General features: G+C 32.4%; 59 protein-coding genes and 2 riboswitches (1 of these 61 only partly in view). Of the genes, 13 read left to right on the plus strand and 46 right to left on the minus strand.

The features are described 5' to 3' along the window. Positions 1-67: 67 nt before the first annotated feature. The 3 genes from murA to ABMY20_RS06505 are packed head-to-tail and all read right to left on the minus strand — an operon-like array spanning position 68 to position 4,391. Entirely contained in the window at positions 68-1,381 is a 1,314-nt protein-coding gene (murA, locus tag ABMY20_RS06495; RefSeq protein WP_047789037.1) for a UDP-N-acetylglucosamine 1-carboxyvinyltransferase, read from the minus strand. Then, entirely contained in the window at positions 1,382-2,014 is a 633-nt protein-coding gene (locus tag ABMY20_RS06500; RefSeq protein ID WP_073183666.1) for a DUF4290 domain-containing protein, read from the minus strand. It abuts the gene before it with no gap. 46 nt (positions 2,015-2,060) lie between these two features. Continuing rightward, positions 2,061-4,391: a UvrD-helicase domain-containing protein gene (locus ABMY20_RS06505; protein ID WP_349264899.1), complete on the minus strand. Its 2,331-nt coding sequence runs from the start codon at positions 4,389-4,391 to the stop codon at positions 2,061-2,063. Between the two features lie 229 nt (positions 4,392-4,620). On the opposite strand from ABMY20_RS06505, the gene ABMY20_RS06510 reads away from it, so the two are divergent. From ABMY20_RS06510 to ABMY20_RS06520, 3 genes are read left to right on the plus strand one after another with little or no spacing between them, the layout of a single operon-like run. Next, a complete protein-coding gene (locus tag ABMY20_RS06510) occupies positions 4,621-5,238 on the plus strand; it encodes a SatD family protein (protein WP_349264900.1) in 618 nt (205 codons plus the stop codon). Beyond that, entirely contained in the window at positions 5,235-5,948 is a 714-nt protein-coding gene (locus ABMY20_RS06515; RefSeq protein ID WP_349264901.1) for a DUF3307 domain-containing protein, read from the plus strand. Before ABMY20_RS06510 ends, ABMY20_RS06515 begins: the two co-directional genes overlap by 4 nt. Beyond that, on the plus strand, positions 5,938-6,450 hold the full coding sequence (locus ABMY20_RS06520; protein WP_047789042.1) for a hypothetical protein: 513 nt from the start codon (positions 5,938-5,940) through the stop codon (positions 6,448-6,450). Before ABMY20_RS06515 ends, ABMY20_RS06520 begins: the two co-directional genes overlap by 11 nt. Positions 6,451-6,481: 31 nt before the next feature. Here the strand turns inward: ABMY20_RS06520 and ABMY20_RS06525 are convergent, their stop codons facing one another. From ABMY20_RS06525 to ABMY20_RS06535, 3 genes are read right to left on the minus strand one after another with little or no spacing between them, the layout of a single operon-like run. Beyond that, positions 6,482-6,706, minus strand: a complete 225-nt coding sequence (locus ABMY20_RS06525; RefSeq protein ID WP_349264902.1) for a hypothetical protein — start codon at positions 6,704-6,706, stop codon at positions 6,482-6,484. Between the two features lie 8 nt (positions 6,707-6,714). Beyond that, positions 6,715-7,551, minus strand: coding sequence for a sulfurtransferase (locus tag ABMY20_RS06530; RefSeq protein ID WP_281979890.1), 837 nt, complete (start codon positions 7,549-7,551; stop codon positions 6,715-6,717). A gap of 6 nt (positions 7,552-7,557) precedes the next feature. Then, positions 7,558-8,883 (minus strand): dicarboxylate/amino acid:cation symporter, encoded by a 1,326-nt coding sequence (locus ABMY20_RS06535; protein ID WP_047789045.1) that lies wholly within the window; start codon positions 8,881-8,883, stop codon positions 7,558-7,560. Between the two features lie 129 nt (positions 8,884-9,012). Here ABMY20_RS06535 and ABMY20_RS06540 point away from each other — a divergent pair, with 129 nt between their 5' ends. Together ABMY20_RS06540 and ABMY20_RS06545 are read left to right on the plus strand one after the other, a co-directional pair. Beyond that, positions 9,013-9,663 carry a DUF937 domain-containing protein gene (locus ABMY20_RS06540; protein ID WP_047789046.1) on the plus strand — a complete coding sequence of 217 codons (651 nt, stop codon included), beginning with the start codon at positions 9,013-9,015 and terminating at the stop codon, positions 9,661-9,663. 85 nt (positions 9,664-9,748) lie between these two features. Beyond that, positions 9,749-10,054, plus strand: a complete 306-nt coding sequence (locus ABMY20_RS06545; protein ID WP_073183678.1) for a DUF6787 family protein — start codon at positions 9,749-9,751, stop codon at positions 10,052-10,054. Between the two features lie 66 nt (positions 10,055-10,120). On the opposite strand, the gene ABMY20_RS06550 is transcribed toward ABMY20_RS06545, so the two are convergent. The 17 genes from ABMY20_RS06550 to ABMY20_RS06630 form a co-directional block, all read right to left on the minus strand. Then, complete coding sequence (locus ABMY20_RS06550; RefSeq protein WP_073183681.1) at positions 10,121-10,987, minus strand: mechanosensitive ion channel family protein; 867 nt, start codon at positions 10,985-10,987, stop codon at positions 10,121-10,123. Beyond that, positions 10,987-13,701, minus strand: a complete 2,715-nt coding sequence (locus tag ABMY20_RS06555) for a DNA gyrase/topoisomerase IV subunit A (protein ID WP_047789049.1) — start codon at positions 13,699-13,701, stop codon at positions 10,987-10,989. The genes ABMY20_RS06550 and ABMY20_RS06555 overlap by 1 nt, the downstream gene beginning before the upstream one ends. Positions 13,702-14,139: 438 nt before the next feature. Next, the gene (locus ABMY20_RS06560) at positions 14,140-15,996 is read right to left on the minus strand and encodes a DNA topoisomerase IV subunit B (RefSeq protein WP_047789051.1); all 1,857 of its coding nucleotides are present in this window, start codon (positions 15,994-15,996) and stop codon (positions 14,140-14,142) included. 93 nt (positions 15,997-16,089) lie between these two features. Further along, positions 16,090-16,326: a hypothetical protein gene (locus tag ABMY20_RS06565; protein ID WP_159615764.1), complete on the minus strand. Its 237-nt coding sequence runs from the start codon at positions 16,324-16,326 to the stop codon at positions 16,090-16,092. 7 nt (positions 16,327-16,333) lie between these two features. Next, positions 16,334-16,804, minus strand: coding sequence for a thermonuclease family protein (locus ABMY20_RS06570; RefSeq protein ID WP_159615766.1), 471 nt, complete (start codon positions 16,802-16,804; stop codon positions 16,334-16,336). A 3-nt stretch (positions 16,805-16,807) separates the two neighbouring features. Further along, positions 16,808-17,722: a hypothetical protein gene (locus ABMY20_RS06575; protein WP_349264903.1), complete on the minus strand. Its 915-nt coding sequence runs from the start codon at positions 17,720-17,722 to the stop codon at positions 16,808-16,810. Positions 17,723-17,728: 6 nt separating this feature from the next. Then, complete coding sequence (locus tag ABMY20_RS06580; protein WP_239179419.1) at positions 17,729-18,991, minus strand: ABC transporter permease; 1,263 nt, start codon at positions 18,989-18,991, stop codon at positions 17,729-17,731. A gap of 13 nt (positions 18,992-19,004) precedes the next feature. Continuing rightward, complete coding sequence (locus ABMY20_RS06585) at positions 19,005-19,400, minus strand: hypothetical protein (protein ID WP_349264904.1); 396 nt, start codon at positions 19,398-19,400, stop codon at positions 19,005-19,007. Positions 19,401-19,580: 180 nt separating this feature from the next. After that, positions 19,581-19,775, minus strand: coding sequence for a DUF6804 family protein (locus ABMY20_RS06590; protein ID WP_349264905.1), 195 nt, complete (start codon positions 19,773-19,775; stop codon positions 19,581-19,583). A gap of 27 nt (positions 19,776-19,802) precedes the next feature. Next, entirely contained in the window at positions 19,803-20,051 is a 249-nt protein-coding gene (locus ABMY20_RS06595) for a DUF4236 domain-containing protein (protein WP_159615776.1), read from the minus strand. Beyond that, entirely contained in the window at positions 20,051-20,809 is a 759-nt protein-coding gene (locus tag ABMY20_RS06600; RefSeq protein WP_239179412.1) for an ion transporter, read from the minus strand. The genes ABMY20_RS06595 and ABMY20_RS06600 overlap by 1 nt, the downstream gene beginning before the upstream one ends. A 7-nt stretch (positions 20,810-20,816) precedes the next feature. Beyond that, positions 20,817-21,038: a hypothetical protein gene (locus ABMY20_RS06605; protein WP_239179410.1), complete on the minus strand. Its 222-nt coding sequence runs from the start codon at positions 21,036-21,038 to the stop codon at positions 20,817-20,819. Positions 21,039-21,155: 117 nt separating this feature from the next. After that, entirely contained in the window at positions 21,156-21,491 is a 336-nt protein-coding gene (locus ABMY20_RS06610; RefSeq protein WP_125067309.1) for a YegP family protein, read from the minus strand. 85 nt (positions 21,492-21,576) lie between these two features. Beyond that, positions 21,577-22,134 (minus strand): SH3 domain-containing protein, encoded by a 558-nt coding sequence (locus tag ABMY20_RS06615; RefSeq protein WP_349264906.1) that lies wholly within the window; start codon positions 22,132-22,134, stop codon positions 21,577-21,579. Between the two features lie 80 nt (positions 22,135-22,214). Further along, on the minus strand, positions 22,215-22,496 hold the full coding sequence (yidD, locus tag ABMY20_RS06620; protein WP_349264907.1) for a membrane protein insertion efficiency factor YidD: 282 nt from the start codon (positions 22,494-22,496) through the stop codon (positions 22,215-22,217). After that, a complete protein-coding gene (locus tag ABMY20_RS06625; protein ID WP_099216602.1) occupies positions 22,496-22,729 on the minus strand; it encodes a hypothetical protein in 234 nt (77 codons plus the stop codon). The genes yidD and ABMY20_RS06625 overlap by 1 nt, the downstream gene beginning before the upstream one ends. Before the next feature lie 10 nt (positions 22,730-22,739). Next, positions 22,740-22,946 (minus strand): hypothetical protein, encoded by a 207-nt coding sequence (locus ABMY20_RS06630; protein ID WP_125067306.1) that lies wholly within the window; start codon positions 22,944-22,946, stop codon positions 22,740-22,742. A 125-nt stretch (positions 22,947-23,071) separates the two neighbouring features. On the opposite strand from ABMY20_RS06630, the gene ABMY20_RS06635 reads away from it, so the two are divergent. Then, positions 23,072-23,257, plus strand: coding sequence for a hypothetical protein (locus ABMY20_RS06635; RefSeq protein WP_239179400.1), 186 nt, complete (start codon positions 23,072-23,074; stop codon positions 23,255-23,257). 210 nt (positions 23,258-23,467) lie between these two features. Here the strand turns inward: ABMY20_RS06635 and metF are convergent, their stop codons facing one another. From metF to ABMY20_RS06650, 3 genes are all read right to left on the minus strand, one after another. Next, positions 23,468-24,424, minus strand: coding sequence for a methylenetetrahydrofolate reductase [NAD(P)H] (gene metF / locus ABMY20_RS06640; RefSeq protein WP_159615788.1), 957 nt, complete (start codon positions 24,422-24,424; stop codon positions 23,468-23,470). Between the two features lie 238 nt (positions 24,425-24,662). Then, entirely contained in the window at positions 24,663-27,338 is a 2,676-nt protein-coding gene (gene metH / locus ABMY20_RS06645) for a methionine synthase (protein WP_349264908.1), read from the minus strand. Positions 27,339-27,341: 3 nt separating this feature from the next. Then, entirely contained in the window at positions 27,342-28,358 is a 1,017-nt protein-coding gene (locus tag ABMY20_RS06650) for a homocysteine S-methyltransferase family protein (protein ID WP_349264909.1), read from the minus strand. Positions 28,359-28,408: 50 nt separating this feature from the next. Then, a riboswitch (SAM riboswitch) is annotated at positions 28,409-28,513 on the minus strand. Between the two features lie 250 nt (positions 28,514-28,763). Here ABMY20_RS06650 and ABMY20_RS06655 point away from each other — a divergent pair. From ABMY20_RS06655 to ABMY20_RS06680, 6 genes are all read left to right on the plus strand, one after another. Continuing rightward, positions 28,764-29,609 (plus strand): hypothetical protein, encoded by an 846-nt coding sequence (locus ABMY20_RS06655; protein WP_239179392.1) that lies wholly within the window; start codon positions 28,764-28,766, stop codon positions 29,607-29,609. A 709-nt stretch (positions 29,610-30,318) separates the two neighbouring features. Further along, the gene (locus ABMY20_RS06660) at positions 30,319-31,011 is read left to right on the plus strand and encodes an NAD(P)H-dependent oxidoreductase (protein WP_239179390.1); all 693 of its coding nucleotides are present in this window, start codon (positions 30,319-30,321) and stop codon (positions 31,009-31,011) included. Positions 31,012-31,172: 161 nt separating this feature from the next. Beyond that, complete coding sequence (locus ABMY20_RS06665; protein WP_159615796.1) at positions 31,173-32,339, plus strand: hypothetical protein; 1,167 nt, start codon at positions 31,173-31,175, stop codon at positions 32,337-32,339. Positions 32,340-32,554: 215 nt separating this feature from the next. Further along, positions 32,555-33,283 carry a hypothetical protein gene (locus ABMY20_RS06670; RefSeq protein ID WP_349264910.1) on the plus strand — a complete coding sequence of 243 codons (729 nt, stop codon included), beginning with the start codon at positions 32,555-32,557 and terminating at the stop codon, positions 33,281-33,283. A 32-nt stretch (positions 33,284-33,315) separates the two neighbouring features. Continuing rightward, positions 33,316-34,293, plus strand: coding sequence for a hypothetical protein (locus ABMY20_RS06675; RefSeq protein ID WP_349264911.1), 978 nt, complete (start codon positions 33,316-33,318; stop codon positions 34,291-34,293). Between the two features lie 163 nt (positions 34,294-34,456). Next, the gene (locus tag ABMY20_RS06680; RefSeq protein WP_349264912.1) at positions 34,457-35,500 is read left to right on the plus strand and encodes a DKNYY domain-containing protein; all 1,044 of its coding nucleotides are present in this window, start codon (positions 34,457-34,459) and stop codon (positions 35,498-35,500) included. Positions 35,501-36,033: 533 nt separating this feature from the next. On the opposite strand, the gene cysM is transcribed toward ABMY20_RS06680, so the two are convergent. The 19 genes from cysM to msrB all read right to left on the minus strand — a co-directional run bounded on the left by cysM (position 36,034) and on the right by msrB (position 56,172). Next, positions 36,034-36,921 carry a cysteine synthase CysM gene (cysM, locus tag ABMY20_RS06685; RefSeq protein WP_349264913.1) on the minus strand — a complete coding sequence of 296 codons (888 nt, stop codon included), beginning with the start codon at positions 36,919-36,921 and terminating at the stop codon, positions 36,034-36,036. A 19-nt stretch (positions 36,922-36,940) separates the two neighbouring features. Beyond that, on the minus strand, positions 36,941-37,684 hold the full coding sequence (gene epsC, locus ABMY20_RS06690) for a serine O-acetyltransferase EpsC (RefSeq protein WP_349264914.1): 744 nt from the start codon (positions 37,682-37,684) through the stop codon (positions 36,941-36,943). Between the two features lie 23 nt (positions 37,685-37,707). Continuing rightward, positions 37,708-38,043 (minus strand): 2Fe-2S iron-sulfur cluster-binding protein, encoded by a 336-nt coding sequence (locus ABMY20_RS06695; RefSeq protein WP_073182911.1) that lies wholly within the window; start codon positions 38,041-38,043, stop codon positions 37,708-37,710. Between the two features lie 134 nt (positions 38,044-38,177). Further along, the gene (locus ABMY20_RS06700; RefSeq protein ID WP_349264915.1) at positions 38,178-39,233 is read right to left on the minus strand and encodes an NAD(P)/FAD-dependent oxidoreductase; all 1,056 of its coding nucleotides are present in this window, start codon (positions 39,231-39,233) and stop codon (positions 38,178-38,180) included. Positions 39,234-39,359: 126 nt separating this feature from the next. Next, complete coding sequence (locus ABMY20_RS06705; protein ID WP_349264916.1) at positions 39,360-39,935, minus strand: bifunctional precorrin-2 dehydrogenase/sirohydrochlorin ferrochelatase; 576 nt, start codon at positions 39,933-39,935, stop codon at positions 39,360-39,362. Further along, positions 39,935-40,702, minus strand: a complete 768-nt coding sequence (gene cobA, locus ABMY20_RS06710) for a uroporphyrinogen-III C-methyltransferase (protein ID WP_349264917.1) — start codon at positions 40,700-40,702, stop codon at positions 39,935-39,937. Before cobA ends, ABMY20_RS06705 begins: the two co-directional genes overlap by 1 nt. 15 nt (positions 40,703-40,717) lie before the next feature. Next, the gene (locus ABMY20_RS06715; RefSeq protein WP_349264918.1) at positions 40,718-42,820 is read right to left on the minus strand and encodes a HEPN domain-containing protein; all 2,103 of its coding nucleotides are present in this window, start codon (positions 42,818-42,820) and stop codon (positions 40,718-40,720) included. Between the two features lie 37 nt (positions 42,821-42,857). Continuing rightward, positions 42,858-43,208 carry a 4Fe-4S dicluster domain-containing protein gene (locus ABMY20_RS06720; protein ID WP_047789522.1) on the minus strand — a complete coding sequence of 117 codons (351 nt, stop codon included), beginning with the start codon at positions 43,206-43,208 and terminating at the stop codon, positions 42,858-42,860. Positions 43,209-43,220: 12 nt separating this feature from the next. Continuing rightward, positions 43,221-44,468, minus strand: a complete 1,248-nt coding sequence (locus ABMY20_RS06725; protein ID WP_349264919.1) for a GTP-binding protein — start codon at positions 44,466-44,468, stop codon at positions 43,221-43,223. A gap of 108 nt (positions 44,469-44,576) precedes the next feature. Beyond that, the gene (gene cysD / locus ABMY20_RS06730) at positions 44,577-45,482 is read right to left on the minus strand and encodes a sulfate adenylyltransferase subunit CysD (protein WP_082118660.1); all 906 of its coding nucleotides are present in this window, start codon (positions 45,480-45,482) and stop codon (positions 44,577-44,579) included. Between the two features lie 11 nt (positions 45,483-45,493). After that, entirely contained in the window at positions 45,494-46,117 is a 624-nt protein-coding gene (locus tag ABMY20_RS06735) for a phosphoadenosine phosphosulfate reductase family protein (RefSeq protein ID WP_349264920.1), read from the minus strand. Beyond that, the gene (locus tag ABMY20_RS06740) at positions 46,114-46,368 is read right to left on the minus strand and encodes a DUF2061 domain-containing protein (protein ID WP_073182924.1); all 255 of its coding nucleotides are present in this window, start codon (positions 46,366-46,368) and stop codon (positions 46,114-46,116) included. The genes ABMY20_RS06735 and ABMY20_RS06740 overlap by 4 nt, the downstream gene beginning before the upstream one ends. A 116-nt stretch (positions 46,369-46,484) precedes the next feature. Then, positions 46,485-46,892, minus strand: a complete 408-nt coding sequence (locus tag ABMY20_RS06745; RefSeq protein WP_047789518.1) for an Rrf2 family transcriptional regulator — start codon at positions 46,890-46,892, stop codon at positions 46,485-46,487. Positions 46,893-46,915: 23 nt separating this feature from the next. Further along, positions 46,916-48,082: an O-succinylhomoserine sulfhydrylase gene (locus tag ABMY20_RS06750; RefSeq protein ID WP_349264921.1), complete on the minus strand. Its 1,167-nt coding sequence runs from the start codon at positions 48,080-48,082 to the stop codon at positions 46,916-46,918. A gap of 257 nt (positions 48,083-48,339) precedes the next feature. Further along, positions 48,340-51,738 (minus strand): bifunctional aspartate kinase/homoserine dehydrogenase I, encoded by a 3,399-nt coding sequence (gene thrA, locus ABMY20_RS06755; RefSeq protein WP_349264922.1) that lies wholly within the window; start codon positions 51,736-51,738, stop codon positions 48,340-48,342. Positions 51,739-51,871: 133 nt separating this feature from the next. Then, positions 51,872-53,164 carry an O-acetylhomoserine aminocarboxypropyltransferase/cysteine synthase family protein gene (locus tag ABMY20_RS06760; protein WP_349264923.1) on the minus strand — a complete coding sequence of 431 codons (1,293 nt, stop codon included), beginning with the start codon at positions 53,162-53,164 and terminating at the stop codon, positions 51,872-51,874. Positions 53,165-53,295: 131 nt separating this feature from the next. Next, positions 53,296-53,409: riboswitch (SAM riboswitch) on the minus strand. Between the two features lie 184 nt (positions 53,410-53,593). Beyond that, entirely contained in the window at positions 53,594-55,159 is a 1,566-nt protein-coding gene (locus ABMY20_RS06765) for a protein adenylyltransferase SelO (protein WP_349264924.1), read from the minus strand. Between the two features lie 6 nt (positions 55,160-55,165). Beyond that, a complete protein-coding gene (gene msrA, locus ABMY20_RS06770; protein ID WP_167713940.1) occupies positions 55,166-55,711 on the minus strand; it encodes a peptide-methionine (S)-S-oxide reductase MsrA in 546 nt (181 codons plus the stop codon). Between the two features lie 14 nt (positions 55,712-55,725). Continuing rightward, positions 55,726-56,172 (minus strand): peptide-methionine (R)-S-oxide reductase MsrB, encoded by a 447-nt coding sequence (msrB, locus tag ABMY20_RS06775; RefSeq protein ID WP_349264929.1) that lies wholly within the window; start codon positions 56,170-56,172, stop codon positions 55,726-55,728. Positions 56,173-56,444: 272 nt separating this feature from the next. Here msrB and ABMY20_RS06780 point away from each other — a divergent pair, with 272 nt between their 5' ends. Next, entirely contained in the window at positions 56,445-57,188 is a 744-nt protein-coding gene (locus ABMY20_RS06780; protein WP_159616678.1) for a DUF542 domain-containing protein, read from the plus strand. A gap of 12 nt (positions 57,189-57,200) precedes the next feature. Here ABMY20_RS06780 and ABMY20_RS06785 read toward each other — a convergent pair whose 3' ends face one another. Next, positions 57,201-57,671, minus strand: the final stretch of a protein-coding gene (locus tag ABMY20_RS06785) for an acetyl-CoA hydrolase/transferase C-terminal domain-containing protein (protein ID WP_349264925.1). The gene runs 813 nt beyond the window's last position; the window shows 471 of its 1,284 coding nt (coding positions 814-1,284); the start codon falls outside the window, past its right edge; its stop codon occupies positions 57,201-57,203.

Raw genomic sequence — 57,671 nt, forward strand, 5'->3', positions numbered from 1 at the left:
TTTTCGTCATAAAAAAATCCCAAGTTAATTGATTTGGGATTTATATTTATTTCTTGTTACTTTTTTACTAGCTATCAATTCGTTCAATCTTTGCTCCGATAGATTTTAAACGTGCTTCGATATCTTCGTAACCTCTATCTATCTGTTCAATATTATTAATAATACTTGTCCCTTTTGCTGAAAGTGCTGCTATTAGTAATGAGATACCTGCACGGATATCTGGAGAGGTCATTTTTGTTGCCTTTAACTGTGATTTAAAGTCATGACCTATTACTGTAGCTCTATGTGGATCACACAATATTACTTTTGCTCCCATATCAATTAGCTTATCTACAAAGAACAAACGACTCTCAAACATTTTTTGATGAATTAGTACGGTTCCTTTTGCTTGTGTGGCAACTACCAATACAATACTCAATAAATCTGGTGTAAACCCAGGCCATGGTGCATCTGCTACAGTTAATACTGACCCGTCAATATAACTTTGAATTTCGTAGCTTTCTTGCTCTGGTATGTAAATATCGTCTCCCTTTCTTTCTAATTGAATTCCAAGTTTTCTAAATACATTAGGAATTTGTCCTAAATCATCCCAACTTACATCCTTAATTGTCAATTCCGAACGTGTCATAGCAGCCATACCTATCCAACTACCAATCTCAATCATATCTGGCAATATAGTATGTTCACAGCCTTTTAGAGTTTCCACTCCTTCAATAGTGAGTAAATTAGATCCTACTCCAGTAATTTTTGCTCCCATTGAGTTCAGCATTTTTGATAATTGCTGAATGTAAGGCTCACAAGCTGCGTTATATATTGTTGTGGTTCCTTTGGCTAATACTGCAGCCATAATAATATTTGCTGTACCAGTTACCGAAGCTTCATCTAGCAACATCTCTGCTCCTACTAATCCTGTTTCTGTTTCTACACCGTAGAAATATTCTTCACGATTATATCGGAATTTTGCTCCTAAATTGATGAATCCTTCAAAGTGAGTATCTAGACGACGACGTCCTATTTTATCGCCTCCTGGTCGAGGAATATATCCTTTTCCAAAACGAGCCAATAACGGACCAACAATCATAATAGACCCTCTTAAAGAGCTTCCATCTCTTTTAAATTCTGGTGACTCTAGATATTTTAAATTGATATCGTCTGCTTGAAAACTATATGAGTTTTTAGATAATTTTTCTATTTTAACTCCTAATTCTCCTAAAATAAAAATCAGTTTATTAACATCAATAATATCAGGAACATTGTTTATAATTACTTTTTCTGACGTTAACAACACCGCACATATTACCTGTAATGCTTCATTTTTTGCTCCTTGTGGTGTTATTGTTCCTTTTAATTTGTGACCTCCTTCTATTTTAAATGATGCCATTTACTTTTTTCTGTATTTAGTATTTGTTTTTCCTTTTGATTTGTGCTGTCCTTGTCCGCTACGTTTTCTTAACAGGCTTTTGCTATCTGTTAAGTCCTCATCAATGTCTCGAATATCTATTTTTCCTTCAGACAACTCATATAAATGATCGAAAATAACACTGTCTTCAACTGTGTCTTTGTTCCAGTTTAAATAGCATTTTTTCATATGATTAGCAATGGTGAATACCAAAGCTTCTTTCATATCTCCCTCTTCCCATGTTAAAGCAACATCAATCATGGTTTGAATATTTGTACCATAAAAACGATACTTTGATGCTGATTTTGGATATGGCAATCGCTCAGGAGATTCTTGTAACTCTTCCTTTGAAGGTGTTTCGTAAGGAGAATCAACATCTAACTGAAAATCTGCCATTATATGTAACTGATCCCAAAGTTTATGCTTAAAATCAGGCACATCGCGTAAGTGAGGTTGTAAATTACCCATTACATCAATAATAGCTTTAGCCATTGTATTTCGTTCTTCTTTATCTTCTAAAGCGATACAATGATTCACTAGCTTTTGTATATGCCTCCCATATTCTGGGATGATTAATTTGGATCTTTTCGAATTGTATTCTAAATCAAACGTCATTTCTCTATATTTTATCTATGCAAAATAGGTAATTATTATGAATTAACTACCCGATTATTTTCAATTTTGCAAATTGTAACAATAATTTCTTTTTACCTACGGTACTAAACTCTATTTCTGCTTTTTTATTGGGTCCTTTCCCTTCTAAAGCTACTACTTTTCCAGTACCAAAACGGTTATGTTCTACTACGTTTCCTACTGTGATTTCTCCATCAAACAAATTCATTTTTGGGCTCATTTCTGAAACCTTCTTCATTTTACTTTTTGGAGGAACCATATTTGTTTTTTCCTTCTTCGCTAAGAACTCTTTTCTTTTCTTTTGAATTGGTTTTTGAAAACGTATTTTCTTTGGTGAATCGTCTTCAAATAAACTAGCATCAATAAACCTATTTACTGATGGTTCAGGTACTTTTGGCGTTAAATACTCTAAATATTGCTCATCTATTTCTTCTAAAAACCTACTTGGCTCACCATCAGTTAATTTACCCCAACGATAACGTGTTTGTGCATAAGTTAAATACGCTCCTTTTTCAGCTCTTGTTAACGCTACGTAAAACAAACGACGTTCTTCTTCTAACTCACTGCGAGTATTCATACTCATTGCTGAAGGAAATAAACTTTCTTCTAAACCTACAATGTACACGTAAGGAAACTCTAACCCCTTAGATAAGTGAATTGTCATTAACGAAACTCTAGGTTCTTCATCTTGTTTATCGGAATCAAAATCAGTGGCTAGTGCGACGTCTTCTAAAAATGAAGTTAATGATGCGTCTTCTCCTGTTTCTATTTTATCGGTAATAAAGTCTTTTATTCCGTTTAAAAGTTCTTGAACGTTTTCAACCTTATTAACGCCTTCTGGAGTTCCATCTTTTTGTAAATCTTTTACTAGCTGAGTTTGCTTTACCACCAAATCAGCAATTTCAAAAGCATTTTTTGTTTGCGCTTCAATTTGAAAACGCTGAATCATGTTTACAAAATTCTGCAACTTTGTTTTGGTTCCAGAGTTTATATTAATATCTACTGTACTGATATTTTTTAAAATATCAAACATCGATTTTTTGTAATGATTCGCTGCAATTGTTAATTTATCTAACGTTGTAGCTCCAATCCCCCTTGCTGGGTAGTTAATAATACGTTTTAATGCTTCCTCATCATTCGGATTGATTAAAATTCGTAAATACGATAGTAAATCTTTAATTTCTTTACGTTGGTAGAATGAAATACCTCCGTAAATTTTATATTTAATATCTTTTTTACGCAATGCATCTTCTATAGCTCTTGATTGTGCGTTGGTACGATATAAAATTGCAAATTGATCACTTGTTAACTGATGATTCATTTGGTTTTCCCAAATAGATTGCGCCACAAAACGCCCTTCTTCTCCATCAGAAATTGTACGCATTACCTTCACACTATCTCCTGCATCGTTAGCTGTCCAAATTTCTTTATCTAGCTTCGTTTTATTCTTATCAATTACACTATTCGCAGCGCGTACGATGTTACTTGTTGAACGGTAATTTTGTTCTAACTTGAATGTTTTTACATCTGGGTAATCCTTCTGGAAGTTCAAGATATTTTGAATATTCGCTCCACGGAATCCATAAATACTTTGCGAATCATCTCCTACCACACAAATATTCTGAAAACGATCAGCCAACGCACGTACAATTAAATATTGCGAATGGTTGGTATCTTGGTACTCATCTACCAAAATATATCGGAAACGATCTTGATACTTTGCCAACACATCTGGAAAACGTGCTAATAATTCATTGGTACGCAATAATAAATCGTCAAAATCCATCGCTCCTGACTTAAAACATCTATCTACATATTCTTTATAGATATCACCTGTTCTCGGTCTACTCGCTTCTAAATCGGCTTGTTGTAAATCAGAGTTATTAAAATACGCTCTAACCGTAATTAAGCTGTTTTTAAAAGACGATATTCTGCTTAAAATTTGTTTTGGTTTGTATCGATCTTTATCTAAATTCATTTCTTTGATAATCGTCGTTATCAATCGAACTGAATCTTGTGTATCGTAAATGGTGAAGTTTGACGGATAACCTAATCGATCAGCCTCTGAACGTAAGATACGTGCAAAAACTGAGTGAAATGTTCCCATCCAAAGGTTTTTAGCTTCACTATACCCCACTACTTTACCAATACGATCTTTCATTTCACGAGCAGCCTTGTTGGTAAATGTTAACGACAAAATGTTAAAAGCATCTACACCTTGCTCCATTAAATAAGCAATTTTATAAGTCAGCACTCTCGTTTTACCCGATCCTGCTCCTGCTATAATTATCATTGGGCCGTCTTTTTGTAAAACAGCTGCTCTCTGTGGTTCGTTAAGTTGCTCTAAATAAGTATTCAATGGAAATTAAATTGAAAGTATTTTAAAAATGGAAAATTAACCAATCTTTTAGGTTTTTTAAAGATTCTATCCTTTTTTTTATTCACTAATTTTTAACCCTATAAATTCAAGCTAAAATCCGAATTAACAGAAATTCGTCTTATAACCCTTATTTTAAAATATTCGTTTTAAAACCCGAATTATTTGGAGTTTTCAATTTGAAAAGCTATTTTTACTAAAAATTGAATACATGACAAGTGTAATTACTGGTGATATTATAAACTCTAGAGGTGTTTCTGCTGAAACATGGCTTCCTGTACTGAAAGAATCCTTCAATACTATCGGGAAAACACCAAAAACATGGGAGCTTTTTCGCGGAGATAGTTTTCAAATTGAAATTGAAAATATTGCTGAAGCTCTTCTTTTTATTTTTAAGCTAAAATCTACTATTAAAAAAATAAAAGATTTAGACATTCGTTTAGCTATTGGTATCGGTAATAAAAGTTTTGATACAGAAAAAATTACCGAAGCCAACGGTGAAGCTTTTATAAATTCTGGGTATGCTTTTGATTATTTACTTAAAAAGCAAAATTTAGCTTTGAAAACTCCTTGGGAAGATATTAACGACGAGTTTGAAGTTTCTATAAGCTTAAGTTTGTTAATAATGGACAATTGGACAACTAATTCTGCTGCTTTTGTATATATGTCTCTACAAAACCCTGAGTCTACTCAAAAAATTATCGCTAAAAAACTAGCTATTTCAGAAAGTAGCGCAAGTGAACGAAGAAAACGTTCCGGTTTTGATGAAATTATGAAACTAGAAAAACGTTATAGAAAACTTATGAATCAGAAACTAACTAAAATATGATACTGTTTTTAAAACTACTCGTTGCTCATTTATTAGGTGATTTTGTTCTACAACCTAAAAATTGGGTAAAAGATAAGGAGAAAAAGAAAATAAAATCTAGCAAACTTTATGCTCATATAGGTGTTCATGCTATTTTATTACTATTATTATTACAATTCAATTCTACATACTGGAGTGTTTTTTTACTTGTAATTATTTCTCATTATTTAGTAGATCTTGGAAAACTATATTTTCAAAGAAAGAAGAACAAACGTTTATTCTTCTTTTTAGATCAGGTTTTACATATATTCTTTTTGGTTTTAGCCACATATATATATACTCCTTTTAAAATTAGCATAAATGCTATTTTAACTCAACAAAATTTATTACTTTTTACTTGTTTAATTTTTGTCACTTATACTTCATCAATTATCATAAATACATTAATTTCTAAATGGAATCCAGAAAAAGGTAATAAATCAACAGAACAATCGTTAGCCAATGCAGGTAAGTATATTGGTTTTTTAGAACGTATATTAATTTTTGTTTTTATCGCGATTAACCAATGGGCAGGTGTTGGATTTTTACTCGCGGCAAAATCTATATTTAGATTTGGAGATTTAACAGCATCAAAAGACAGAAAACTTACTGAATATGTACTGATTGGAACTTTACTAAGTTTTGGATTGGCAATTTTAACAGGACTCGTATATTCGCATTATGGAAGATAAAATTATTGAAGGGCTTGCTTATGCCCTACCAGCACTAGTAACTGGCGGCGTAGCTTACTTAATTTTAGGCCGCTTTATTGAACAAGACAATAAAGAAAAAACATTCAATGCTTTAGTTGAAAAAAAGCGTGAAAGTTTACCCACAAAGCTACAAGCTTATGAGCGTATGTTGTTATTTTGTGAGCGTATCAACCCATCAAAATTACTGTTAAGAGTAAATCCTATAGGAGATGATGCTGATAACTATCTGCAACTTTTAATTGGTAATATAGAACAAGAGTTTGAACATAATTTAGTGCAGCAATTATACATTTCTGATGATAGTTGGAAAGCTGTTTTAGCAGCTAAATTAGCTATTATAGCTAAACTTCGAAACACAGCAGAAAGTTCTGAAACTGCTAAAGATTTACGTGAAAATGTATTAATTGACTACTCGCAACAGGAAAGTCCAGCAAACACAGCTATTTCCTTTTTAAAACAAGAAGTCAAAAAACTGATATAAAAAAAGCCTCAATATTGAGGCTTTTTTTATTCTATTTTTCCTTAACTATAAAGTAATATATCACATAAAGCCAACTTAACAATCCGTGTAGTATAGCAAATAATACTGATTTATTTCTATCCCATGAAATTACAACAGCTATTACAGTTCCTAAACCTAAACCGTTCCTTACCATTACTCCATTAAACCCCGAATCATGAGCATAACCTTGTAAGGTTAAAAACAACATTATTAGTAGCAAAGTATTCTTTTTCATTTCCTAATTTATTTTTCAACAGGCAATTCTAACCTACTAGCCCACTCTGTCCAAGAACCGTCATATACACTATAGTTAATATTTCCTGATTCTTCTGCTCCTAAAGCTAAAATACATGCCGTAATTCCTGAACCGCAAGAAAGAATCATTTCTTCTTTATTCGGATTCATATCTGAAAATATTTTCTGAAGCTCTTCTTTCGATTTCATCTTACCATTTGATTGCAATTCTGCATAAGGCAAACTCATAGAATTCGGAATATGACCTCCTCTTAAATCTTTTCTTGGTTCTGGTTCCGTAGCATAAAACCTTCCTTTGGAACGAGCGTCTAATATAACTTTATTATCACGAGAAGCTTTTAATACTTCCTCTGTAACACTTATTTTACCCTTATTAAGATTAGCTTTGAAATTCCCTGTTAAGAATTCTCTTTCTTTTTTAGACTCAACTGTATAACCAGCGTCTTTCCAAGCAGGTAAACCTCCGTTTAAAACTGCGACATTTTCAAAACCAAACACTTTAAATAACCACCAAACTCTAGGAGATGAGTACACTCCTAAATCATCGTAAACAACAATACAGCTATCATTATTTATCCCTAATTTTTGAGCCTCAGTTTCAAAATATTTTTCTGAAGGAATCGTATTAGGGTATTCCGCTTCATTATCTAAGAAAACATTCTTTAAATCAAAGAAAACAGCATTTTTAATCTGCTGTTTTTCTTTTTTATTATCTGTTTTGGCTCCTATTTTCTGAATAGTTGCATCAAGAACTATTAAGTTATCTGCGCTTAAATTATCGTGCAACCAATCAACAGAAACTATAGGTGATTTTACTGTAAGCATATTACTTTATTTTACTTCATCATAATGCTCATCCCATTCATGTGGGTGTGGCTTTCCTAACTTCCCTACAGACTTCGCTACTAAAGTTGATACTGTGGCGTCACCCGTTACATTAATAACTGTTCTACACATATCTAAAGGTCTATCAACTGCAAAAATTAATGCCAAACCTATGGCTAATTTATCTGCTGGAAAACCAACTGATTCTAATACGATTACTAACATTACCATTCCTGCTCCTGGCACAGCTGCTGAACCTATTGAGGCTAATAAAGCCGTTAAAATAATTGTGAGTTGATCAACAAATGTTAAATCGAAACCTAAAGCTTGTGATATAAATACTGCTGCTACTGCTTGATATAAACTAGTACCGTCCATATTAATAGTAGCTCCTACTGGCAATACAAAACTTGATACTTCTTTATCTACTCCAATATGTTCTTCTACTCGTTCCATCGTAACTGGTAATGTTGCTGCACTAGAACTTGTTGAAAACGCTAATAATTGTGCTGGGCTTATTTGTTTTAAAAACCATAATGGATTCTTTTTGGTAAATACACTTATTAAAACCATATAAAGTGCTACCATTAATAATAAACCTCCAATAACTGTCGCTCCATATTTTAATAATGCCAACAATAAATCAGGATCATTAGAAGTAACCACAACATTTGCTAATAATGCAAATACCGCAAAAGGTGCTGTTAACATGATTAAATCAACCATTTTTAACACAACTTCATTTAACGAATCAAAAAAGTTTTTTAATGGTGTAGCCTTTTTTTCTCCTATTAATAACATTGATATTCCTAAAATAATAGTAAAGAAAATTACTTGTAACATTGCTTTATTATTACTCATTGCTTGTATAGCATTATCTGGAACCATATCTTCCAAAAACTTAAGTGGACCACTTTCTTTTTGTTTACTCGCTTCTACTATTTTAGCTTGTACCCCTTCACTGTTTGCGTAATCTGCTGTTAATTTAGCTATTGTATCTTCTGAAATTCCTTCTCCAGGCTGTACAACATTTACCAATACTAACCCTACTGTTATTGCTATTACCGTAGTACCTATATAAATTAATATGGTACGTATACCAATGTTTTTAAATTTTGAAATATCTTTTAAATCAGAAATTCCTTTTACTAGAGAAGCAATAATTAACGGTACTGCTATTAGTTTTAATAATTTTACGAAAATTGTTCCAAAAGGCTTTATCCAGTCCGATACAAATGATGCTCCATTGTCTGTAAAGGTCATCACTAACCCAAATAAGACACCTAAAATCATTCCTATTAAAATTTGCCAGTGTAGTGCAAGTCTCTTCATATAATCTATAAATCTATTATTTTTTAACTGGCCGTAAGGTATAAAGAAATATTTAAAAAAAGTGACCTTCAGTTCGTATCTTGTGTCCAATTATTATAAACTGAGTACTAATTTTATTAAAATAACAAAATGACGGGAATTTTAGATTTATTAAATAGCGATATAGGAAAAACAATTATATCTGGTGTTGCCGGATCAACTGGGCAAGACACTAATAAAACTAGTAGTGTACTAACAATGGCATTACCTGTTTTAATGAAAGCAATGCAACGAAATGCTGCCACTCCTCAAGGTGCTGAAAGTTTAAAGAACGCATTAAATAAGCATGATGGTGGAATCTTAGATAATTTAGGTGATTTATTTAATGGTGGTGTAAATTCTGATGTTTTACAAGACGGTGGTAAAATTTTAGGTCATGTTTTAGGAAATAAACAGCAAGGAGTTGAACAAGTTATTGGTCAAAAAGCAGGAATGGATACTGGTGCTGTTGCTGATATTTTGAAAACTGCTGCTCCTATTTTAATGGGGTTACTTGGTAAGCAATCTCGTCAAGAAAATGTAAATAATTCAAGTGATTTAAGTGGACTTCTAGGTGGTTTACTAGGCGGTAACTCTACTCAAAAAGAACAAAGCTTCTTAGAACAGATACTTGATGCTGATGGAGATGGTAGTATTGTTGATGATGTAGCTGGAATGATTTTAGGTAACGCTGGTAATAATCAACAAAAATCAGGAGGACTTTTAGGTGGACTTTTAGGTGGTGTGTTTGGAAAAAAATAATTTTATTTTGCTATAATTTATAATGAACGGGGAAACATTTGTTTCCCCCTTTTCTTTTGGTTATTTTTGCAGCATATTAGTACTTATGGAAAAACTTAAACATCGTTGGGGTATAAAAAGCAATTGGGCTTTAACTGCTATTTTTATAGTTTTTGCTATAAATGGATCATTTGCAGCTTGGGTTGCTAAACCTATTACAAATTTGCTAGGGTTATCTCCTGAAACCTTAAATCCTTGGTTATATTATCCTTTAAGAATTCTACTAGTTTTTCCTATTTACCAAACAACATTACCCTTAATTGGTTGGTTATTTGGACAATTTAAGTTTTTTTGGGAATTTGAAAAGAAGTTTTTAAGTAGGTTAGGACTAGGATTTATTTTTAAGGGGTAAAAATTCTTTTTATACTACCTATAAAAATATACAAACTACTCACCTCCTCCCATAAAGAATATTTTTTTAGTTTACTCTTTTAATTATCTCATTTATATTGATTGGTATTGGTAAATGTACACCTTCTAATAGAAAGCGTTTATGCACAGCTTCTTTTAAAGCACATTTAGTTTTAAATTCTTGAAACGGTTCGTTTAACCATACATAAGCACGCATATGAATATGGTCTGGATATATATCAATAACACGAACATCTACCTGATGCACATCACTAATCACCTGGTCTGGTGTACGATAATCAATAACAGTTGGTAACTTAACAGCTTCTTCTTGTATAATTTTTCTTGCTAAATCAATATCTGCTTTTAATCCTATTTTAAAATTGTTAAAACTTAATACATGAGAGTCTTCTATGGTATGATTTAAAATAGAATCTGTACTAATTACCGAATTGGGTATAATTAACCGCTTATTCTCAAAGTTATTTATTACAGTATGTCTCAACGTTATGTCTTCAACAATACCAACTCTAGTTTCATCCAGTTTAATATAGTCTCCCACTCTAAAGGGGCGGAATATAACTATGAAAGCTCCTGCTATTAAGTTAGATAGTGCTGCTTGTGCAGCAAAACCTATAATAGCGGCTAAAATACCGGCTCCAGAAAAAATTAAAGTCGCTTTACTTCTAAAAGCAGGCACCGCCATAATTACATAAATGACACTTAAAAGTCCAATTACAAACGATACTGAATTACGTAAAAATTGAATACTTGTTCTACCAAAACGATCTTCTTTCTTGCTTTTAATAAGTTGCCAAATAATCGCTCTTACCAACCTAGAAATACCCCAAGACACTAAGAATACGACTATAATATACCCTAATGCTCCAAAAAAGGTATCTAGGTTAAAACGATATGGTAAAAACTTATCCATTAAAATAATGCTGTTTGACTTTCGTCGTCTTTATCTTTTTTCTTCTTTTGAAGTGCTCTTTCTAATGCTTTTTTTGCTTTATCTTCTTTAGACTCTACAAACGTTTTATCTTTAGGCGTAGTATCTTCTACATTCAAAGGTAACGCTTCTTCTTTAATTTCTTCTTCATCAGTTACCTCAATATCCTCTACTTTTTCCCCTTCTGGTTCTTCGTAAGGTAATGACTCTAATAAGTTTACTGTTCTTATTTTATCTGTTGTTAATTGATTTCCTTGAGCTTTAATTCCTTTAATTGCTATAAAGTCTTCAAAGTTCACTTCTATTTTTTCTAGGCTCCTTTTTGAGAAAATTACCTCTGCCATAGGACGATAATCTGTAGCTATGATTTCTAACTTCGATTTTTCATCTTCTGATATAAAAAGTTCTTCTTTATCTGGTGTTTCAACTAAGAATCGTTTTACAAAATAACGTTCTTTAACCCCGTCAAAATAAATTGCTGAAATTGGCTTATTAGGCTTCCATTTTTCTAACACAATCATATCATTTTCAAAATGCATCGCTAAATCTGGTGATACTGCTTTGATTTTTCCTGATTGAGTTGCTATTAATATTTTATCTTCTGCTTTAAACTCACCTAACAACTCTCCTCTCCCATCAACATTTAAACGTTGTACTGTATCGTCAAACCAAATTTTTCTAGGTTTTAACGTTGAAACTCCTGCTTCTTTAAACTCTACTTTTTTAATTGAGTACTTGGTTACTAAGTTTCCTCTAACACTACGTCCTTTTATAGCTAAATCTGCAAAATCAATATCCCATTTTAACTTTTTAACACTTCCTACTGCTCTAAGTAAAATAGTTACTACCTCAGCTTCTCCATTAGAGTTAGCTGTAAAGTATAATACTTTTGATTTTGAATCTCCGTTGGCTAAGTTGTACTCTTTATCACGAGTAACTGATGTAACGTTAAAACGCTTCATATATGAAGGTCCTTTCGCTCCATCACGATATATCATGTTGTAAACTGTACGTTTATCTTTTTTCTTGAATATTGCAACATGAATAATTCCTTTTCCTACAAAGGTTTTAGAATCTACTTTCGTCACTACCATTGAACCATCTTCTCTAAACACTATAACATCATCAATATCCGCACAATCGGTAACGTACTCGTCTTTTCGTAGCGATGTTCCTATAAATCCTTCTTCTCTATTTACATAAAGTTTTGAATTACGCATAACTACTTTGGTAGCTACAATATCATCAAAAATTCGGATTTCTGTTTTACGCTCTTTTCCTTTTCCGTATTTTGCTTTTAACTCTTTAAAGTAGTCTATTGCAAAATCAATTAAATTATCTAAATGATGTTTAACCTCAGCTATTTTCTCTTCTAAACTCTCAATAAATTGTTTTGCTTTGTCAATATCGAATTTAGAGATTTTCTTAATTCTTATTTCTGTTAAACGAACAATATCTTCTTCGGTTACTTCTCTTTTTAAATGCTTAGTATGCGGTTTTAACCCTAGATCAATTGCTTCAATTACTCCTTCCCAAGTTTCTACTTCTTCAATATCACGGTAAATTCTATTCTCAATAAAAATACGTTCTAAAGAAGCAAAATGCCATTGCTCTTCTAATTCATGTAATTGAATTTCTAATTCACGTTTAAGTAACTCTACTGTAAAGTCTGTTGATTTTTTTAGAACTTCTGTTACTCCAATAAACACAGGCTTATTATCCTCAATAATACAACACAGTGGAGAAATTGAATTTTCACAACTGGTAAAAGCGTATAAGGCATCAATTGTTTTATCTGGCGATACATTAGCTGGTAAATGCACTAAAATTTCAACATTAGCCGCGGTATTATCTTCAATACGTTTGATCTTAATTTTACCTTTATCGTTCGCTTTTAAAATGCTATCAATTAATGATGATGTGGTAGTACCAAAAGGCACTTCAGTAATTACCAACGTTTTTTTATCAAGTGCCGATATTTTTGCTCGTACTCTTACTTTTCCTCCTCGTTTACCATCGTTATAATTGGTAACATCTGCTATTCCTCCAGTTAAAAAGTCGGGTACAATCGTAAAACTTCTACCTTTTAAATATTTTACAGAAGCATCTATTAACTCGTTAAAGTTATGCGGTAATATTTTAGTTGATAATCCTACAGCAATACCTTCTGCTCCTTGAGCTAATAGCAAAGGGAACTTTACAGGTAAGTTTACAGGTTCTTTTTTACGTCCGTCATACGAGGCTTGCCATTCGGTAGTTTTGGCATTGAAAACAACATCTAACGCAAATTTAGACAAACGTGCTTCAATATAACGAGAAGCCGCTGCACGGTCTCCTGTTAAAATGTTACCCCAGTTACCTTGCATATCGATTAGCAACTCCTTTTGCCCCATTTGTACCATGGCATCGGCAATTGATGCATCTCCGTGAGGGTGATACTGCATTGTGTGACCTACAATGTTTGCTACTTTATTATAGCGTCCATCATCTAAGTCTTTCATTGAATGCATAATACGACGTTGCACGGGTTTAAACCCATCTTCCATTGATGGCACTGCACGTTCTAAAATTACATATGAAGCATAGTCTAAAAACCATTCTTTGTACATACCTGTTACCTTGGTAATGGTTTCTGTACTTTCAACAGGTTTATTTAGTTCTTCGTCATGTTCGTACTTATTGTTTTCTTCACTCATGTATGAATGTTTAAACGTTTATGTTTAGGGGTAATTTTATCTCTTCTTAATTAGTAAAAAAATAGCGATACAAACTAAGGCTGCTGCTATCATATTAACATAAGACGACTTATTTGCTTCCCAGTTTAAATTGCTAAAGTCAACGTTAAATGTATTGACAACAAAAATTGAAAATGCTATTAATAAATATATTCTAGCTCTTCTATTTCTATCCATTATTTTTCTTGTACTTTAATTACTACAAGCTAATTTATTTATCTGATGTTTTTATTCTTTGTCGTTTTAATAGATAAACCCAATATTAAAGTCATAATTAACATTAATAATGTTTCTATATATGAATTTTGACTTGATGATCTACCAAAATAAATCATTAAAGCACACGCAATAATCATTATCAATGATACTATTATAATTACTTTCTTTAATTCTTCCATATTAATTTTCTTCTACTAAATCTAACTCAACCTTTAAGTTGTTAATAATAAACTTTTGTCTGTCTGGAGTATTTTTACCCATATAGAATTCTAACATTTGTTCTATCGACATTTCTTTGTCTAACATTACTGGGTCTAAACGAATATCATCTCCTATAAAATGGACAAATTCGTTAGGAGAAATCTCCCCTAACCCCTTAAATCGAGTTATTTCTGGTTTTCCTCTTAGTTTGTTTATCGCATCTTGCTTTTCTTCTTCTGAATAACAATAAATGGTTTCTTTTTTGTTTCGTACTCTAAATAACGGTGTTTCTAAAATATACAAATGTCCTTCTTTGATTACTTCTGGAAAGAATTGTAAGAAAAAGGTTATTAATAACAAGCGAATGTGCATACCATCAACATCGGCATCGGTAGCAATTACAATATTGTTATAACGTAAGTCTTCCAGTCCGTCTTCTATATTTAAGGCTGCTTGTAATAGGTTAAATTCCTCATTCTCGTACACTATCTTTTTAGACAATCCATACGAGTTTAGTGGTTTTCCTTTTAAACTGAATACCGCTTGTGTGTTTACATTACGCGATTTGGTAATCGAACCACTTGCCGAATCTCCCTCCGTAATAAACAAGGTAGTATCTAAATATCCATCTTTTTTAGTGTCTCCAAAATGAATACGGCAATCACGTAGTTTCTTGTTGTGTAAACTTGCTTTTTTGGCGCGTTCACGAGCTAATTTTCGTATTCCTGATAGTTCTTTACGTTCTTTTTCTGCCTGTAATATCTTCTTTTGAAGTTTGTCGGCTACTTCCGTATTCTTATGTAAGTAATTATCTAACTGTGTTTTTATAAAATCATTAATATACGTTCTAACGGTTGGCAAGTCTCCTCCCATTTCAGTAGAACCTAATTTTGTTTTTGTTTGACTTTCAAAAACTGGTTCCATTACCTTAATAGAAATAGCACCGATAATTGATTTACGTACATCAGAAGCATCAAAATTCTTTCCAAAAAACTCTCGAACTGTTTTTACTACTGCTTCTCTAAATGCGTTTAAGTGCGTTCCTCCTTGTGTAGTATTTTGTCCGTTTACAAACGAATGGTATTCTTCCGAATATTGTGTTCTACTGTGTGTAATTGCTACTTCAATATCACTGCCTCGTAAATGAATTATAGGATACAACATATCTTCTTTATTGTTGTTGTCTTCCAATAAATCTTTTAACCCGTTTTCTGAATAAAACTTTTCTCCGTTAAAAACAATGGTTAACCCTGGGTTTAGGTACACATAGTTTTTTAATAGTTTAGAAATATATTCAGGACGATACTTGTAATTTTTAAAGATGGTTTCATCAGCTATAAAGGTTACTTTAGTACCTCTACGACGTGATGTTTCATCTAATAATTCTTGATTGGTTAAGTTTCCTTTCTCAAACTCTGCTGAAGCTGATTTTCCGTCACGGTTAGACTCTACCCTAAAATAGGTTGATAACGCATTTACTGCTTTCGTACCAACTCCATTTAATCCAACTGATTTTTTAAAGGCTTTGGAGTCGTACTTTCCTCCTGTGTTCATCTTCGAAACCACGTCCACTACTTTTCCTAGCGGAATACCACGTCCGTAATCTCGCACAATTACTTTATTCCCTTGTACAGAAACTTCTATGGTTTTACCTCCTCCCATGACAAATTCGTCAATAGAGTTATCTAAAACCTCTTTAACCAAAATGTAAATTCCGTCGTCTGGAGATGATCCGTCTCCCAGTTTACCAATATACATCCCTGGTCGCATACGAATATGTTCCTTCCAATCGAGCGAGCGTATATTGTCTTCGGTATATTGTGTTTCTTGCGTCATAAAAAATTGTGTGAATTGAAGTCTGTGCTAAAATAGTATTTCGCCAGAAAAAATAAAAAACTCTGTTAATATAGTTATTAACAGAGTTTGTTTTTATTTCTTTTTTAATGCTTTCTTCTCCCATTTACAGAGCATTCTCCCATATCTCCTCACTTTTTTCTCTGTGCTTTCTTTTATCGTTGTTTTACATTGAGATAATCCTCTACAATTTTTTTTAAAGTGATACTTTGTGCTTGCTACACTACTACAGATATACACTTTTTTGTCTTCTACTTTTTGAAATGCCACTAACACACCTACTGATAGTAGCATTATTATGACTTTTTTCATTTGTTATTTAGTTTGGTTGTTTTCTATATTGCCAAGGTGTAGTTACATTGGGTAATGACCACATACCTATTTTAAGTTGTTTTGCTTTGTTTTCTAACAGGTCATATTCTTTACTTTTTGAATATTTTTTAAAGTGCATTGCCAACCCTTTTTTAACTAGGCTCTTATTAATGTTTTGATGGTTGTCAAAATATATTTCGGCGATTAAACGATTCCAATGCCACTTCCCTTTGTTCACTACTTTAACTGTTTTTCCAAATATTTTGTTGGACACGAATTGTTTTGCTTTGGTACTGTATGGCTGCCCTTTTTCTGGACAATCAATATGTTCTAGCCTTATATGTATTGGTTTGTTTTGATATAACACCTTTACGGTATCTCCGTCTACTACCCCAATTACTCTTGCACTAAATTCTTTCGGTACTTTTGCTCCTATTAATGTTATTAATAAAAATAATAGTATTGTTTTTAGGTACATAGTTTACTTGGTAAGAATAAAATCACTAACAACATCATTTATATGGATGGGTAAATCTGCTCTTTTTATTTGAAACTTCTTTACTTTCATTTCTGTTAACCATTTTTTCCAATACTCTTTTATTACATCTTCTTCGTAAGGGTTCTTTTTATCTGGGTTTACTCCCAAAACTAATACTTCTACATTTTGTAAATTTTTATGTAAAGGTAAAAAACCATAATCTTTTGATTGAAACTTCTCTTTCCAATTACCTTTATTTAGTTTAAAACTTCTTATTGTTTTTGGTACTAAGTACGATGTTCTGTTTTGTTCTCTTGTAAGGTTATCTTTATGGTACACATACCCATCTGTTAAAACCACTACCACATTCTTATATCCTTCTTCCACACAATAATCTTGGATCTTATTTTTAAAGAAACCTCTTATGTCTGACCCAACATATTTATCATCTGTAATAGCCGTTTCATAAATATTATTACATATCTCTGTATACTTCTTTGCGGTTTTTAGAATTTCTTCTTTGGTTGCATTGGTTTTATCAAACTCTGTTTTGAGTGTAGCTATTTTCTGATTTAATTCACTATCTGATGGTGCTGGTTCAACAAACAGTTGTATTTTATCATTAATTTTATTTGTTCTCTTCCCTCTAATATGATTTTCAAAAGTCTTTGCTACGGATTCAATATAACCTAAATCTCTTTGATAAAACTCCATTGAAGGTTCTGGATACTTCTTTGGATTTATTCTATCTGATAAATCTAATACGATACTAATATTTAAATTTTCTTTGCTCTTTTTTTTACTTGTACTACTTATTTCTTTTGATACTTCTGCTACTGGGTCTTTTTCTTTTTTATTTGAACAAGAGTATGTAAGTATAATACATAGAATTACTATTATAAGTTTATATGCTTTCATTTTTCGTTATTTTAGTTGAGATTTATAAATTATTCCTTCCGTGTTTTCATCTGTTAAATCATATTTCGTTAGATGTTCTTTTTCTACTTCATCACATTTAGAAAGCAATTCATCTCTTCGTTTTAAATCTAAAAAATTGTCTGTAATTGCTAAATACCATCCTTTTACATATTCTGCGTGGTAGGTTAAGTAACGTTTATTAGGGAATACAAAGCCATCAATTGTTCTCTGTAAATTGGCTATTCTTGCTTCTATTCCTGATATTTCTTCTTTTACACCGTTTAATTTTTCTATGGCTTCAGCTATTGATTTTTGTAGGTTAACAATCGTTTCTCTTTTACTTCTTATAAAGGCTTTGATTTTATCAATGTTTTCATATTCTTTCATAATAAAATCAAACACCAACCCCCAAATTATATATACTACAAAGCCTGCAAAGATGATTCCCCAAAACTCTACTTTACTAAAGGCTATTGACAAATCGAACTCTGGTGAATCTGGTGTTTTATTATAATCATAAATCTTCATTTCTATCTGATACGCTAGTATAGCATCGAAGATAAAAGTGATGATAAATAGTGCTCCTATTTTTACATAAGATAGCCAGTTTTTATGTTTTTGAAACATATGTATTAAATACCCTAAACCCATAAAAGCAAATGGTATGGTAGCTACAAAAACCGCTTCTAAAACTCCATGTTCTAAGGCTTTAGAAAATGATTTCCCGTCAAAAATAGCTGCTGATAACTCGCTATTTTCAAAGTTTTTAAAAAAAGCTGAATATGAGGCTGATATGTAAAAAACTAATAGGTAGAATGTTATTGGAATAAGCACTATTAGCCCCAAATAAAATTGGGCTTTTGGTTTTTTATCTACTTCTTCTACATACTTCTCTGGATTCTCTCTAACTTCAACTATTTGATGTTTGCATTCTTCTATTTTTTCTTCATCAGTTTTTATACTTTCTTCTAAGATTGCTTTGGCTGTTTGCCTTTTTTTAAGTTCTATACCTTCTCTTCCTTTTTCTTGCGTATGAGGCTCTTTTAATTTTTCTTGTAACTCTCTATCTTCTGCACATTTTCTTTTATAGTCCATGTACACATTATTCAGACAAGCTCTGAACACTTTGTGATTTCCTGAGGCTTGTTTAGATGATCCGTAACCACTTTCGAAAAAAGTTAGTTTTATCTCTTTTGTTTCTTCCTTTACTACTATTTCTTCTACAGGGTCTTTCTCCCTAATAGTAAATATTGTTTTTAAAGCTTCCATATGTGTTAGTTGATTAGGTTAATTGTTTTAACAATGTTGTTTTAGGTATATGCTTTTTTGCATTTTCTATCAAAAAACTAGTCAATTCTTCTAGGTTTTCTTCTAAAAACCCGAACTTTAAACAATACTTTTTTAGAGTTATCATTTCATCTTCTGTCACTTTTCCATCTGCCCAAATCATTACTGCTAAATCATATAAGTATTCAACTTTAAGCTCCAAGCTTTCGGGTACTAAGCTTTCTTGTTGGCTTGATAGTAAAATATTATCTAACTCTTGTTTAGATATATTTCTCTCTTCTGCAAATTTGTATAGCATTTGTGTTTCTAACACATCAAAATCATTGTCAGCAAAAGCCATTTCATATAGTCTTAAAAAGTGACTTTTAAGTTCGGTAGTTATTTCATTCATTTTTTTTAATATTTAAACATTATGCATGTCTTTATTTTTAGACACTTGTTTTTTATTGTTCGTTGTTTTTTTATGCCTGAGCTATACCCATAAAATACGAGCAGTAGAAATAAGATTCCGTAGAGAACATCTAAAAGAACCCAATATGATTTTACATATAAATAGATGGAAAATATGAAGTTAAATAATAATGCTATTGGTATAAATAATAACCTCCAATACTTCTTTTATTTCCTGATTAAAAACTATCAATAAGCACCCTGCAAAAACCACTATTCTTAAAACATTGTAATATTCTATTGGTAGAGCTGTTACTGCTAAAAACAATGCAATGACACAAATAATATTTACTGTTTTTTGTATTCTTACTTTCATTTGATCATAGTTTAACTACGAGTATATTTACTTTCTTTTTATTAACAGTGCTACAAAAACACTAACTATAGCAAAGACAATTCCTAGGCAGCCTATTCCTTCTTTTTTAGAGTGTCTTTTTCTATACTGCAACCCTTTTATACCCGTTCTTATAGAATATCCTTTGGAACTTACTGCTCCTATTTTAGTTCGTAAGCTTGGAGAAATGCCCGATTTACTAATATTCAGTCCAAAACCTTTTCCTAATTTTATTCGTCTGTAAAATTGAAATCCCATTAGTTCTTATCTATTCTTACCCCACAATTAGGGCAGTTACTACAATTACTCTTTTCTTCTTTTACTTTATCTATTAAAGCTGAACTTATAATTCCTGTAGGCAATGCCACAAAGCCAATTCCTATAACTCCTATTAAAGCGCTAAAGAATTTTCCTAAGGGAGTTACAGGATACATATCTGCTACTCCTACAGTGGTAAGCGTTCCTAACGACCACCAAAAGGCTTCTATAATACTTGAAAACTTATCGGGCTGTGCTTCGTTTTCTGCGTAAAAGATTAAAGTAGATGAGAGCATTACTAATATTAATGCTATAAAGGCTGTTATTAAGAGTTCTGGCTTGGTTTCTTTTAGTATTAAATTAATCGTTTTAAAGGATTTTGAATACCTACCTAGTTTAAATATTCGCACTAACCTTAACAGCCTCAATACTCTTAATACTCGTAAATCAAACGGAAAAATTAGTGGTAAGTAAAAGGGTAATATTGACAGTAAGTCTAAAACTCCATAACCAGAAAACACGTAAGAACTCCACCCTTTATTATCTTGCTTTTCTGCAATTACAATTCTTGTTATAAATTCTATTGAAAAAACCAGAATAGAGAATCCTTCTATAAACTGAAAAAACTGTGTATAGTTAACTCTTAAAGTTTTAAAAGACTCTAGTACTAAACAGATTATATTTATAATGATTAAGCCATAAATAAACCTTGATAAAAACAGGTTGTAATTGAATACTTTTAATGCTCTCGTACTCATAGCTCATTTAACAATTACATTCTGATCTGTCTACATATGTTTTATTTCCATTACTATTCTTATAATAGCATCCTCCTTTGGGTCCTGTCCATAATTGCTTTCCATTATGAACCCCACACTTCCATTCTGTTTTTGTTTCTTGCTCTTCTATTCCATCCGCATCAGTAGAACATTCTGTTAATAGTACTGAAATAAAAAAGAGACCTACAATTTGTAATCTTTTTATCATTATGTTTTAGTTTAGTTATACCCCAAAGCTAAACCTACTCAAAAACAAAACCTTACGGATTTCCGTAAGGCTTCTAAATACTACAATATAGAATTTTAATCTCCTATAAATAATTTTTTATGTTAAATCAACTGTGTCTGCAGATGGAGCATTATTTTGTACCGATTTAATACCTTTATCTCTTGCTGAAGCTGTGGTATACATTTCGCTTTTACCTATAACTTCTCCATTTTGCGCTTTTAGTGTAAAGTAGTATTGCTCATTTGAAGCTACTTTTCTTTCATAGTTATCATCATCAGGTGCATTCGTTTTTACAGAACTTATACCGCTTTTACATCCTTGTTTACTAGCGTAGCCTTCACTGGTTAAAATAATTTCTCCATTTCCTGCTTTCAGGTTAAACATGAATTCATTATCCTTTCTCTTTTTGATTTCAAATTTTGGTTTTCCCATTTTATATGTTTTTTAATTAGTATTACATCAAAACTATACTTTCTAATACAGAAAACTCTACGGAAACCCACATCTAAGCTTTCTTTTATTCCACCAATAGTACACCACTCACATGAACAAACCCTATTACTTTTGTTCGCTTTACCTTCACTTTAATCCATTTTGCTTGAGTGGCTAATATGGTTAGTTTTTCTCCAAAGTCTAATTGTTGAATTACATAATAAGAAGTACTTGGGCCACTTCTTAAATTTAAAAGGTTTTTGTTTACCAATAATGTTTTTAGATAATATGGCTCTTCTTTTAACAATGTATTATTGGTCTTACGTCCGTCAAAAATAGTTTGCTTAGTTTTTGGTTTACTTGAATAGCCTTTATAAGGGTTCGTATAACTTTTTGTACTATTTCTCTTTCCGCAAACACCGCAAGAGCCTCCGCTGTTACAGTATTTGCAATACTTACAGTTTTTACATGCTCTACAGTTTACAGAGCCAGTACACCTAGCTTTAGGTGGAACATAACAGCCTACTAAAGCTTTGTTATATAAATTTTCTTTAGAATTGTTTTTCTTTGTTACAACTACCGTAGCAACTATTACTATTAATAATGATGTAATTAGTAATACTTTTTCATATTTCTGATTCATAATATTGAAGGGATTAAGTTTATTATATCAAATCTAATTTCTATAAAACAGAAAACCCTACGGAAATCCGTAGGGTTTAATCAATATAATAATCGTTTTGCTATTTCCTCTTCTTCTAGCACTTCTCCATTCTTTAACAACATCTGTTTTTTTTCACTAATCGGATTTAAATACAGTTCATAACCATAAGTACAATTGTTAAACCGATATTTTAATGCTTTTACTCCTGCTAACAATCCTTTTCTTTTTGTTTCTTCATATACGTAATGTGAACAGGATTTTCTAAATATACAGCGTGCTGGCTTATCCTTTGGTTTAAACTTCCAATATGCCTTTACAGAAAGAAGTAACAAATGTTTCATTATTCTTTACTAAAAACAATCATTTGTCTGTATGCTGTATATCCTGGTTGAGAACCTATTCCAAAACAACCTGAATCAGGGAGAACATGAGTTTCTACACTTTCTAATCGAACATATCGCCAACCTTGATCGTTGTAATTACTAATAATAGCTTCTAATTGTTGTGCTACTTTTGCTGAGTTTCCTTTATTTCTATCAATAGACGGTGTAAAGGGTATTACTTTATATTCCATAATTTATAAATTAGCTTTTGTGACACTCTTCACTACAATGTTTACAGCCATCAGCTTTTGCATAATATTCTTTTGCTTTTAAAACTGCTGAATGGCAAGAAGAATGATAGCCTAAGTCTTTTTTGGAAAGAACAAAAGGCAACCAATTACATCCTTCTTTATGTACTTCATGATCTCCATTTGGTTGTGCTGTATTATTTACATAATATTTTGGCATTTTCTATATTTTTTTGGTTAATATCATTACAAACCTACCTTGATAAAAACACAAAACCCTACGGAAATCCGTAGGGTTTACTATTATGTTAGAGCTATATAAAAATAGCTTCCATAATTAGAACTTTGTTAGAGGTTATATTGATTTTCTTAAATTTTAAAAAGGGTAATAAGAAGATTATTGGTCAAGCTCCTACCCTTGCTACTGGTAATTATCGTGTTAGGGTTAAAACGCAGGTTACAGAAAACTCTAAACACTTTTTAAAGGATATTATGGTAGGTGATTCTACATTTAGTCTTGCTGTTGCTTAAGTAAAAACAGTACTGTTGTTTAACACCAAACACTACTGTTATGTAACAGGCAACAGTAGTGTTTGATGTTTCAAACAAAATTTTATAACATAAAAAGTACGAGCATATAGCTCGTACTTTTTATGTTATATACTCTTTTTATTATGGTTTTTAATGGGTATAGGATGTTCAATGATATGACTAACATTTTTTTATTGATTATTTTCTGTTTTAAAAAACAGCTTTTGCTATTTCTTGAATGTTGGTTGATTTTCCCATTGAATAATAATGTAAAATAGGCACTCCTTTTTGTTGTAATTCCTTACTTTGAGCAATGCACCACTCTACTCCTACTTGTCGTACTTCTGCATTACTCTTACAATTCACAACCTCTTTTACCAAAGCATCTGGTAAATCAACTTTAAAACGGTGCGGAATTAAATTCAATTGCTTTTTGGTTGAGATTGGTTTTAATCCCGGAATAATAGGAACCATAATTCCCTCTTCTCTACATTTTTTTACAAACTCAAAATACTTTTGATTATCAAAAAACATTTGTGTTATCACATAATTTGCTCCGTTTTTAATTTTCTTCTTTAAAAAGTGAATATCAGAATCTAAACTTGGTGCTTCCATATGTTTTTCAGGATATCCAGCTACTCCAATACAGAAATCGGTTTTTGATGAGTTTTGCAAATCATCATCCAAGTATCTTCCTTTATTTAAGTTCTCTATTTGTGTAACTAACTCACTTGCGTATGCATGTCCGTCTTTTTCAGGTTTAAAATAAGTTTCGCTTTTTACTGCATCACCACGTAATGCAACTACGTTATCAATTCCTAAAAAATCGAGATCAATTAAGAAGTTTTCAGTGTCTTCTTTGGTAAATCCTCCACATAAAATATGCGGAATAGCATCTACTTGATATTTATTTTGAATAGCCGCACAAATACCTACTGTACCTGGACGTTTTTTTACTACTTGCTTTTTTAATAGTCCATCTCCTAACTCTTTATACACGTATTCTTCTCGATGGTAAGTTACGTCTATAAACGGCGGATTGAACTCCATTAACGGATTAATATTTTTGAATATTGATTCTATTGTATCTCCCTTTAACGGCGGAAGTATTTCAAACGAAAACAACGATGTTCCGTTAGCTTTTTCTAAATGTTCTATTACCTTCATAAGTCTATCTTATAAAGGCGTATTTAACTATACCAATGAAGCTGCAATTAACGATATTGCTGCCATTACCAGTAGCTGTATTGCAAACCGAATCTCTAAATTATACTTTTTCATTTGTCTAATTTTATTGATTTTTTATATGGCAATATTACTACTGTTTTGTAGTTTTTAGTTTACCTAACTTAAAACTTATTGTTAATTAAATACGCTCTTTTGTTTGTTTATTTTAAAGTTATTATTAATTGTCTGATATGTTTGGGTGTAACCATTTTCTGGCTTTTTCTAAGGGTATACTTTTTCGCTCTGCAAAATCTCTTACTTGATCGTCTGTTATTTTACCTAAACCGAAATACTTAGCTTCACTATTGGCAAAATAATAGCCTGAAACTGCAGCTGCAGGCCACATAGCTAGGCTTTCTGTTAAACTTACTCCTATGTTCTCTTCTACCTGTAAAAGCTCCCAAATTGTCTCTTTTTCTAGATGATCAGGACATGCAGGATACCCAGGTGCTGGACGAATACCTTTGTATGCTTCCTTTATCAACTCATCATTCGTTAAGTTTTCTTCAGAAGCATAACCCCAATGTTTCGTTCTTACTCTGTGGTGTAAGTATTCAGTAAAAGCTTCAGCAAAACGATCGGCAATGGCTTGTGCCATAATTGCATTGTAATCGTCGTGATTTTCTTTGTATTGTAATGCCAATTCATCAGCGCCAAAAATGGCGGTACAGAAAGCTCCTATATAATCCGTTTTATCTGTTTCTTTGGGCGCAATAAAATCTGCTAAAGCAAAACTTGGTTTTCCTTCACGTTTTTTTAATTGCTGACGTAAGGTTCTAAATACTGCGACTTCCTTTCCTTTCTTTTGAACTGAAATATCGTCGTCGTTAATAGAGTTTGCCTCAAACAAACCAAAAATAGCTTTGGGCTTTAATGCTTGTTTTTCTATGATTTGTTGCAACATCTTTTGAGCATCTGCAAACAAATTGGTTGCCTCTACTCCTACTACTTCATCTTCTAAAATATCAGGAAACTTTCCATGTAAATCCCATGAGCGGAAAAACGGACTCCAATCAAAATATGGTACCAAATCTTTTAAACTTACTTGCTCTAGCTTTTGTACTCCTAATTCTTTTGGTTTAGTAATGTTAGTAGTCTCCCAATCTATTCTGAATTTTCGCTCTCTAGCTTCTTCAATTGGTATGTAGTGCTTCTGTTTTCCTCGTTTTAAGAATTTATCTCGAAACTCTTCGTAATCTTTCTTCAACTTGGCAACATACTCGTTTGAGGTTTCTTTATTCAATAAATCTCCTACTACGGTTACTGCTCTTGATGCATCGTTTACATGCACCACTGCATTTTTATACTGCGTATCAATTTTTACAGCGGTATGTGCTTTCGAGGTTGTTGCTCCACCAATCAATAAAGGAATCTCCAAGTTTTGGCGTTCCATTTCTTTGGCTAAATACACCATTTCATCCAACGAAGGCGTTATCAATCCGCTTAAACCAATCGCATCTACGTTCTCCTTTTTAGCAGTTTCAATAATCTTCTCTGGCGGAACCATGACTCCCAAATCGACAATTTCATAATTGTTACAACCTAACACTACCGATACGATGTTTTTACCGATATCATGCACATCTCCTTTTACCGTTGCCATCAATATCTTTCCGATAGCTTGTTGTTCCTCGCTTTTCTCTGCTTCAATAAAAGGATTCAAATAGGCTACCGCTTTCTTCATTACTCGGGCAGATTTTACTACTTGCGGTAAAAACATTTTTCCTGCACCAAATAAATCTCCAACTACATTCATCCCTGTCATTAAATGTCCTTCAATTACATGTAGTGGTTTTGCGACACTCAAACGAGCTTCTTCAGCATCTTCTTCTATAAAAGCATCTATTCCTTTTACTAAAGAATGTGTAATACGGTCTTGTAGTGGTAAACTTCTCCATTCTAAAACTTGCTCACTGCTTTCTTTTTTAGTTCCTTTTACCGTTTCAGCAAATTCTAATAAACGTTCTGTAGCATCGTCTCTTCTATCTAAAACAACATCTTCAATATGTTCTAATAAATCCTTCGGAATATCATCGTAGACTTCTAACATGGTCGGATTCACAATTCCCATATTCATCCCTGCTTTGATAGCATAGTATAAGAATACCGAATGCATAGCTTCACGTACCACATTGTTTCCTCTGAAAGAAAATGATACGTTACTTACTCCACCACTCACACTTACATGCGGTAAATTTTCACGTACCCATCGGGTAGCTTCAATAAAATCCAACGCATTTTTTCGATGTTCTTCCATTCCAGTTGCCACTGGAAAAATATTTAAATCGAAAATGATATCTTCTGGCGGAAAACCGACAATCTCGGTTAATATATTATACGAACGTTCCGCGATTTCAATTCTTCGTTCGTAGGTGTCTGCTTGTCCTACTTCATCAAAAGCCATGATAATTACAGCAGCTCCGTATCGTTTTATCTGAGTTGCTTCCCAAATAAACTTTTCTTCACCTTCTTTTAAAGAAATAGAGTTTACAACCGATTTACCTTGTACTACCTGTAATCCAGCTTCGATGATTTCCCATTTAGAACTATCAATCATAATAGGAACTCTGGCAATATCAGGTTCAGAAGCTATTAAGTTTAAAAAGCGTACCATTGCTTCTTTTCCTTCTATCAAACCATCATCCATATTAATGTCGATGATTTGTGCTCCTCCATCTACCTGATGACGAGCAATTGCCAACGCTTCATCAAACTTTTCTTCTTTTATCAATCGAAGAAATTTACGCGACCCTGCTACATTTGTACGTTCACCTACATTGATAAAATTACTTTCGGGTGTTATAATTAACGGTTCTAACCCCGATAATTTCATGTATCGTCTTTCCTCACTCATCTACTAACTATTTTGTCCTGCTGCAACAAATTCAGCTTTTCGTGGTTTGTATTTCGCTGCTATTGCTGCGATAGCTGAAATATGTTTTGGCGTGGTACCACAGCACCCTCCTATAATGTTGATTAAGTTTTTCTTTAAATATTCTTCTATTTGCTCCGCTGTTTCTTCTGGAGTTTCGTCATACTCTCCAAAAGCATTCGGTAATCCGGCATTTGGATGTGCAGAAATGGCAAACTCTGTTTTAGAAGCAATCGCTTCTAAGTGTGGTTGTAATAAATTAGCCCCTAAAGCACAGTTGAATCCTATAGATAGCAACGGAATATGAGAGATAGAAATCAGAAAAGCTTCGGCTGTTTGTCCCGATAATGTTCTACCTGAAGCATCGGTAATGGTTCCAGAAACCATGATAGGAATTTCTATATTTCGTTCCGCTTTTACCTCTTCAATAGCAAATAAAGCGGCTTTAGCATTTAAGGTATCAAACACAGTTTCTACTAACAAAATATCTGATCCTCCATCAATTAAAGCTTCTACTTGTTGTTTATACGCAATGCGTAACTCGTCGAAAGTTACGGCTCTGTATCCCGGATCGTTTACATCAGGTGACATGCTTGCGGTACGGTTGGTAGGCCCGATAGAACCTGCTACAAAACGAGGTTTGTGTGGTTCTTTCTCTGTGAATTCATCGGCCATCTCTTTAGCTATTCTAGCAGACTCGTAATTTAACTCGTACACCAACTCTTCCATTTGGTAATCTGCCATGGCAATGGTAGTTCCTGAAAAGGTGTTGGTTTCTACAATGTCTGCTCCTGCCGCAAAGTATTTTCTATGTACTTCTTTTACAGCTTCGGGTTGCGTAATGGACAACAAATCATTGTTTCCTTGCAACGGTGTTGGGTAGTCTTTAAAACGTTCTCCACGAAAATCTTCTTCAGTAAACTTATATTCCTGAAGCATGGTTCCCATAGCACCATCGAGCACAAGGATTCGTTTTTGTATTTCTTGATAAATGTTTGACATTCCTGATATTTAGTGTAATGTTATCAGGAAAAGAGGAAGTAAAATTCTTTTCGTTATCTCTCTGCCGAAGCAGTAGAATGTAGCACCTTCTTTGTTTGCACAAAGGGTTGCTAAGGTTTCAAAGGGTCTATTCCCTCCACCTTTCTTGATAACATCAATACGTTAATGAACGGGGCAAAGTTATAGTATTATTTTTTATTTACCCAATTTTTATTTTCATAATTAAATAACTAAATGAAAAAGACTGCTTTCACTACTAGGGTGCAACATAATTTTGTTTTATCTTGGATACTTGAAACAAGAAGAATAAAATTGCTGAAACTTCCGTTTATCACCTTCAATACTCCTGATAAAAGTAGTTTTTGTTCTCTTAACAAGTTGTGTGTAAAATTATAAATCAACTCTATGAAAATTGAAAAAATAAAGAATTATAATCAAAAGTTACTAGCCATTTTAGGAACAATTGCGGGAATATTTTTAATTATTGCATTAGTTTCATTTATATCTATAGTCATTCAGGAACATAGGAGATATAATTATGAAGAACCTGAAACTGGAGTTTTATCAAAGGAAAAAATTGAAAAACTTCAAAAAGAAAATAAAAGAGAACAAGTTATCTCATACGAAACTCCAATTTTAATTGACACTTTAAATTCACAATATATAATTCCAGTTTCTCACAAAACTTTAAACGAAAAAGAAGATATTGGATTAAATGGACTTTTAAATGCTTATTCAGATTCAGGTTCCGATTTTAGTGTAAAAGAAAAGAGAGATGAAAGATATTCTAGAGAATATTATGGAGAATACAATAACATAATCGTTTTTGACGAGCCTAATTCAATAAATAAGAAATTATTTAAAAAACGAATTAATTTTAACGAGATCAAATCTGAATATTTTAACAAAGAAATACTTATTCTACTTAAAGCTTCTGATAAGGACACTTTCAAAGATGGTGTGATAAATTTGAGAGACTTAACCTCTCTTTATATTTATTCAATTAAAGAAAATAAGATTCGAAAAATTGGAATTGAAGGAATGGATGTTTATAACTATAAATTCATAAATAAGAGTAAAAACTTAATTATTGAATTTGGAATAGATAAAAACAAAAATGGAGCTTTTGAAAGCTACAATGAACCAATAATTCTGAAAAAGTACAATTTTGAGAAAGAAAAACTTGTAGCAATAGTTGACGAGAAAATAAATTCTGAATTACAAAAGAAATTAGAAGGAACTGAAAAATAACTATACACAACAAAACCTAATTTGCCCTGAAATTGTTCTCTTAATAAAATAATTTTCTTAGAGTTTTTCAATATGTATGCCAAAGATTCATCTAACTAAGACTTTTGTATTCATTGTTAAATCATTTACCATTCTTTTAACAACTATGAAAAGTGATGTTAGAATACAAACACATTCTCTGCTCGTTTAAAACCTTATGCTAAATACTTAAATAATAGCTCTTTTGTCTTATTTGTTGCTATGGTTACCCTTTTAATGTAATTCCTATCAAAGAAAAAACACTTGTAATAACATATTATTTTTATTTCTCACTTTTTTACATGCCTTTATGAGTGGCTCGACTAAAATCATGTACGACGTCACCACTACGAACAGAAGATATGCTACTCCAATTAAGGTATAGAGAGTTTTCATGTAATCATTTTTAGCAACTTACATTAAAGCTACTAAATACCTAATAAAAAGTCTCTTACTAAAAAATTAATTTTTTTTCACCTTTTTAATAGAAAATTGTTTGTTTACATTCAAAACTTAGTTTATTTGTTCTTTGGAAGGTTCAACGTGACGCGCTGACGGTTCCGTTTACTTGTATTTTCAATCCAACTCCCTTGGGAAGGAAAAAATACGTTAAAAATTGTTTAATCAACATATGTAAAGGTGTTGTAGCTACTCCTCTTCTATTTTTGTCATATTCTTAAACAATTATAGTATGACTTTAATAGACAACCTAGAATGGCGATACGCCACTAAAAAATTTGATGCTTCTAAAAAAGTTTCAGCACAGCATATAGAACTTTTAAAGAGAGCGATTCAATTAGCTCCTTCTTCTTACGGTCTGCAATTGTATACCATTTTGATTATAGAAGACAGTGCAATAAAAGAACAGTTAAAAGCTGTTTCTTACGGACAAAGTCAAATTACTGATGCTTCGCATTTATTTGTTTTTTGCAATTATACAAAGGTTACCAATGACCATATAGATGCTTATTTTTCTTTAAAATCTGAAATAGAACAAGTAGACATTTCTAATTTTAAAGAGTATGCTGATTTTATTAAGTCTGACGTTACGAGCAGAACTTTGGTTGAAAAAAGCAGGTGGACTTCTAACCAAGTTTACATTGCTTTGGGGAATTTGCTAAATGCTTGCTCTGAACTTAAAATAGATGCTTGTCCTATGGAGGGTTTTGACGCCGAAGCTTATAACAAAATATTAGACTTGGATAAGTTAGGTTTAAATGCTGCTGTAGTTGCTCCTGTTGGTTATCGTTCTGACGAGGATTATTCTCAAAATACATATAAAGTCAGAAAACCTATAGAAAGTCTTTTTATAGAATATAAACAGCATAAAGCACAATCTGCAAAACATTTTCTTAAATCTGCTCTTTTATTTAGCTTTTATTAAAACTAAGAGGAGGGTATATTCATTTATCTTTTTTATATTTCATAAAATATTATAACCGTGCACGTTCCACGGTTTTTTATTTTGTTTATATTAGCTAGATAAAATAAAATTGCTAAAAATCTACCTATAAATGTTTTTATACTTCAAATAAATTAGACAAAATGCTGAAAAAAATTCTAAACTTAATTTTCTTTTTCTGTTATACTTTGGTTTTTGCACAAGAAACTGTAATAATTCCTAAGTTTTTATTTAATCCTATGGACTCCATTACAAAGCAAAGTTTTAATAAAAGTTTAGAATCCTTTTTTTTTGAGTTAACAAAAGGTAAAGTAAACGAAAATTTATTAACACCCAAAAGAAAAAAACTAACCTCTTCACAACTCCAAAAACTAGTAGATTATGAAATACGAAAAGATAGTTTGGCTTTGAAGTATAAAGACAAAAAACTAATAAATATTTATCCCTTATCCGATAAAAATAAATATTTCATCTCAATTTCATATAACTATCAGAAGCCTAATTCTGAAACAATTCTCTTATATATTGTTAATTTAATTGCAACAAAAGATAATGATAAATTTACTTTTTCAATTCCACTTGATTATTTAACTCGATACTGGAAAACACAAACTTTTGGTAATATTACTTATCATTTCAGAAATTTTATTAATACAGATAGAGCTAAGATATTTAATAAAAAAAACTCTGAAATTGCAAATAAATTAGGGGTACTACCAGAGAAGTTTGATTTTTATATGACTGAAAATTTTCAAGAAATTTCAAAGCTCTTAGGTTATGGTTATTCCCTTTTCTCTAACGGAAAATACAGAGACGGTTATGGCGTAGATTCAAAAACAATTTTTGCAATAATGAATAATGAAGACTTTTCACACGATATATTCCATTATTATTCAGGTAAAATAAACAAGCGTAGCAATCGAAATTGGATAACCGAAGAAGGTATTGCATATTTATGGGGCAATGCATATTACACTGACAAAAAAGGAGAAATGATTACGCATAAACGATTGGTAGTTGAATTAAAAAAATATCTTTCTAAAAACCCAAGCATAAGCCTTTATAAGCTTTTTAAAAGCAATAAAAAGATTTTTACAAATATAGCTCCTGAAAGTTCTGTACGCTCAACAATTTCTGGAATTATAGCTAAAGAAATTGAAATAAAAAAAGGAAATAAAGCTATTTTAAAATTAATTAATGCAGGGCGGAAAAACAAGTTGGAAAACTACTTAAAAACTATTAATCAGCTGATTGGAATTAATAAAGAAAACTTTAATGTAAGAGTGAAAAAACTCATTGAAAAATATTAAAATTAGAAATGATTGTTACCTATACCACCTTTTTACAAGTTTTTAGTAAGCCTCTCCTATCTTTAATTTGATTAATAAATAAAACTCTTAAGCATATATTTAATATATGTATTTAGCACCCTTTTTTATTTTACCTTAGCTAATAATAAAAGAGGATAAAATTGTTATTATTAACTTCTTTTTCTTATTTTAAAAACAAGCTTTTTTTAATTATAATGAGATACTACAACATAATATTTCTTTTATTACTTTTTCAAGGCTGTAATACAACTACACTTTCAGAAATAGAAGCTAATAACATTTCAAATATACAAGTTAAAATATTGATTGAGGATGGTATTAAAAAAACATCATTGAATAAAATTAATGTTTATATATCTAACGGTGAGAAGAGAATTATTAATGAAAACATAAAGGTTCTATTAAACGGACAACCTTTAAAATTGTTTATTAGAACTGGAAATTATTATGATAAATATCCTGTTTATCTAACAGATGATTTGGTACGAAGAGAATCTTATTACTTTGAAATAATTTTACCTGACAGTGCTAAATATCCAATAGCTTATATAAAGCCAAGTAAAATAACATCAAAATTCAATTTCCCTAAAAATATATCTCTAGATGAAGACTTCGTACTAAACTGGAAAACTAATAATACATTAGCAAACGTAGAGTTATGGAAACTAGTACATCAAAAAGATAAAACAAACATGCATTCAGGTGGAAGATATGCAAAATCAACAATTCATCATACTATAAATACTAAAAAAGGAAACTATAAAGTACCAAAATTGTTTTATGAAGATTCTTTAACAATTGCAGATTATTTAAAAATTAGAATTAGTAGTGAAGAAGGTGGATTGATAAACCCCAAATTAATAACAAATAGTAAAATTTCATATACGTACGCAATAGAACAAACAATTAGTTTAGAAAACTAAACAACCCTTTTTTGTTTTACAAAATAAAAAATATGGCAAGAATATATTACGATAAGAAAAAACTATACGGAAAACCGTTTAAATCAGCTACTCTTAATATTAATTCTTTCAAATACATATTTGAAAATACAATTATTGAAAAAAACTTTCCAAAAAAAATTGAGTTTACTAATTCAAAGAAAGAGATTTTTAAAACGTTACTTTTATATACAGACGATATTGAATATGATTCAAGTAAACGTAAAGTTTATATTCCAAATTCAATTATATTTTATGACTATGAAGATTATAACTTCCCTACAGAGTTTTATTTTATTGTTAGAATTGAAAACCAAATTGAAATAAGAAAATGCAATGGTGGTGAAGATATAAAATGGTTTCATATTCCAGATATGCATAAACCTGTGTCTGATTTAAGATTTATAACTAAAATAGAAGCTACTTTCTCAGAACTCATTAAACTCGTAGAAGAAAATTTAAAAAGAGAAAAAAACTCAAACAAAAAAGTAAACACAAAAAAAGAGCGTCCATCTATAAATAGTATTCAGCGAGAAGCATACAAAGAACTGACTGAAACATGTGTTTTAAACAAAAAAGAATGCGTTTTAAATCATATAGGAAACCTTAAAAACTATGATAATGACAGTGAATATTTTACAACACTTAACTATTTAATAGACCTTTTAGAAGAAGATGATATTTCGTTTATTATAAGATTAGACTGGAAAGCTGATATTAAAGATTTAGAATGGTTTTTAAAATCAACATTAAAAGATAATTTTAACTTATCTATTGACTTACCCAGTCCTAATAATTACAAAAAAAATGCATCTGTTTCTTTTGATAACGTTTTTGAGGATTTCGATAAACCTTTAAGACAAAATAATCTTCAATTAGGGTTTATAGATACTCAATCAGACGAATATGTTTTTATTTTACATAAAATTACAGATAAAAAAAGAATACAAAAACTTATTAAACTTATTGGATACAACTATTACGAAAAATAAAAGTTATTTAAGTTACAAACACTAATTATATAGTTATTTCATGAACTTAATTACAAACTACCCTTATATATCAACAATCATAATTATACTTATTTTGAATTTTATAATTAAAAAAATTACACGAGCTAAACATTCTCCTCTTCTAAAGGCATTCTTATTTATAATGGCAATTATCTCTCAAGCTTGTAGTCCTTTTGCAGGTCCTGTAGATAAATCTATTTCAGATTCCTTTTACTATTCAAAATCAAAAAATAACATCTGTTATTCTCCTATGGGAAATTGGTTTGAATTGGGTAACACTAAAATAAATGCAGATGTTGAGAGCTTCAAGGTCTTAGGAAGAGATTTTGGAAAAGACAAAAATCACCTATATTTTAAAACTCATATTATAGATAATGAAGTAGATGTTTCTACCTTTTATGTCCACAAAGACAATTACATCTGTTTCGATAAAGACCATGTATATTTAGCTGTAAACTATTTACCCCAAGATATTCAAGAGGAAAGTCAAGGAAAAAAGCACTTGTGGAAAATAGCTAAAGCTAATCCAAACACATTTCAAAAAATTGATAATGATTGGTCTAAAGACGATAAATTTTATTTTTACAACTATAAGCCTGTAAATGTAGATTATAATTCATTTACAATTATAAATAGCAACTTTGTTAAAGATAAAAATAATGTATACTCATTAAAAAGCTATAAATTACTAGCTTCTACAATAGATCCAGCTACAACTAAAAAAATCAACAATAGATATATTGCTGATAAAAACAATATTTATGATTTTCAGGAGTATCAAAATGGTAAAATGGTAGACTCTCTAATATCGATACCTTACCAAAACATCAACAATTTAACTGTTTTAAAAGATAAGTTTCTATTATTTGACAATAAGGTCGTTTATGATGGAGTAAAAATTGAGAATGCTGATGCTTCTTCTTTTGAAATAATTCAATTCCCGTATTCTAAAGATAAAAACTACGTGTTCTATCACGGAGATATAATTGAAAAAGCTGACCCAAATACGTTCAGTATATTTAAAACCTCTTTTTATTCAAAAGATAAAAACCATGTATTTGTCTATGGAAAACTATTAAAAGACGCTGATGTGGCTACTTTTGGACCAGTAAATAAAAAACATTCTTTACTGTATAAGGATAAAAATCATACTTATCGAGGAGACCAAATTGTAGAAAACAATTAAACCTACTAATAAGCTCACAAGGTATTTATAAGTAAAAGCTCTTAATTACTAAGGCAAGCTTTGAGGTGTTAATTTTTTTTAGTGGTACTATAAATATATGCCACTGTATCATAACATCATACAGTAGTATCGGATGATTTCATACACTACTGTATGAAGCTTAATACTAATTAATTATTATACGTCGTTCACCTATTATATGTAATAGAATTGGGGATATTATTGTGTAGTAAAAGCATACATTTTTTGTACGGTTTTTTATTTTGTATTGTACAGCGCTTACTTAAAAAGAATAAAAAATTGCTAAAATTATGCTTATATCAATACAATAAAGTACCCTCAACAGTTTTATTCCTTATTTAAATTAGTTAGACAATATAAATGTGCGAATAAAAATACCTGTTGCTAACAATGAATTAAAAGTAATTTAGAAAGTAAAAAACAAGAGTTTATATATTAAATTAACAGCTGCTTAAATTTAAAAATCCCCGCTTAGACGGGAATTTTTGTATTATAAAATAAGTAAAGACAGTCTATTGAAACAAATCAGAAGATAAATAGCGGTCTCCTCTGTCGCAAATAACTGCAACGATCACACCCTTATCAATCGTTTTAGCTATTTCTAAAGCTGCATGTACTGCTCCTCCACTACTCATTCCTGCAAAAACACCTTCTTCTTGTGCTAACTTTCTAGTCATGTTTTTAGCATCATTTTCATCTAACTCTACCACTTGATCTACCTTACTTTTATTAAAGAATTTTGGTTGGTATTCTGGCGACCACTTACGAATTCCTGGTATTCTAGCTCCGTCTTTAGGTTGTGCTCCTACAATTTGTACCTCTGGATTTTGTTCTTTTAAATAGGTAGAAACTCCCATAATGGTTCCTGTAGTTCCCATCGCTGAAACAAAATGAGTTACTTCTCCTTCGGTGTCGTTCCAAATTTCTGGACCTGTAGTTTTATAGTGTGCTTTCCAGTTATCGGTATTTTCAAACTGATTCAGCATAAAATAGCCTTTTTTATAGCGTAACTCTAAGGCGACATCTCTAGAACCTTCAATACCTCTTTCTGCATCCGTTAAAATAACCTCAGCTCCGTATGCACGCATAGTCTTCACTCGTTCTTCTGTAGAGTTCTCAGGCATCACCAATACCATGTTTACTCCTAACACTTTTGCCATGAGCGCTAACGCTATTCCTGTATTTCCACTAGTTGCTTCTACTAAATAATCTGCTGGACGGATATTTTTCCTTTTAATAGCTTCAGCAATCATATTAAAAGCTGCTCTATCTTTTACGCTTCCGCCAGGGTTATTTCCTTCTAGTTTTAATAATAGTTTTACGCCTTCTTTTTGAAGAATGTTTGAAACTTCTATGAGTGGCGTATTTCCTATACTATCTATAATTGTTTTAGTTTTCATGGTTAATTTGGTACCTACATCATTTAACATAGGATTTTCTAGTGGTTATTTTATTTTCTGACTCATAGGTTACAATAGAACCTTCGGGTACAGAGTTGGTTACGCAAACATTAGCGCCAATAATACTATCACTACCTATTACTACATCTCCTCCTAAGATAGTTGCATTGGCATAAATGGTTACATTACTTTCAATGGTTGGGTGCCTTTTTGTAGAAGCTAATTCTTTTTTAACTTGAATTCCTCCTAGGGTAACTCCTTGATATATTTTTACGTTTTCTTTAATAATGGTAGTTTCTCCAATTACAATTCCTGTTGCATGATCTATAAAAAACGAATCGCCAATCGTTGCTCCTGGATGGATATCTGTTCCTGTTAATCCATGCGCATATTCACTCATCATTCTTGGTAAAATCGGTATTTTCATTTTGTACAATTCATGACTCAAACGATATACAGCAATCGCATGAAACCCTGGATAGGCTAGATACACTTCACCTAAGCTTTTACAGGCTGGGTCAGTCTTTTCAAATGCCTTGGCATCTAAATCTAACTTTTCTCGTATTCCACAAAATGTTTGTTGGTATGCAGCCCATGTTACCGAAGCATTTTTGATAGCCAACCCGTTTAAAATTTTTTTAAACTTTTCTTTTAAATGATTTGCTTTTTCTTGACATACATCATTAAACAATGCGTAAAATAATTGTTTTGTAAAATTTGCTACATCATCTTTTAATGATAAATCGTATTGTTTAAATTGCATTTATTCTTTTTTTACAAAAATAACTAACTTTCAGGAGCTAACTCAACCTCTAATCCTTCTAATTCAAGTGTTATTTGAATCTGGCATCCTAATCGGCTATTTTCTTCTACATGAAATGCTTCTGCTAACATTGCATCTTCATCATCATTCATTTCTGGCAATTCATGATTTGATTTTACATAACATTGACAAGAGGCACACATCGCCATTCCTCCACAGATTCCAATAGTTCCTTCTGGAGCAAGCTCATAAGAACGAACTACCTCCATTAAATTCATTGCCATATCTGTCGGAGCAACTACCTCGTGCATTACACCTTCTCGATCTGTTATTTTTATATTAATATCTTGATTATCCATCAGTAACAATTTATTATAGGAATCAGTAGTTAGGTAGGCTATTTTAGTTTTGCTGGTGAAGGGGCTTACTAAAAATTTGTAATTACAACAAACTTATTCGCTAAACTCCTAACTACTTTCATCCTAATCCCCAATTATTCAATTGCTTTTACTACCGCTTTTGGTGCTTCTTTTCTTGTTCCATCAAAACCGTCTACACCACCAACAGTGGTATATTTCATCACATATTTTTTATCTGGATATATACGTTTATAAGCACTTTGACACATGAGTGTTGCTTCGTGGAATCCACACAAAATCAATTTTAGCTTTCCTGGATAGGTATTCACATCTCCAATGGCATAGATACCTTCTATATTGGTTTGGTAATCTAGCGCATTGTTTACTTTAATAGCGTTCTTCTCAATTTCTAATCCCCAGTTGGCAATAGGACCTAATTTAGGTGCTAATCCAAATAATGGAATAAAATGATCCGTATCTATCATGTAAGGTTCTTTCCCTTTTTCTTCTACTACAACACCTGTTACATGATTTTCTCCTAATACTGCTTTTACCTCAGCAGGTGTAATTAAGTTTATCTTACCTAAGTTCTTTAATTCTTGAACTTTTTCTACAGAGTCTAACGCTCCTCTAAACTCATTTCTTCTGTGAATTAAGGTTACCGATTTTGCTACATCTGTTAAAAAAATAGACCAATCTAAAGCAGAATCTCCTCCTCCAGCAATTACTACATCTTTATCACGGTACAATTCTGGTTCTTTAATCATATACTCTACTCCCTTATCTTCAAAATCAGCAATGTTAGGAATCGGTGGCTTACGAGGTTCAAAACTTCCCAGTCCCCCTGCAATAGCTACCACAGGTGCTTGGTGTTTTGTTCCTTTATTGGTAGTTACGATAAACGTTCCGTCATCTTGCTTTTCAATAGTATCAGCACGCTCACCTAAGGTAAACCCTGGTTCAAATTGCTTGATTTGTTCCATCAAGTTCTTAGTTAAATCTCCTGCTAAGATCTCTGGATATGCTGGAATATCGTAAATAGGTTTCTTAGGATAAATTTCTGAACACTGCCCACCTGGTTGTGGTAAGGCATCAATTAAATGACAACGTAATTTTAATAACCCTGCTTCAAAAACGGTGAATAGCCCTGTTGGACCCGCTCCAATAATTAATATATCTGTTTGTATCATGTCCTCTTTATTTTGTCACTTCGACTACGCTCAGTGACCTCTCTCTATTTTATAAATTTATAGATTTCTTCATTTTAGCCTGTCTTGAGCCTTTCGACTTCCCTCAAGATAAACTTAGGCGAAAGATTACTTTACTAAACTCTCAGTTAGCTTATTTAATGTTTCTACTTTTTGTTTAAAGTTTCCTTTGATGGTTTTTCTATAACTATTTAAGTTTTGTACTAATTGATTGATGTCTTCTGGAATTACTTCTTCAAAAAACTGACGCAATCTTTTAGCAGTTGTTGGCGATTTTCCATTGGTTGAAATAGCTACTTTTACATTTCCTTTGGTTACAATTCCGCCCATATAAAAATCACAATACGGTGGATTGTCTGCTACATTCACCAATTTATTTTGACTCCTACAATCTTTATACACTTGTATATTTACTTCAGGAACATCAGTGGTTGCAATCACCAAATGTTTTCCTTGTAAATACGTGTCGTTATAGCTATCTATTATCATATTCACCTCACCTTTTTGAGCTACTTCAACAGTTTCTTCTCTAAAAAAAGAAGCTACCATAGTTACCTTAGCATCTGGACTCGATTTTAATAAAAATCGTAGTTTTTCCTCTGCTACGAACCCTCCACCTATAATTAGCACTTCCAATTCTTTAGTCTTTAAAAAGATTGGATATAAACTATTTCTTTCTTCCATTATACCACTTCTTTTAAAGCTACTTCTTGTTGCACTTGTAGTAATTGCTGTCTGTGATTTACCACATCTCCTAACAGAATAATAGCAGGATTACTCAAGTTATTTTTAGCTACGACTTCTTCTATCGTATCTACAGTACCGATTCCTATTTTTTCTTCGGGAGTTGTTCCGTTTTGAATAATGGCTACTGGTAATTCGTTCTTTCCTTCTTGCTTAAAAAGCTGAATGATTTCAGAGAGTTTGCCCATTCCCATTAAAATAACAACCGTTGCATTGGATTTTGCTGCCAAAGCAACATCATTTGATAATTGATGCTGTTTTGTAGTTCCTGTAATTACCCAAAAACTTTCTGAACTTCCTCTTTTTGTCAACGGGATATTCTGATACGCTGGTACTGCTAACGATGAAGAAACCCCTGGCACTACAGCAACCTCCAATCCGTGTTTAGCTGCATATTCCATTTCTTCTGCCCCTCTACCAAAAATAAAAGGATCACCTCCTTTTAAACGTACTACATGTCCGTGAGAAAATCCTCTAGTAACAATCAAGTCATTGATTTGTTCTTGTTGATATCGATAGCATCCTCTGCGTTTTCCTACAAAAATTAATTCTGCATTCGGATTCACATATCCTAACAGTTCATTATTCACCAATGCATCGTACAATACCACATCAGCTTGTTCTAATGCTTTGATGGCTTTTAAGGTGATTAAATCAGCATCTCCTGGTCCTGCACCTACTACGGTTAATTTCGGTTGATTTTTCATTGGACTCTCCTTTTTTTAACTTTCTACGGCTGCCTTTCTATAAACATCTACTGTTTTATAAAATGCTGTTGCACTTTCTAAATATGCTTTTGCAAAAGCTTCCGTAGGTTCATTCTTATTAATTTGATAAATCAATTCTGCAAATGAACTTGATAATTCTATTTTATTTGTTGCTACAAACAGTTCATCAAAATTGGTAATGATTCCTGCCTGTGTATTGGTTTTTGCTCCTTCTGCAGTTAACAAGGCTTTAGCAGTGTTTACCATAGCTGCATAAGCGTGGTAAATACTATCTGACCATTGTTGATTATTCAAGGCTTGTGAAGCATTTTCTATCTTTTCTTCACTTTCAAAAAGTAAGGTTGCTACTAAGTCTATTACCACTCCTGCACATTCCCCTACCCCTATGGCTTTTACATAATTTTTATCGTGACCCCAATCAATAAAATCATCTTCCGTTAAATTGGTGGTGTCTGATAACTCTTTTAAAAGCTCATAGAAATATGTTTTTCCTTGTCTATCGTAATAGCTTAAGAAGTCTTCATTGGGTTGTTTATGGCTTTCAAAGTTGTTTAATAAGATTCGTAAAGATTCTGGTCCTCTTTTACTTGGTATTTTTATCAACTTATCAGCAAAACGACCATTTCCTTCTCCTAAAACTCCTCCTCCAACTAATACTTGTAAAGCTGGTGCTAATAACTTTCCTACTTTTATAGACATTCCTTGAAAACCAATGTGCGCCATGTTGTGTTGTCCACAAGCATTCATACACCCACTAATTTTAATGGTAATATCTTTGTTATTTACATACTGTGGATATTCAGCTTTTAACACATGTTCTAACTCTGCTGCAATTCCTGTACTGCTAGCAATACCTAAATTACATGTATCGGTTCCGGGACATGCAGTGATATCATTCAAACTATTATATCCTGCGTCTGCAAAACCTAACTTTTTTAATTCTGTATAGAAAAATGGTAAAAACTCCTCTCTTACGTGACGAATCAAAATATTTTGACGTAGCGTAAAGCGTAACTCATTTGCACCATATTTCTTGATTAAATCAGCTAACAAACGTGCTTTATCGGTATAAAAATCTCCTAAATGTACTTTAATGCCTATCGCGTATAACCCCTCTTGCTTTTGCTTGAAAACATTCGTTGTTTTCCAGTTTTGATACGCTTCTTTATCTTCAATTACTACAGATGGAACTTCGTTGGTTTCAAAAACAATGTCTTGTTCAAAGTCGGTAGTATTTATCGGGTACGTTTTATATGCTAATGCATTTCTTTCAGCTGCAACCAGTTCTAAGAAAGCATCAACACCTAAATCTTTCACTAAGAATTTTAAACGAGCTTTGGCTCTTTTAGCACGTTCTCCGTAACGGTCGAACACACGTAACACTCCTTCAATAGTTGGTATCAATAAATCTGCTTCTAAAAACTCATAAATTACATCGGCATGACGTGGTTGTGACCCTAATCCTCCTGCCAATAATACCTTGAATCCTTTTACTTCTTTACCGTCAACTGTTTTCGTTTTTGCAATGAATCCTAAATCGTGAATAAAACTCAACGCGGTATCTTCTTCTGTTGCAGAGAAAGACATTTTGAATTTTCTTCCCATTTCTTGACAGATTGGATTACGCAAGAAAAATTGAAAGGTTGCGTGTGCATACGGTGTTACATCAAACGGTTCTTTCGGATCGATTCCCGCAGTTTCTGAAGCTGTAACATTACGTACTGCATTACCACATGCTTCACGTAACGTAATATCGTCTTTCTCTAACTGTGCCCATAATTCAGGGGTTCTGTCTAAACTTACGTGGTGAATTTGAATATCTTGACGTGTCGTAATGTGTAAACGACCACGAGAATATTCGTCAGAAACATCCGCTATTCTATGCAACTGTTCACTCGTAACTTTACCATACGGTAATTTTATACGAATCATTTGTACCCCAAACTGACGTTGCCCGTAAATTCCTCTGGCTAGACGTAAGCTTCTAAAACGTTCTTCATCTATTTTTCCTTCGTTAAACAAACGTATTTTACGTTCTAACTCTAGGATATCCTTTTCTACTAAAGGGTTTTCTATTTCTGATCTAAAACTTTGCATGTGGTTTTTTAATAGTTGTTTGCTTATAAAAGCGTTGTTATTCGTTATGTAAGAACTCTTGCTTTGCTAACAATTGTTCTTCTGTTTCTACATGTGCATCATCTGGCACACAACAATCTACTGGACATACTGCCGCACATTGTGGTTCTTCATGAAATCCTTTACACTCAGTACATTTATCGGGTACTATAAAATAGTACTCGTCTGATACTGGTTCATTCTCCTCGTCTGCATTTACAGAAGCTCCATCTAATAAGGTTACATTTCCTTGTAATGACGTTCCTTCGCTATATTTCCAGTCACTCGCTCCTTCATAAATGGCTGTATTTGGGCATTCTGGTTCACAAGCCCCACAGTTAATGCACTCATCTGTAATGATTATTGCCATAACTTTTATTATTTACTTGATAAAACCAACTCCTGATGTGGTATTGGTTTTTGGATTGATGATTATAAAGGCTCCGTTAGCTTTGTTTTCCTCATATGAATCAACAAACAATGGTTTACTTACTTTTAAACTCACTTCTCCAATTTCGTTTAGTGATAATTGAGTTGGAGTTTCTTCTTTTCCAGAAAAATCGGTACGAATTAAAGATGTTAGTTCTGTTATTTTTGCTTGCGCATCATTTACACCATGCTTGATGTAATATTTTTGAGAAGCTTGTAATGGTGCTTTATCCATCCAACAAATAGTAGCTTCTAACTGTTTTACCACAGATGGTTCTTCACCTGTTTTAACCAACATATCTCCTCTACTTACATTTACATCATCTTCTAAAGTGATGTTTACAGAGCTTCCTCTTTTTGCTCTTGCATATTCTTTATCAAAAAATTGAATGCTTTTTATGGTAGATTTTGTTGCTGATGGTAATACTGTTATACTATCTCCTACTGCTAAATCTCCTCCGTATAATTTCCCTGCATACCCTCTAAAATCGTGATATTCATCCGTTTTAGGTCGAATAACTGTTTGTACTGGGAAACGTGCTTTTGATACTTCTTGCGTATCTTCAGACCCCAAGTTTTCAAGGTAATTCAGTAAAGTTTCTCCTTTATACCAAGGGGTGTTTTCTGAAGACTTCACAACATTATCTCCTTTCAAAGCTGAAAGAGGTATGAATGTGATATTTTGATTTTGATAGTCACTCTTCTTTGCTAAATATTCTATCTCACCTTTAATCTGGTTAAATTTCTCTTCTGAAAAATCTACCAAATCCATTTTGTTTACAGCTACTATCACATCTTTTACTCTCAATAAATTATTGATAAAGAAATGACGATAAGTTTGTTCTACCACTCCATTTCTGGCATCTACCAAAATGATAGAAGCTTGAGAATTTGATGCTCCAGTAACCATGTTTCTGGTATACTCAATGTGACCAGGAGTATCAGCTATAATAAAACTGGTTTTAGGTGTTGAGAAATATATGTGAGCTACATCAATAGTAATTCCTTGTTCACGTTCTGCTACCAACCCATCTGTGGCTAAAGAAAAGTCTAAGTAATCAAATCCACGTTGTTTACTTTTTTCTTCTATCGCTTCTAATTTATCTTGGGTTAATGATTGTGTATCGTATAAAATTCGCCCGATTAGTGTACTCTTTCCGTCATCTACACTTCCTGCTGTTGCTATTTTTACTACGTTCATATTTTATGTTGTTGGCGATTGGCTATTAGCCTTTAGCACTTGCCTAGTTTTATTTTGTTATTAATTTTCATATTGCTAACAGCCAAGAGCTAATAGCAAAAACCTTTTTTAAAAATATCCTTGTTGTTTACGTTTTTCCATTGCTGCTTCAGATCGTTTATCGTCAATCCTTGCTCCTCTTTCTGATATGGAAGATTCTCTAATTTCGTCTACTACTGTATCAATATCTATTGCATCTGATAAAACTGCTGCCGTACAACTCATATCTCCTACTGTTCTAAAACGAACCATACGCTCTTGTACTTCTTCTTCCTCTTCTCTATACACAACTTCATCATTTGCAGACCAGATTAACCCATCTCTAATAAAAGTGGCTCTTTTATGAGCGAAATAGATGGATGGAATTTCAATTTGTTCTTGTTGTATATACGACCATACATCTAACTCTGTCCAGTTAGAAATTGGAAAAACACGTACATTTTGACCTAAATCAATTCTTCCATTTAGCATGTCGAACAACTCTGGGCGCTGATTCTTTTCATCCCATTGCCCAAAATCATCTCTTACTGAAAAAATACGCTCTTTAGCTCTCGCTTTTTCTTCATCTCTACGCGCTCCACCGATACATGCGTCAAAACCAAATTCTTCAATGGCATCTAATAACGTTTCGGTTTGTAACATGTTTCGGCTAGCGTACTTTCCTGTTTCTTCTTTTACTTTACCAGCATCAATATTGTCTTGTACTTCTCTTACGATTAACTCAACACCTAATTCTTCTACCAAACGATCTCTAAATTCAATCGTTTCAGGAAAATTATGTCCTGTATCGATATGCAATAAAGGGAATGGAATTTTTGCTGGATAAAATGCTTTTTGAGCAAGTCGCACCAGTGTTATGCTATCTTTGCCCCCCGAAAACAATAACACTGGTTTTTCAAATTGCGCGACTACTTCTCTTAATATATATATGGCTTCACTTTCTAAAGCTCCTACTTGTATCGTTTCTGTATTCATAATCATGTTCTTTAAATATGTAAACCACATTCTCTGTTACTTTCTACTTTTGTGGGATCGAAGTACTTAAACTCGTTAGGTAATTGATGCTCTTCTAAATAAGCATCTAACTTCTCATCTGACCAATGGTAAAACGGACTCACTTTTAATATTCCATCTTTACTTCTTGAAACAATATCAATACTATCTCTAAAAGCTGTTTGTCCTTTTCTTAAGTTGGTAAACCACACATTTGGTTTGTGCTCTTCCATCGCTCTTTTAAAAGGCTCTAACTTCACTTGCTCAGTAAATACCGTATGTTTTGGATCATCAACTGTTGGTAATCCTAAAGTGATATTTCTGTGTGCTACCGTTTGTTTAGGTACATACAACTGAATGTTTAATTGTAATTTTTCAATTAACTCTTCAGCATGTTTATAGGTTTGTGGAGTATTATATCCTGTATCACACCAAATAACATCTATACTGTTTTTTACTGATGCTACTGCGTGTAAAATGGCTCCTTCATAGGGACGAAAGTTTGTAGTTACTACGGCTTTATTTACTTGTAGTAATGCCCAAACAATAATCTCTTTTGGAGATTTGTTTTTTAACTCTGCGTTTACTGCTTCTAAATTCATTGTTTCTATACTCATTTTTTGCCCCATTTAATACTGTTCCAAACTCTTTCGTGAAAAAAATACAATAGCATTTTTGTTACTAATTCTACAGCTCCAATTGAAAAAGCTGTTTTTACTTGTCCTGTAATTACCCATGATATTAATATTGTATCTATGGTACCAACAACTCTCCAACTTATTGATTTTATAATGCTTCTTAGTGGCTTTTCAGAAAGCTTATCTTCTTTATAATTAGCTTTATTTTCTACTACTTGTTCTACAATCATTTTAAAATACCATTACCCTATCGGAATACTAGGTTTTAAGTCGACAAATATACAGATGCTTTTTAATTCTCCAAGGGGAAATCAAAAAAATATTTGAATTTTACAATTTGTTAATACTACACTAAATCTGCAAGTGTGTTATTACGAAGTACTTGTAGCGTATTATCTCTTACTTGAATCATTAGTTTGTGTACTGAGCATGCTTCTTCATCTGGACAGTCATCACATTTTTCATAATAATTCAAACTAACACAGGGTACCATAGCAATAGGTCCTTCTAGTGTTCTAATAACATCAGTCATTTTAATTTCGCTCGCAGGTTTTAGTAAATAATAGCCTCCACCCTTTCCTTTTTTTGCTCCTAAAATCCCTGATTTTCGTAAGGTAAGTAATATGCTTTCTAAAAACTTGTGTGAAATATTTTCGTTTTCTGAAATGGTAGCTATTTGTACCATAGTGCCCTTTTCTTGTTTCGCAATAAAAGTAAGCGCCTTAATTCCGTATTTTGTTTTCTTAGAAAGCATATCACAAATATATGCTTTACTTCTTAATTATTTAATGCTTGATTTAAATCGTTAATTATATCCTCTACATTTTCTAGTCCTACCGAGCATCGTACCAATCCATCTGTTATTCCTACTTCTAATCGATCCTCTTCACTTAACTTACTGTGAGTGGTTGATGCTGGATGTGTTACAATCGTTCGTGTGTCTCCTAAATTTGCTGATAATGAGCATACTTTTATACTATTTAAAAAGTTGCGTCCAGCTTCAATACCTCCTTTTACTTCAAAAGCGACAATGTTTCCTCCCAATCGCATTTGCTTTTTTGCAATTTCATACTGTGGATGCGACTTTAAAAATGGATACTTTACCAAGTTGACCTTCGGGTGCTCTTCTAAAAACTGCGCCACCTTCAACGCATTCTCGCAATGTTTTTCCACTCGTATCGATAAAGTTTCTAAGCTCTTAGACAGCACCCAAGCATTGAATGGCGACATTGCAGGTCCAGTGTTTCTTGAAAACATATAAATTTCTCTTATCAGTTCCTCTTTTCCTACTACAACACCTCCTAAAACACGTCCTTGACCATCTATTAGTTTTGTAGCTGAGTGAATAACCAAATCTGCTCCAAATTTGATAGGATTCTGTAAGTACGGAGTTGCAAAACAATTGTCTATCACTAACAATAAATTGTGCTTCTTTGCAATGCTTCCTAACAACTCTAAATCTAAAATATCAACTGCTGGATTTGTTGGAGTTTCAGCATACAATATTTTTGTATTCGGCTGAATTAAACTTTCAATCCTATCTACCTCATTAATTTTAAAATAACTCGTTTCTATATTCCATTTAGGTAAATACTTTGTAAACAAGCTATGAGTTGACCCAAAAACAGAGCGACACGATACTATATGATCTCCCGCATTTAACAGAGCTCCAAAAGTTGAAAACACCGCTGCCATACCGGTTGCAAACGCATATCCTGCTTCGGCACCTTCCATAGCCACTATTTTATTGACAAATTCTGTGGTATTCGGATTTGAAAACCTGCTGTATAAATTCTTCTCCTTTTCTTCTGCAAACGATGCTCGCATATCTTCAGCATCATCAAATACAAAACTTGAGGTTAGGTATAAAGGTGTAGAATGCTCTGAAAATTGTGAACGTTCTGTTTGCGTTCGTATGGCTTGTGTTTCAAAATTTTTGCTCATGTTGTTTTTTTAGATGTTTGACCGCTTCGTTGTCAGATAAAAGAATCAAGATTTTTGGGACTTAGTTCTTCTACCTTTTTTCTGATGTCACTTCGAGTAAAATTATTGAAATGAAATAAAAATAATTTTTGTATCGAGAAGTATTCTAATCGTTCTCGATACAATTTTTACTTCGTTAACACTCCATAAAAATCACTCGAACTGACAAAGGCTTTAGTAAATCTTATCTCTATTTTCTTGGTTCTTGTTTCTTTCTACTAATTGTTATTCTTTGCTAATCGTAAGATGTCTCCAAATACGCCTCTAGCGGTTACTTTAGATCCTGCTCCTGCTCCTTGAATAACAATAGGTTGTTCTCCATACGACTCCGTATAGATTTCAAAAATTGCATCAGAACCTTTTAAACTTCCTAAAGGTGAATTCTCTGGTACAGATACTAATTTTACATCTAACTCTCCTTTTGTTTGTTGTAAATCTCCATGTAAATCTCCTATATATCTCAGTACGTGCTTCTCTTCCTGTGATTCTTTTTGCTGTTGAAATGTAGCATCTAGTTTTTCTAAGTTTCCTAAAAACTCATCAGAAGATATTTCTCTAAACTCCTCTGGAATCAAGTTTTCTATCTGAATATCCTCAAATTCATTTTCTAAATCTAATTCACGTGCCAAAATCAATAGTTTTCTGGCAACATCATTTCCACATAAATCCTCACGCGGGTCGGGTTCAGTAAATCCGCTGTCAATTGCTTCTTGTAATACGGTTGAAAACGGCACGTCTTCCGAAGAAAATTTATTAAACAAATAACTTAACGAGCCCGAAAACACACCTCTAATTCTCGTGATATTTTCTCCTGAATCATGTAGCAGTTTAATCGTATCAATCAATGGTAACCCTGCACCTACATTGGTTTCGTACAAGTAACTCTTATTATTTTTATCTAACGCTTTACGCAATTCTTTGTAAAAATCATACGAAACGGTATTGGCTATTTTGTTAGAAGAGACTAAGTCAAACCCAGCATCGACTAACGGAATGTAATTTTCTATAAAATCTACACTTGCTGTATTGTCTACTGCTATTAAATTTTCTAAATGATGTTCTTTTGCATAGTCAATTACACTATCAACTGTATGCTTATCTCCTACTGCTTTTTCAAGCTCATTCAACCAATTAGCTCCAACTCCATTTTTCTCTAATAATACTTTTTTAGAATTAGCAATCGCAAAAATGTTCAGGTGAATTTTACGTCTTTCTAAAATTGATTTTGAGTTCTCTAGAATTTGTTCTATCAAAGTTCCTCCTACTAATCCTTTACCAAAAACAGCTATGTTTATCTTTTTAGCAACTCCAAATACTTGACCGTGAATCACATTTAACGCCTTGTGTAACTGTTCTTTTTTTACCACCAAGCTTACATTTTTACCTGTAATGGTATTGTTAAATAATAAAGGAACTATTTGATTCTTAATCAACGCATTGTATGGCTGATGAAACTCACTTAAATCTTGACCTATAATTGAAATTACTGATACTTCTTCCTGAATTGAAATTTGATTTACATCTTTTGTTTGTAAATCATTTTCAAACTCTTGCTCTAAGGCTTTTACAGCAGCAGTTGCATTCGATTTGTCGACCACTAAACCAATTCCTCTTTCTGAAGAACCTTGCGAAATAATGCTCACGCTAATTCCATGATTACTCAATGCTTTAAAAATACGTGCATCTACCCCTACTTTACCTAACAAACCTCTTCCTTCAAAATTGATTAAAGCAACCTTGTCTAAAACCGATAATGATTTGATTCCTTTTAAGGTTGACTTTGCTGTAATAAGCGTTCCATTATCGTTAGGATTGAAGGTATTTAAAATTCGTAGATTGATATTCTTCTCTAACAACGGAATAATTGTTTTAGCATGTAAGATGTTCGCTCCAAAGTTTGCCAATTCATTTGCTTCTGAAAATGATAATACTTCTATCTTCTTAGCATCTGCTACCAAATCAGGATTTGCCGTGAAGATTCCATCAACATGGGTATAGTTTTGCAACTCTTCCGCATCTAAATAGTTTGCTAACAACGAGGCGGTATAATTACTTCCATTTCTACCCAACGTAGTAGTTTCGTTTTTTAGGTTTGAAGCTATAAACCCTGCTACCACATTCACAGTTGTTCCGTTATATTGTCTAAAGTGATTTAATACATTTTCTTTAGAAATTTCAACAATCGATTGCCCTTTGCCAACTATCTCATCCGTTTTTAACAACGTTCTTGAATCTGTAGCTAGGGCATTGATTCCTTTTTGTTGTAATAAATCTGTTACCGTTTTTATCGATAATAACTCACCTTGAGCTAACACTTCATCTTTTATCTTTTGGCTATAATCTCCTAACAAACTAACTCCCTCAAACAACTTTTCTAAGCGATTAAATTCCGTAGAAAAATCTACTAACGGAGTTAATTTCGTTTGCTCATATCGAAATGCTTCTAATTGTTCTTTAAAAGTTTTATTTTTAGCAGCTCTTTCTAAGAGTTCTTCCAGTTCATCTGTAGCATTTCCTCTTGCTGATACTACCAGTGCTATCTTCTCTCCATTATTAATTTTCTGTTCTATGATAGACACTACATTTTGTATCCCTTCATTCGACAAAGATTTTCCGCCAAACTTTAAAATTTTCATTCTTTTATTTGTTGATTTTTGATTGAATATAGGTTCAATAATTTTTTCTAATTGCTTGTATTCTATTAAGAAAGCGTCATGCCCATGATCTGAATTAATTTCATTATAGGTTACATTCGCATGGGCAGATGCCAGTTGTTTATGTGTTTCTCTGTTTTCTTCCGCAGTAAAAAACAAATCGGAATCTACGCCTACAATATGGATGTCTGCCTCGATTCTCTCTAATACATCTAGCTCTTCTCTTCCTTTTGTTACATCGATGGTTTTTAATAACTGATTCATCAATTTATAGGATGCTAACTGATAGCGTTCTTGTAATTTTTTTCCGTGATGTAGCAGCCAGCTTTCTACATTAAAAATCTGTAACTCTTCATTTTTTGAACGCTGAAAACGTTTTTTAAACGATTCTGGTGTTCTATAACACAACATTGCATGCATACGTGCATCATGCACAGGGTTACTAGAATTGGTTAAAAATTGCTCTTGTATTTGACAATTCGCTATTAACCAATCGGTCGATTTCCAATCAGTTGCTACAGGAATTAAATGCTCGGTAATTTTCGGATTCAACACAGCCATTTCCCATGCTATTCCACCTCCTAAAGATCCTCCTATCAACGCAAATAATTGTGTTATGTTGAGTTGTTCTAGCCCTTGTAGAAAAATGTTTGCAATATCACGTGCTACGAAACTTTTGTAATCATCTATTAAGAAATTATCATAACCATTTCCTGGAATGTTAAAGCACAAAATGGTATATTCATTAGTATCTATAACCTTGTCTTCTCCTATTAAATCTTGCCACCAACCTTGGCTTCCTGCAACATTGCTATTTCCTGTGAGTGCGTGGTTAATAAGTACCACAGGAGCGGTACCCAATGCTTTTCCAAAAACTTGATAGCTTAACGGAATTGTATCGAATTGTGTACCGCTTAATGTGGTATAACTAAGAATATTAATATGCTGCAAATCATTTTTCATTACCTATATTTTTATGGGCGTTCCCCTAAAGGGTCGGGCTTTCCGTTATATCTTTTGTTGGTTCTCGATACTTGCTTCGCAAACTTGAACTGACAACAAAAGGATGCCACTTCAATCCCTAACGCGGTTTATTTTAAGCCAATACTTCTTTAGGAATTTGAGCAAATGCTTCTTGTAAATCGGTTTTTAAATCTTCAATATTTTCCAAACCAACTGATAAACGGATTAAGTCTTTAGTAACTCCTGTGCTTTCTTGAGCTTCATCACTCAATTGTTGGTGCGTAGTACTTGCTGGATGAATAATTAAAGATTTAGTATCTCCAATATTGGCTAGTAATGAAAAGAGTTTGGTATTGTCAGCAATGGTTTTAGCAGCTTCGTAACCTCCTTTTACTCCAAAAGTTACCAATCCACTTTGACCTTTTGGTAAGTATTCATCTGCTAAGTTTTTGTACTTGTTGTCTTCCAACCCTGGATAGTTTACCCAAGCAACTTCTTCTTGTTCTTGTAACCATTTTGCTAGTTTCAAGGCATTTTCACTATGCTTTTGAATTCGCACTTCTAAGGTTTCCAATCCTTGAATGATGTTGAATGCGTTTGTCGGACTTAATGCTCCTCCAAAATCACGCAATCCTTCTAAAATCAGTTTAAACGTGTACGATGCTGCTCCTAAAGTTTCGTGATATACCAATCCGTGATATCCTGCTGAAGGTTCTGTAAATTCAGGGAATTTCCCATTTGCCCAATTAAAAGTTCCTGCATCAATAATGGCTCCTCCTAACGAGTTTCCTTGTCCTCCAATGTATTTTGTTAAGGAGTGAATTACAATGTTAGCTCCGTGTTCTATCGGATTTAATAAAGCAGGTGTTGCTACGGTATTATCCACAATGAAAGGAACTTCTGCTTCTTTCGCATGCGCTGATATAGCTTTTAAATCCAATACATCTAACTTCGGATTCCCTAGAGATTCAACAAAAAAGGCTCTAGTATTCTCTTGTACTGCTGCCGAAAAATTATCAGGGTTTGAAGCATCTACAAACGTAGTAGTAATACCCAATCTTGGTAAAGTGACATTTAATAAATTGTAGGTTCCTCCGTACAAACTACTCGAAGCTACGATATGGTCTCCTGCCTTTAATAAAGTTAACAATCCAGTCGAAATAGCTGCTGTTCCCGAAGCAAAAACTACAGCTCCTATACCACCTTCTAAAGCAGCTAAACGATCTTGCAAAATTTGATTGGTGGGATTGTTTAATCGGGTGTAAATAAATCCCAATTCTTTTAACGAAAACAGGTTTGCTGCATGTTCTGCATCATTAAAAACATACGAAGTAGTTTGATAAATAGGAACTGCTCTTGTTCCACTTGTTTGTGTTACATCGTGACCTGCGTGCAACGCGTTTGTTGCGAATTTTTGTGTACTCATTTTTCTTGTTTTTGAGTTAATAAAAAATTAAACCAAAAGCCAAAACACATCTACTTTTAGATGTTGCTTACTAGAAAAATGTTATTAAGAAATTATAAGAAGATTCTTGTAGATATTAAAGAAACTTCTTTGGGTTATCTATCCACGAGTTTTTACACTCTGGTAGAATTTAGCACCTTCTTTGTTTGCACAAAGGGTTGCTAAGGTTTCATAGGGTCTAATCCCTCCACCTTTCTTGATAACATCGTCAATAAGTGTTTGAACTTTTACGAGCACAAATATTCAATTATAAAAATGGATTTTCCAAATTTATTTTGATTTTTATTTTAAAAAGTGTTTTGAATTATCTTCAAAACAAAAACCTAAACAACTCATAACCTGTATTTTATAATTTTTTATTTAAATAAAAAATTTATATAAATTTTTATCTTAAGAACTACAAGATAACATAGAGCATCCTACTTTATTTCGAGCCCATTCTGGTCGTTTTGCGAACCATTTTTCATATTTTGATTGCTCATCGTAAGGATTTTTGAGCAGTAAATATAACTCATTTAACAATACAAAGTCATTTTTATTTGCATCATCAATGGCTAATTGTGCCATATAATTTCTGAGTACATATTTCGGGTTTATAGCATTCATTTTTTCTTTTCTGTCTTCATCTGAAGCAGTTTCGTTTTGTAATCTATCTATGTAACTTTGGAACCAGTTTTCCCAAGATTTTTTTATTTCGTCTACAACTTCTGAAGGCGTATAAAATGCTTTTTCTATTTTTTTGATTGCCTCCTCTATGCTATCATCTTTTGAAATGCTTGACAACAATCGAAAAAAAATAGTCATGTCTGTTTCTATTTTTTGAAGTACTTCTTCAAGGTTTGAAACTAACGTTCCATCTGATTCTTGCGAAGAAAAAAGTCCTAATTTTTCTCGCATCATTTGCATGTACTTTTCAGGAAATCGCTCTTGGTAATTTTCCAAAACTGCTTCTAAAGGTTCTGCTTCTTCAATTAAAGGATATAGAGCATTTGCCAACTGATATAAATTCCATAAAACCACCTCTGGTTGCGAACCATATCTGTAACGTTTATGTGTATTATCCGTTGTATTTGGTGTCCATCCGTGGTCATAACCTTCTAACCATCCATAAGGTCCATAATCAATAGTTAAACCTAAAATCGACATATTATCGGTATTCATTACTCCATGTACAAAACCTACACGTTGCCAGTGAATTACCATTTCTAAACTACGCTCTGCTACCTCTTTAAAAAAGGAAACATACGTTTCTTTTGAAGATTCACCTAAATGAGAATAATGATGTTTGATTGTATAATCAACTAATGTTTTTAATGTTTTTACATCTCCTCTGGCAGGAAATATTTGGTAACTACCAAAACGTAAAAAAGACTCAGCTGTTCTACATACAATGGCTCCTTTTTCATACGCAGTGTTTCCGTCGTACATTACATCTCTTAATACTTCATCTCCAGACAAAGCTAAGGAGAGAACTCTTGTTGTAGGAACTCCTAAATGATACATGGCTTCACTACACAAATACTCACGAATAGAGGAACGTAACACTGCTAGTCCATCCGCAGTACGTGAATACGGTGTTTCTCCAGCTCCTTTTAACTGCAAAGCCCATTTTTTATTATCATAGACTGTTTCAAACAAATTAATTGCTCTGCCGTCTCCTAATTGTCCTGCCCAATGTCCAAATTGATGTCCGCCGTAGCACATCGCATACGGTTGTGTGTTTTTATATACATCATTCCCTGTAAAAACATTCTTAAATTCTTCTGAAGCTATTGCTATTTCTGAAAGTCCTAACTCATTTGCCATTTCATCCGAAACATGAATTATTTTTGGATTGGATGTTTTTTTAGGTGTTACATACGAAAAACAAGCTTCTGTAACCTGTCTTCGAGTATTTTCTTGAATTGGGTCTGCTGGTAATTCTTTAGTAAAGGTATTTTGTATATTGAATTTCAACACGTTCTATTGCTCTTTTAGTTTGTTTGCGTACATTTTTCTAAGTTTAGATAGCTTGGGTGAAATTACTGCAGCACAATACATTTGTTCTTTGTTGTTTTCATAATAATTTTGATGATACTCTTCCGCAGCATGAAATGTAGTTAATGGAGTTATTTCTGTTACAATTTCATCTTCATAATGCGGAGATAATTTTTCTACTACTTTTTCAGCAGTTTGTTGTTGCTCTTCATTCTGATAAAAAATTACTGAACGGTATTGTGTTCCTACATCAGCTCCTTGCCTATTTAAAGTTGTTGGGTCATGACTTGTCATAAACATTACCAACAACTCTTCATAACTTATAATTTCAGGATTAAATGTTGCTTGTACTACTTCTGCGTGTCCTGTTAAACCTGAACAAATTTCTCTATAAGTTGGTGTTCCTGGTACGGTTCCTCCCATATAACCAGATACCACTTCTTCTACTCCTTTTATTTGATTTAAAATAGCTTCTACGCACCAAAAGCAACCGCCACCAACGGTAATTAGTTCTAATTTATTATTTGTCATTTATATACTTTCTTTTATTCAGTATCTAAAATCATTGATACTGAGTTAATGCAATAACGTAATCCGCTAGGTTCTGGTCCGTCAGGGAATACATGCCCCAAATGCGCATCACAAGTATTACACATCACTTCTACGCGAACCATACCAAAGGTAGTATCTTTTTCATATTGAATAGCATTCTCTTTGATAGGTTGTGTAAAACTGGGCCAACCGGTACCTGAACTAAATTTAATCGTTGAATCGAACAAAGGTGTACCACAACATACACATTTATACTTACCAGCATCATAAACACTACACAATGCTCCTGAATTTGGTCTTTCTGTTCCTTTTTGTCTGGTAACTCTAAACTGTTCAGTAGTTAAAAGTTCTTGCCATTCTGTTGCTGTTTTTTCCACTCTTTTATCAGGTGTTGGATTACCATTAACTGCAAAATTAATTACGTCTTTCCAAGTTAAAATTTTGTCGCTCATCCTACTCTTTCGTTTTATTTAACTTATTAGTAGTTTCTTTTCTTTGTTACTTACAAAACTATGATTCTCTCTAAAACTTTAATCATAATTTAAAAGATAATTAAATAATTTTTTCAAGGATGATTTATATCATGTTTTAAATCATCTTTTACCTATTAATTTGTAATAAAAACCACTATACCTCTTACTTATAACATAATTTAAGTTAAAATAATTACAAATTACAAGCTTTTATCAGTATTTACTAAAATAAAAAAATAATGAATGTCTTAGATAATAGAACAGTCGCTGATTATGTAATAGAGAATATAAAAACAGCTCCTATTTTTAAGAAATATGGAATTGATTTTTGCTGCAAAGGAAATATAACAATAAACAAAGTCTGCCAAAAGAATAAAATAAACTTAAATACATTAAAAAGTGAATTGGAAAATGTTGAAAGCGTTAGTGATGTACTTCAAGATTATAAAACTTGGAGTTTAAACTTTTTAACCCTTTATATTGAAAATGTACATCATTCTTATGTAAAAGAAAGTTTACCTATAATTTCTCAATATATAAATGAAGTTATAAAAACCTATGGTAATACACATCCTGAACTATTAAAAATTAATAAACTATTTAGAAAAGCTTCTTCTGAAGTTCTATCTCACCTTCAAAAAGAAGAGCAAATACTTTTCCCTTATATAAAACAGTTAATAGCAGCTGACAAAAGACACAAAAAAATAAGTATTCCTTCATTCATCACGATACATACTCCTATAAAAATGTTAGAATATGAACATGAAGAAATTAATAATCTTTTTAGAGAAATAGCTAAACTAACAGATAACTACTCTATTCCAGAAAGTGTCTCTAATACGTATAAAGATCTTTACATTAAACTTGAAGAGTTTGAACAAGATTTATATCATCATATACATTTAGAACACAACATACTGCATAGAAAAGCACTAGAATTAGAAAAAAAAACAAATTATTATAAAAAAAGGAGGAGTGTTTAAACACTCCCTTTTTTATAGCTTTTTAAATCGATTAAAAGCTTCTTTTTCTAACTCTTCTATAAAATTAGGATGCGCTATAGAAATTAGTGCTTTTGCCCTTTCTTTTAAACTTTTTCCAAACAAATTAACCACTCCATATTCCGTAGCAACATAATGTACATGAGCTCTGGTCGTAGTTACACTTGCTCCTTCTTTTAAAAATGGAGTAATTTTTGAAATTCCTTTTGTGGTAACAGAAGGCATTGCTATAATGGCTTTTCCTCCTTTTGATAATGAAGCTCCTCTAATAAAATCCATTTGACCACCAACTCCAGAATATTGGTATTGCCCAATAGTATCAGCACAAACTTGTCCTGTTAAATCTATTTCAATAGCACTGTTTATAGCTGTTACTTTAGGATTTTTCTTTATGATAGAAGTATCATTTGTATAACCGGCCTCTTTAAAATGTACTAGAGGATTATCATCTATAAAATCGTATAA

Origin of the sequence: Tenacibaculum sp. SSH1-16 (assembly GCF_040104435.1) — a bacterium.
GTDB classification, from domain to species: Bacteria; Bacteroidota; Bacteroidia; order Flavobacteriales; family Flavobacteriaceae; genus Polaribacter; species Polaribacter mesophilus.

What these genes read in the sequence shown, in the direction of transcription:
- murA (WP_047789037.1), bottom strand. Translation starts at nt 1,381, where the DNA reads ATGGCATCATTTAAAATAGAAGGAGGTCACAAATTAAAAGGAACAATA.
- ABMY20_RS06500 (WP_073183666.1), bottom strand. Translation starts at nt 2,014, where the DNA reads ATGACGTTTGATTTAGAATACAATTCGAAAAGATCCAAATTAATCATC.
- ABMY20_RS06510 (WP_349264900.1), top strand. Translation starts at nt 4,621, where the DNA reads ATGACAAGTGTAATTACTGGTGATATTATAAACTCTAGAGGTGTTTCT.
- ABMY20_RS06515 (WP_349264901.1), top strand. Translation starts at nt 5,235, where the DNA reads ATGATACTGTTTTTAAAACTACTCGTTGCTCATTTATTAGGTGATTTT.
- ABMY20_RS06520 (WP_047789042.1), top strand. Translation starts at nt 5,938, where the DNA reads ATGGAAGATAAAATTATTGAAGGGCTTGCTTATGCCCTACCAGCACTA.
- ABMY20_RS06525 (WP_349264902.1), bottom strand. Translation starts at nt 6,706, where the DNA reads ATGAAAAAGAATACTTTGCTACTAATAATGTTGTTTTTAACCTTACAA.
- ABMY20_RS06530 (WP_281979890.1), bottom strand. Translation starts at nt 7,551, where the DNA reads ATGCTTACAGTAAAATCACCTATAGTTTCTGTTGATTGGTTGCACGAT.
- ABMY20_RS06535 (WP_047789045.1), bottom strand. Translation starts at nt 8,883, where the DNA reads ATGAAGAGACTTGCACTACACTGGCAAATTTTAATAGGAATGATTTTA.
- ABMY20_RS06540 (WP_047789046.1), top strand. Translation starts at nt 9,013, where the DNA reads ATGACGGGAATTTTAGATTTATTAAATAGCGATATAGGAAAAACAATT.
- ABMY20_RS06545 (WP_073183678.1), top strand. Translation starts at nt 9,749, where the DNA reads ATGGAAAAACTTAAACATCGTTGGGGTATAAAAAGCAATTGGGCTTTA.
- ABMY20_RS06550 (WP_073183681.1), bottom strand. Translation starts at nt 10,987, where the DNA reads ATGGATAAGTTTTTACCATATCGTTTTAACCTAGATACCTTTTTTGGA.
- ABMY20_RS06555 (WP_047789049.1), bottom strand. Translation starts at nt 13,701, where the DNA reads ATGAGTGAAGAAAACAATAAGTACGAACATGACGAAGAACTAAATAAA.
- ABMY20_RS06560 (WP_047789051.1), bottom strand. Translation starts at nt 15,996, where the DNA reads ATGACGCAAGAAACACAATATACCGAAGACAATATACGCTCGCTCGAT.
- ABMY20_RS06565 (WP_159615764.1), bottom strand. Translation starts at nt 16,326, where the DNA reads ATGAAAAAAGTCATAATAATGCTACTATCAGTAGGTGTGTTAGTGGCA.
- ABMY20_RS06570 (WP_159615766.1), bottom strand. Translation starts at nt 16,804, where the DNA reads ATGTACCTAAAAACAATACTATTATTTTTATTAATAACATTAATAGGA.
- ABMY20_RS06575 (WP_349264903.1), bottom strand. Translation starts at nt 17,722, where the DNA reads ATGAAAGCATATAAACTTATAATAGTAATTCTATGTATTATACTTACA.
- ABMY20_RS06580 (WP_239179419.1), bottom strand. Translation starts at nt 18,991, where the DNA reads ATGGAAGCTTTAAAAACAATATTTACTATTAGGGAGAAAGACCCTGTA.
- ABMY20_RS06585 (WP_349264904.1), bottom strand. Translation starts at nt 19,400, where the DNA reads ATGAATGAAATAACTACCGAACTTAAAAGTCACTTTTTAAGACTATAT.
- ABMY20_RS06590 (WP_349264905.1), bottom strand. Translation starts at nt 19,775, where the DNA reads ATGAAAGTAAGAATACAAAAAACAGTAAATATTATTTGTGTCATTGCA.
- ABMY20_RS06595 (WP_159615776.1), bottom strand. Translation starts at nt 20,051, where the DNA reads ATGGGATTTCAATTTTACAGACGAATAAAATTAGGAAAAGGTTTTGGA.
- ABMY20_RS06600 (WP_239179412.1), bottom strand. Translation starts at nt 20,809, where the DNA reads ATGAGTACGAGAGCATTAAAAGTATTCAATTACAACCTGTTTTTATCA.
- ABMY20_RS06605 (WP_239179410.1), bottom strand. Translation starts at nt 21,038, where the DNA reads ATGATAAAAAGATTACAAATTGTAGGTCTCTTTTTTATTTCAGTACTA.
- ABMY20_RS06610 (WP_125067309.1), bottom strand. Translation starts at nt 21,491, where the DNA reads ATGGGAAAACCAAAATTTGAAATCAAAAAGAGAAAGGATAATGAATTC.
- ABMY20_RS06615 (WP_349264906.1), bottom strand. Translation starts at nt 22,134, where the DNA reads ATGAATCAGAAATATGAAAAAGTATTACTAATTACATCATTATTAATA.
- yidD (WP_349264907.1), bottom strand. Translation starts at nt 22,496, where the DNA reads ATGAAACATTTGTTACTTCTTTCTGTAAAGGCATATTGGAAGTTTAAA.
- ABMY20_RS06625 (WP_099216602.1), bottom strand. Translation starts at nt 22,729, where the DNA reads ATGGAATATAAAGTAATACCCTTTACACCGTCTATTGATAGAAATAAA.
- ABMY20_RS06630 (WP_125067306.1), bottom strand. Translation starts at nt 22,946, where the DNA reads ATGCCAAAATATTATGTAAATAATACAGCACAACCAAATGGAGATCAT.
- metF (WP_159615788.1), bottom strand. Translation starts at nt 24,424, where the DNA reads ATGAAGGTAATAGAACATTTAGAAAAAGCTAACGGAACATCGTTGTTT.
- metH (WP_349264908.1), bottom strand. Translation starts at nt 27,338, where the DNA reads ATGAGTGAGGAAAGACGATACATGAAATTATCGGGGTTAGAACCGTTA.
- ABMY20_RS06650 (WP_349264909.1), bottom strand. Translation starts at nt 28,358, where the DNA reads ATGTCAAACATTTATCAAGAAATACAAAAACGAATCCTTGTGCTCGAT.
- ABMY20_RS06655 (WP_239179392.1), top strand. Translation starts at nt 28,764, where the DNA reads ATGAAAATTGAAAAAATAAAGAATTATAATCAAAAGTTACTAGCCATT.
- ABMY20_RS06660 (WP_239179390.1), top strand. Translation starts at nt 30,319, where the DNA reads ATGACTTTAATAGACAACCTAGAATGGCGATACGCCACTAAAAAATTT.
- ABMY20_RS06665 (WP_159615796.1), top strand. Translation starts at nt 31,173, where the DNA reads ATGCTGAAAAAAATTCTAAACTTAATTTTCTTTTTCTGTTATACTTTG.
- ABMY20_RS06670 (WP_349264910.1), top strand. Translation starts at nt 32,555, where the DNA reads ATGAGATACTACAACATAATATTTCTTTTATTACTTTTTCAAGGCTGT.
- ABMY20_RS06675 (WP_349264911.1), top strand. Translation starts at nt 33,316, where the DNA reads ATGGCAAGAATATATTACGATAAGAAAAAACTATACGGAAAACCGTTT.
- ABMY20_RS06680 (WP_349264912.1), top strand. Translation starts at nt 34,457, where the DNA reads ATGGCAATTATCTCTCAAGCTTGTAGTCCTTTTGCAGGTCCTGTAGAT.
- cysM (WP_349264913.1), bottom strand. Translation starts at nt 36,921, where the DNA reads ATGAAAACTAAAACAATTATAGATAGTATAGGAAATACGCCACTCATA.
- epsC (WP_349264914.1), bottom strand. Translation starts at nt 37,684, where the DNA reads ATGCAATTTAAACAATACGATTTATCATTAAAAGATGATGTAGCAAAT.
- ABMY20_RS06695 (WP_073182911.1), bottom strand. Translation starts at nt 38,043, where the DNA reads ATGGATAATCAAGATATTAATATAAAAATAACAGATCGAGAAGGTGTA.
- ABMY20_RS06700 (WP_349264915.1), bottom strand. Translation starts at nt 39,233, where the DNA reads ATGATACAAACAGATATATTAATTATTGGAGCGGGTCCAACAGGGCTA.
- ABMY20_RS06705 (WP_349264916.1), bottom strand. Translation starts at nt 39,935, where the DNA reads ATGGAAGAAAGAAATAGTTTATATCCAATCTTTTTAAAGACTAAAGAA.
- cobA (WP_349264917.1), bottom strand. Translation starts at nt 40,702, where the DNA reads ATGAAAAATCAACCGAAATTAACCGTAGTAGGTGCAGGACCAGGAGAT.
- ABMY20_RS06715 (WP_349264918.1), bottom strand. Translation starts at nt 42,820, where the DNA reads ATGCAAAGTTTTAGATCAGAAATAGAAAACCCTTTAGTAGAAAAGGAT.
- ABMY20_RS06720 (WP_047789522.1), bottom strand. Translation starts at nt 43,208, where the DNA reads ATGGCAATAATCATTACAGATGAGTGCATTAACTGTGGGGCTTGTGAA.
- ABMY20_RS06725 (WP_349264919.1), bottom strand. Translation starts at nt 44,468, where the DNA reads ATGAACGTAGTAAAAATAGCAACAGCAGGAAGTGTAGATGACGGAAAG.
- cysD (WP_082118660.1), bottom strand. Translation starts at nt 45,482, where the DNA reads ATGAATACAGAAACGATACAAGTAGGAGCTTTAGAAAGTGAAGCCATA.
- ABMY20_RS06735 (WP_349264920.1), bottom strand. Translation starts at nt 46,117, where the DNA reads ATGAGTATAGAAACAATGAATTTAGAAGCAGTAAACGCAGAGTTAAAA.
- ABMY20_RS06740 (WP_073182924.1), bottom strand. Translation starts at nt 46,368, where the DNA reads ATGATTGTAGAACAAGTAGTAGAAAATAAAGCTAATTATAAAGAAGAT.
- ABMY20_RS06745 (WP_047789518.1), bottom strand. Translation starts at nt 46,892, where the DNA reads ATGCTTTCTAAGAAAACAAAATACGGAATTAAGGCGCTTACTTTTATT.
- ABMY20_RS06750 (WP_349264921.1), bottom strand. Translation starts at nt 48,082, where the DNA reads ATGAGCAAAAATTTTGAAACACAAGCCATACGAACGCAAACAGAACGT.
- thrA (WP_349264922.1), bottom strand. Translation starts at nt 51,738, where the DNA reads ATGAAAAATGATTTGCAGCATATTAATATTCTTAGTTATACCACATTA.
- ABMY20_RS06760 (WP_349264923.1), bottom strand. Translation starts at nt 53,164, where the DNA reads ATGAGTACACAAAAATTCGCAACAAACGCGTTGCACGCAGGTCACGAT.
- msrA (WP_167713940.1), bottom strand. Translation starts at nt 55,711, where the DNA reads ATGACAAATAATAAATTAGAACTAATTACCGTTGGTGGCGGTTGCTTT.
- ABMY20_RS06780 (WP_159616678.1), top strand. Translation starts at nt 56,445, where the DNA reads ATGAATGTCTTAGATAATAGAACAGTCGCTGATTATGTAATAGAGAAT.